The following is a 57,671-nucleotide window of genomic DNA, read 5'->3' on the forward strand; positions in this document are numbered from 1 at the left end:
AAGGACTGCGCGGGGCCTTGGGACTGTTTGGCACGTGCTTGTGGCAGGCGCGACCAAAAACAAAATCCACTTGAGGAGTCACCATGCCCATTGCAACGCCAGAGATTTACTCCGAGATGATCGATCGTGCCAAGGCCGGAGGTTTTGCGTTTCCGGCGGTCAATGTGACGTCGTCGCAGACCCTGAATGCGGCCATTCGCGGGTTCGCCGAGGCTGAGTCCGATGGCATTATCCAGGTTTCCACCGGTGGCGCAGCGTACTGGTCCGGCGCATCGGTGAAGGACATGGTTGCCGGTTCGCTCGGCTTCGCCGCCTTTGCCCGCGAAGTGGCCAAGAACTACAACGTCAACATCGCGCTCCACACCGACCACTGCCCCAAGGACAAGCTGGACAGCTTTGTCCTGCCGCTGCTGGCCGCTTCCGAGGCCGAGGTCAAGGCCGGCCGCAACCCGATCTTCAACTCGCACATGTGGGACGGCTCGCACGAGGCCCTCGAGGACAACCTGCGCATCGCCCGCGAACTGCTGGCGCGTGCCGCCGCCGCCAAGATCATCCTCGAGGTCGAAATCGGTACCGTCGGTGGCGAGGAAGACGGGGTGGAGAACGAGATCAACGAGAAGCTGTACACCACCACCGAAGACGCCCTGGCGACCATCGAAGCCCTGGGTGCGGGCGAGAACGGCCGTTACCTGACGGCGCTGACGTTCGGCAACGTCCACGGTGTGTACAAGCCCGGCGGCGTGAAGCTGCGCCCGGAGCTGCTCAAGCAGATCCAGGCCGAGGTGGGCGCCAAGATCGGTAAGGAGAACCCGTTCGACCTCGTGTTCCACGGCGGTTCGGGCTCTTCCGATCAGGAAATCGCTGACGCGGTCTCATACGGCGTGATCAAGATGAACGTCGACACCGATACCCAGTACGCGTTCACCCGTCCGGTGGCCGGGCACATGCTCGCCAACTACGACGGCGTGCTGAAGATCGACGGCGAAATGGGCAACAAGAAGACCTATGACCCCCGCGTCTGGGGCGCCTCAGCCGAGGCCGGCATGGCTGCCCGCCTCGTCGAAGCCGCCCGCCAGCTCGGCTCCCTCGGCAAGACGTTCTAGCCCAAGAGGGCTGGGAGCCAAGATCCCTCACTTCAGTACGATCCGAACCCACTAAACTGCGATCGGGCATGAAGCCGCACTTCCGGGGCAGAGAGCCTGAAAAGGAGTATTCAATGAGCGAGAAATTGCGTTGGGGTGTCCTGGGCACCGCACGCGTCGTCCGCAAGACCATTCCGGCGCTGCAAGAAACAAAAAACAGTGAAGTCGTAGGTATTGCGTCCCGTACCGAGGAAAAGGCCAGGGAGTACGCCGATAAGCACGGCGTGCCCCAGGCGTTTGGTTCGTATGAGGCGCTGCTCGCTTCCCCGGACATCGACGCTGTCTATATTGCCCTGCCGAATGCGTTGCACCTCGAGTGGATTCTTAAAGCCTTGGATGCAGGCAAGCACGTCCTCTGTGAGAAGCCTTTGGCGATGAGCGCCGTCGAGTGCGAGGAGATTGCGCGCAAGGCCGACGAGACCGGGCTCAAAGTCTTAGAAGGCTTTATGTACCGTTTCCACCCACGTTTCGAAAAGCTGCAGGAGTTGCTTGGAGCCAACGCGGTGGGCACGTTGACCTTTGTCCACGTTGCGCACTCCTTTGATGCGGGCGGGGACGACAACATCCGCTGGTATGCAGGGCTCGGCGGCGGCGCACTTTTCGATGCTGGGTGCTACTGCGTCAACATGAGCCGGATGGTCACGGGGCAGGAGCCGGCTCATGTCGCCGCCTTTGGCAACTACCGTGACGCCAACGACGACGGTCGGATCGACACCAGCATTGCGGGCATGCTCCGCTTTCCCGCCGGCGCCACCGCGCTTTTTGATACGGGAGTGAACCTCGAGCGCCGTAACTTCTTGGAAATCACGGGCACCGGGGGCCGGCTTTACCTGGAGAATCCTTTCGGGCTGCTGGAGGAGGATTCGGTCCTGGAGGAGCATCACTTCGGGCAGGACACGATTTTTCACAAGATCAAGGGCGGAAACCACTTCGTCCGGATGGGCGAACACTTCGCCGGCAGCGTTCTCAACGGAACCCCGCTCCGCTACGACCTCACGGACGCGGCAAACAACGCCCGGGTGTTGGAAGCTCTCGACCAGGCAGCGAGGAAGCAAGAGGAGGCGTGACCCAGAGCAGCAAGCGCACCACAGACTCAACTCCCGCGACCTACGTAGGAACCCCAGTTAGCAAAGGACACCCTATGGCGTCTCATGACCGCTTCGCACGGCTTGACCGGCCCGTTGACGAGCACACGCCGGAGCTGCGCAGCACAACGGGCGGGGCCCGCACCGTGACTCTCCTGCGCTGCACGGCCGTCCTGTTTGACTGCGACGGGGTGCTCGTCGATTCGGACACCGCCGTTGTGCGTTCCTGGACCCGATGGGCGCACGAGATGAACCTGGACCCAGAAGAAGTCCTCCCTACCGTTTACGGACGACGATCGGTCGATACCGTCGCACAATTCGTCTCCCCGTCGAAGCGCCCAGCCGCCGTGGAGCTGATCGACGCACTGGAAATTGAAGACGCAGCTACCGCCACCGCGATCCCCGGCGCCGCCGAGCTCCTGGCAGCAATACCCGCTGGCCGGTGGGCTACAGTGACCTCCGCGTCACGCGACCTGGCCCACGCCCGCCTGTCGGCCGCCGGGCTCACCGCGCCCGAGGTACTGGTAACGGCCGGCGACGTCAGACACGGCAAACCGCACCCAGAAGGCTATCTGGCCGCAGCACAACGTATTGGCGTGCCGGCAGATCAGTGCGTCGTGGTGGAAGACGCCCCCGCCGGCATTCGCGCGGCGCGTGCGGCTCGGGTGGGACACGTCCTTGGCGTCGGTAGCCGTGGCTTCGGCGAACATCAGCCGGACGCCGCAGTACCTGATCTGCGGTCCGTGGGCTGGACCTGTGCCGGCCTCGAAATCCAGTAAACAAACAAATATTAGGTACACGCCAGCCTGACGTCCGGCTCGTGATGGACGCCCAGAAGAATCCTGCTGACCGGAGAGGGGCCTGCACTCGTATCGGTGCGCAGCCGGCCGACACGATCCGCGGCTGGGTCCGGAGGGAAGTGATCGATCAGGGCGTGCGTCCCGGCACCACCACCGATAACGCCACCCGGTTGGCAGAGTTGGAGCGCGAGGTTAGCTGAGTTGCGGCGGGCGAACGCGCTCCGGAGATCAGCGTCGGCTTTCTTCGCGGCGGAGCTCGACCGCCCACTCCGCTTACTCCGGAGCCTAGGCACGCCCCGTGTACAAACGGGCCGTCAGCGACGCTGTGAAGCCGGAGGCGATCATCCTAGGTGCACAGCGAAAATTACAGTGTCTACGCGGCCAGGAAAGTATACGCAGGTCGCAATCGTGCCAGCCACAAGGTGGCTCGCTGCCCCGTGGAACGGCTGATGCGCCGGTCCGGGCTCCAAGGCGTGCGTCAAGCCAAGCGACCCCGCACGACCGTGCCAGGTCCTTTGTCTCAGCGACTGGCAGACCTGGTCCGGAGGCAGTTCAATGCGCCGGCTCCGAACTGCCTGGGGGTCGCAGACGTATATTCGAACGTTTTCCGGATGGGTGTACGCGGCCTTCGTGCTCGATGTTTTCTCCCGCCGCGTGGTCGGCTGGCAGCTCTCCACCACCATGCGCACAGCCCTGGCGCCGGATGCGTTGGAGAGGGCTTCAAGACCGAGCAACGACTGGAACGCCGCCATCACGCGGGGCAGGACGGGGTCCGTGTCGCCGGCCTTTTTGGGGGCCCGCTGGTCGTGGGTGAGGATGGACCGGAGGTGCTCGACCGCCGACGTCTTGGGAATATCGTCGAAAGCTTGGTGCGAGAGCTCGATCTCTCGGTCACCGATCTGTTTGAGCAGCGCCGCGGACCGGCCACCGTGGCTGCGCAGCCACGGTGCAGATGCTCTCGGGTCGCGTGGACCCGGTCAATATCTTGATCAGGCGTTTTAGCCGCAGGTCGGGCAAGTCATTCGGCCTCGCGGCCGCAGTTGTCACAGGTGAGGTCAGTCGTGATGCTGGCGCACTCGCGACAGGTGTCTTCGCCTGCATCGGTCCGGCACGGAAGCATCCTGTCGGCACCGCAGAGCGGGCATTGATCGTATTGCTGGGTTGCGTTCGTGAAGCAGATGCCGCAGGTGCGTCCGACTGGACAGGAGACCCGGATCTTGCCGGTGGTCTACCCGCAGCGGTCGCAGCCCTTGCTCGTCCTGTTTGAGCGGGGATTTCGTTGGCCTCGACCTTGAAAATGTCGCAGAGTGCGACCAGGACCTGGAACCAGCTGGAGGGGCCCTTGGTGCATTCCAAAATGCCTGATTCGGCATCTTTCTCGTCCCTCCGCAGATGGCTTTCGCGAGTGTCCATCTGCTGTCCGGTCGCTTCAGGGCAAGGACCCCGATCGTCCAGTTCCGTGACGTTCGCCGCAGTCGCTTCTCGCATCGATATGCCATCGAGGGGTGGCGGTGGAGATATCAGGGCTCAGAGCTCGGCGTATTTGAAGGAGTGTGACTCCAGGCCTTCGGGGTTGGGGCCGTAAATGGTGACCATCCGAGCGTAGACGGGTGCCCAGTAACGGCCTGCTCGTCCGGGATTTACGCGTGCAGAATCTCCCGGCCTCAGGATGACAGTCTCGCCTTCGCTCTGGATATGAAGTTCGCCCTCCAGTACAAAGTTCGTCTCTGAATGGGGGTGGAAGTCCTCCCAGGCGCATGCGTCCAGTTCCCACTCGGAGAGTATGAAGTCGTCCCATGGGCCTTTAGGATGAGAATTTATGAACCTGCAGCGCAATCCCTGCCATTTGTCCTGCATGGCTTCCAGGGACTTCGCTGGCCAGAAATCGATCGCTTCGCCCGTCGTCACTGTCGGGAGCTGAGGAGTGTATGTAGCCATATCTTTTCACCGTTTCTTTAATAGGGAATCTACTTCTGGCATACCTTGTTGAATGTGAGGAACGTGTACCAACGTGACGCAGGTCACTGGTGTTAAAACTGTGACATGAACGTGCGTTCAAGTCAACGGTTCAACGCGAAGATGGCGAACCTTTCTTGGGTCACCCGATAGGCTTATGGAAGCTCCGCCGGTTGGCCGAAAGGGAGACTGGAGAGTGAGCTATGCGGTTACCCGCACGAGAACGAAAAGAACAGCTGATTGCAGCGACGATTGAACTTATGCGTCGTGAGGGCGTTCAGCCCGTGACCATGCGGGCTATCGCCAAAGAGGCTAATGCCCCCTTAGCCATGGCAAATTATTGCTTCAGCAATAAAGAAAACCTCTTGGATGCTGAAATCGAACTCATTTTGTGGGCCACACGCCATGCCGATGTCAGCCCGTTGGCCACTAAAATCTATCCTGCCTGTGAAGTTGAGCTGGGAAATATATTCTCCTCCGCCGCCCAAAGCAGCGGGGAACGGTGTCTCATATTCGCTGTAAGGGCCTTTTTGATGATCTACGACGTAGCGGCCACTCAGTACCTGACCGGCCCGAAGGCTGCTGATTCACGAGCCTTGTTCAGGGGCGGGCAGTTAGAGGCCTTGTGGTCCTGGCCCACCAAAGAGCGGCCCGCACGGGAAGAGCCGTCCGGAACGTGCTTTCGGACGTGTTCATCGCACGGGGTGTAATGGGCCTCAAATGGCGTGGACGTGATGCGGTTGGTGAGCGAACATGGTGGGCAACAAAGTTGCCCACCATGTTCAGAGTGATTTCGGCGTCACCGAGCGAACCTGCCGTTGCGTGTGGCCATTGAGGAACTGGATGGCTTCATCACGAACGTCCCCATCCGTGTCCTGCGCCGCCTTGAATTGGGGACTGCGTAATCAGTCACTGCCTCAACCCGTACTGTCATCATTTCCGGCTGCCAGCTCATCCGCAGGCTCCGCCTATGCGAGGGTACCGGTGGTCGGCGGTGCCGGCTGGGTGATGAGGGTGGGGTGGTCGTACTCGTTCGAGTAGGTCAGGAAGCTGTGGTGGGCCTCGTAACGGATCAGTATGTCCTCCATGATCTGCTGCGGTGTCACGCCCATCAGGTCATAGCCCTCCGAACCGGTCTGCGAGAAGACTTCCACGCGGTAGTAGACATCGGTTTCATGGCTCTTATGCCTGCCAAATTTCGGCACCGAAGCTTCCACGGCCTGTATCTGATAGTGGAAGTCGCGGTGGTCCGGGATGGTTACCACGATCACATGGCTGGGGACGCCGGTGTGTTCGTTCGGGAGGGTTTGCAGGGTTGCCTCATGGCCCTGTTTCGTGAACTCCTCGAGAGCTTCGGCAAGCGCGGGTTTGGCGGTGGCTTCAATAAACGCCGCCACGTCGTTCTTGGACGGGTAGGAGCGTACCCGTGCCAGCCGCTGGCCCCAGGTGCGGTCCGCCACGTGACCGCCGTGCACCGCCATCGATTGCCGCCGCAGCGCCCGGCCCTCACGATCGGCCTTCTCCATCCGCAAGGCCTTTGTGAAGGAGGCCATGACCAGCCAGGCGATGATCGTCACCGGCAGACCGAAGATCAGCGTGGCGTACTCCATGGTGGTCACGCCGCCGGCCACCAGCATCGCGATGGTCAGCATCGCGGTAACCAGGGCCCAGAAGATCCGGAGCCACTTGGCGCCATCCTGGGTCGCATTGGTGATGTGTGAAGAGAAGTTGGACATCATCATGGCGCCGGAGTTGGCGCTGGTGAGGTAGAACAGCATGCCGGACAACGTGCCCAGCCCGATCAGAAGAGGCGCTCCGGGGAACATCCCAAGCAGCGCGTACCAGCCCTCCTGCGGGCTGGTAATGGCCAGCTGCGCGAACGCCTCATTCCCGTTCAGTACCTCGTGCAGGGCACTGTTACCGAAGATGCTCACCACCAGGAAGTCGCACAGAACCGGGAAGGTGATGGCGGCGATGACGAACTCCCGCAGCGTACGTCCACGCGAGATGCGGGCCAGGAAGAGCCCCACGAACGGGCCCCAGGCCAGCCAGAATGCCCAGAAGAACAGGGTCCAGCCACCCATCCATTCCGAGCCGCCTTCCTGGTACGCGAAGGTCTGCAGGGTGCGTTCGGGCAGGGTGAAGACAAAGCGGCCGATGTTCTCCACCAGGGAGTTGAGCAGGAAGGAGGTCTGGCCGGTAACCAGCATGTACACCAGAAGCGCTGCGGCGCTCCAGATGTTCAGCTCCGCGACCCAGCGGATCGCTTTGTCAACGCCGGAAGTGCACGCGGCGATGGTCAGTATGACGGCGACAATCACCAGCGCGATCTGCAGCGCCAGGCCTTCTTCGAGACCGAACATGATGGAGAAGCCGACGTTCAGCAGCACCACGCCGATCCCCATGGCCGTCGCCACACCAAAGACGGTGCCCACGAGGGTGATGACGTCGATCGTGTCGCCTAGGCCGCCCTTGACGCGCTTGCCGAGCAGTGGATACAGGGCTGCGCGGATGGACAGCGGAGTGCCCCATCGGTAGGCGAAGTAGCCCATGGCCATGCCAAGGAGGGCGTACATGGCCCAGCCCGCAACACCGTAGTGGAACATGGTCCAGACTACGGCTTCGTGGGCTGCCTCGGCCGTCTGGCCTGCGCCCTCCGGTGGATTCATGTACTGGGTGATGGGTTCGGTCACGGAGTAGAACAGCATGTCAATGCCCACACCCGCCGCGAACAGGTAGGCCACCCAGGTGAAGAGCTTGTATTGCGGACGGGAGTGGTCCGGGCCCATCCGGACCGAACCAACCTTGGACAGCGCCACCCACAGGACAAATCCTATGACTACGGTGACAGTTAGCACATAGAACCAGCCGACGTTCTCCGCGATCCAGCTCACCACCGTCTTCATGGTGGACTGGGCGCCGGCAGGCACCAGCATCGCCCAGATAGAGAAAGCAATAATAATGACTGACGCGATGATAAAGACCCGCCAGTTGACCTTGGGCGCGGGTTCCTCAGTGAGTTCGGGGGACGCGGTGTCAGGTTTTTTATCGATATTAATGATGCTCAAATGTCCAACTCCAATTCGTGGTTCACGCCGCGCGGAACGCAGCACATCATGGTGGTTTTCTCGGTCTCTTACTGATCGGTCGGATAGACGTCCGGGTGCAGGGGTGCCCGGCGAAATACTGAGAGGAAACGTTCCCCGCAGATGCCGCTGGGGCAGATAACGTGATGCTTTTTCCTGCGTTTTGTAGGATGCTGCGAAAGATTCATCTAAGAACTGTTCATCACTTGTGTGGGGACTGCGCTGAAGATCACCTCTGAAGCCCGGTCAGGGCTCCCGGAGAAGATTGCTGCGAACCATGCATCCTCTGATTCCCAGAGGGCCAGCCGGGCTCTGCTTTGAGTTCGGCTGGTGTGATGCCAGTCACGCTGGTCGTCCACATACTGTGACAGGAACGAGTGTTCAAGTCAATGGTTCAACTGAAGATTTCGCGACCCTGTTTCCCGACCGAAGTCATTTTTACTGGATCTAGCATGAACGCTTGACTTGAACAATTGTTCATGTAGTGTCTATCGCAGCACGGTGGTCTACCTCACAATCAAGCGATGTAACTGACATTCACCGGGCACGTCTTAATAGAAGATTTCCGACTCTTGAAACGGTTGAAGCCATGAATGATGCAGGCACCATTCAGTCCCCGCCAGTGACGACGGGGAATGCAGTGGATTTCTGGGCAGCAAAGCCCTTGGAGGCCTTGGGCGGCGAATACGGGCGACTACGCTGCCGGTTTATCAATTCCCACCCGGTAGGCAGCTGGGACGACTTTATCCTCTCGGAATGGACGCTGGAGTCCTGTGCATGGGAGGACTTCCACCCGCACAGTGAAACCGCTTTCGTGCTGGAGGGTGAACTCCATATTGAGAGCCAGGGCAAGACTGTCATCCTGAGGCCGGGCGATTCGGCACGCGTCAACCCGGGCGGCCTGGGCCGGTACTGGGCGCCCGTTTACGCGCGGATGATCACCATTTACGGACCCAACCCCGAAGGCTTGGAATCACACTCCTTCCGGTACTCCGAAGTCTGATCCCGACATTTCCCTAAATGCCGAGACGCCCCGGACGCCGCCGAAACCCTTCAGCGCAAACCGGACCGCAATGAATCAAAAACCTCCGTCACCAGTAAAAGTCACATAACTTTTGAAAGGTAAATCACATGACACAACAGAAAGCCTCCATCTCCGCAGCCCTCATCAGCGACGCGAAGAACGCTACGGATCTGGACGATTGGGGACCCTGTCCTGAGGCGACCGGACCGCAGACGATGGACACCCGCGGAATCTATCTGTGGAAAGACGGGAAAGGTGCCGAATCCGGCATCTGGGAATGCACTGCAGGACCCTCCCGCTGGGTACTCGAAACGAACGAATTTGTGCACGTCCTCTCAGGCTCCATGACCATCACGCCCGACGGCGGGGAGCCCGAGCGCGTGGGTCCAGGCGACACGATCTTCATCCCCCGTGGCTGGAGCGGCAACTGGGAGCTTCACGAGACACTGCGCAAGCTCTACGTGATCTTCTAATCACAGATAAAAGCTATCAACAGAGCACCAATCCAAAGATGGACGGTTCTGGCAAAGATAAACAGTTCTGACAAAGACAAGTCAGAATTTCATAACACTATCCACAGGAGAGATCATGGAAACCACAACACTCGGAACATTCACCAAGGCCGGATCCATCCACAAAGTGGAAAACGGCTTCATCGGGCTGCCGTCAATGAACGTCCCGGGCGTCGATGCCGCCATCGGCGACTCCCTCACGCACCCCAACGGTTCGGTCATGAGCTCCGGATTCTTCGAGCTCAAGGCCTCCGAGCCGCTGGTCTACACGTACACCTGCGACGAAATGAAGGTTGTCGTGAAAGGTGAATTCATCCTCACCGACCGGGCTACAGGAGAAGTGACCCACGCCAAGGAGCGCGACGTACTCTTCTTCCCCAAGGGAGCAGAAATCACCTTCGAGACCCCCGACTACGGCCTGGGCTTCTTCACCGCCCACGGCTCCATGTCTTAAGCGACACGATTCGAGGCCTCCCTATCAGGCGGTAATGAATCAGATCACTGGAACCGCCACTTGCCCCTGCAGCAACAGCTAGCCAACACCCTGCTGCTGCAGGGGCAAGGACGTCCCATGGCGCGCATCACGAGATCTTTGGAGAACCCAAAGAAAACAATTGACTTGAACACCTGTTCATGTGCAAAATAGTCACAACATAGTGGTCCCCATCACAAGAAAGTCCTGCCATGAGTCGTCAGACAGCTGAGTCCCTGGAAGTCCTCGTCAATAGGCCTGAGGAACTTTACGAGTTGCTTAACGAGGCAGAAGCCATGCTCCGGCAAGCAGCAATGGCCCATGGGTCTGCCGGCATTAGGGTTACCCGGCATGATCCTGCCCGCTACACCTTTGAACTCAGCGACACGGTTCCGTTTGGCGAAACCTGGGAGCAGACAGCTCGGTGACCGGCGTCGCGGGCCTCGCTGCCAGTTTGGTCCATGCGGCAACAACGGCTCCCTCCTAGCGGACACGCACGGGATCAGCCTGTGTCCCGTACGCCCCTCGAGGCATCGTCATCGAACTCAAAACAGGCAAGTTTCAGCCTGAGTACGCTGGCTGACTTAACTTTGGCTCTCAGCGGGACTTGCGGCGGCACAGCCACAACCAATGTCACCGTCACCTCCTGCAGTGAGAGGTTCCCGCCGTCCGCTGGAGTCAGTCCATGCGGCTAAACAAACAAGAAGGAAAAAATTGTGGCTTCAGGGATGAATCGAGTGGGAGGGTCCGGCTGGGACGATGTCCAAGTTGGAGACAAGGTGCAGCTGGTCGGCAGCGGGCGCCCACAGTATGTCGGACTAGTAGACGCCCGGACAGCGGACGGTGAAATCATTTGGGTCCACGACCCTGTTGATGGCCGCCGCCTGTTCCACATTCAGGATGGCTACGAACTCCAGCTGGCCGCATCATGACCGAGGCGGTGTTCTGATGACTGTCACTACCGCTCAGGACCGGAAGTCGACCAGCTGCCAGGCCAGAAACGGAATGCCTCTTTCCGGAACAGAATGAATTATGGCGTATCGCCTAAGCGTCCGTGCCTCCCAGTTTGGGTTTACAGGATGATTGACACTGAAATTCGCGTTTGTTGTGCAGGAACTTATACCGCCGTGGCAAATGATGTTCTCTGAGCTCAGCACATTCAGGCGATAGGTTGTTGCCTTGCAAGCGTGTGGTGTCACATACGGTATGAAGGGTTTGGGCTGCCAGTCGCTAATCCCAATCACAGCGATTTGGATGCTAGTAAAAATCGCACGGCGTGCCCCATGCGTTTGGTTCGTATGAGGCGCTGCTCGCTTCCCCGGACATCGACGCTGTCTATATTGCCCTGCCGAATGCGTTGCACCTCGAGTGGATTCTTAAAGCCTTGGATGCAGGCAAGCACGTCCTCTGTGAGAAGCCTTTGGCGATGAGCGCCGTCGAGTGCGAGGAGATTGCGCGCAAGGCCGACGAGACCGGGCTCAAAGTCTTAGAAGGCTTTATGTACCGTTTCCACCCACGTTTCGAAAAGCTGCAGGAGTTGCTTGGAGCCAACGCGGTGGGCACGTTGACCTTTGTCCACGTTGCGCACTCCTTTGATGCGGGCGGGGACGACAACATCCGCTGGTATGCAGGGCTCGGCGGCGGCGCACTTTTCGATGCTGGGTGCTACTGCGTCAACATGAGCCGGATGGTCACGGGGCAGGAGCCGGCTCATGTCGCCGCCTTTGGCAACTACCGTGACGCCAACGACGACGGTCGGATCGACACCAGCATTGCGGGCATGCTCCGCTTTCCCGCCGGCGCCACCGCGCTTTTTGATACGGGAGTGAACCTCGAGCGCCGTAACTTCTTGGAAATCACGGGCACCGGGGGCCGGCTTTACCTGGAGAATCCTTTCGGGCTGCTGGAGGAGGATTCGGTCCTGGAGGAGCATCACTTCGGGCAGGACACGATTTTTCACAAGATCAAGGGCGGAAACCACTTCGTCCGGATGGGCGAACACTTCGCCGGCAGCGTTCTCAACGGAACCCCGCTCCGCTACGACCTCACGGACGCGGCAAACAACGCCCGGGTGTTGGAAGCTCTCGACCAGGCAGCGAGGAAAGCAAGAAGGTAGCGTCTGAGCGGGCCCCGTTCAGACGCTGGCAGGATCGCCGCGGTCAGCGAACCGATTTTCCTCGGCCCGCTGGCCGCCGTACGACCAGCCTGGGCAGCTCAGCCGAACAGGACTGCAGCCTCGTCGTAGCGGTTCTGCGGCACAGTCTTTAGCTGGCCCAGGGCTTCCTTGAAGCCCACCTGCTCGATCTCCGTGCCCTTCAGGGCCACCATGGTGCCCCAGAAGCCTTCCACCACAGAGTCGACGGCTGCCATGCCCAGTCGCGTGGCCAGGACTCGATCGAAGGCTGACGGCACGCCGCCGCGCTGGATATGGCCCAGAATGGTGGCACGCGTTTCGATGCCGGTCCGGGCTTCCAGTTCCGGGGCCAGCTGGTCCGCGATCCCACCGAGCCGGGGCCGCCCAAAGTTGTCCAGGCCACGCTCGGAGTGCGGGGATTCCATATGGTCCGGGACAAACCCTTCGGCAACCACTACCAGTGGTGCGCGGCCCCGAGCGTGGGCTTCCTTCACCCACTGGGCAATCTGTTCGATGCTGACCTTCTGCTCGGGAATGAGAATGGCATGGGCGCCTGCCGCCATGCCGGCGTGCAGGGCGATCCAGCCCACGTGACGGCCCATCACCTCTACGATCATGCACCGGTGGTGCGATTCGCCGGTAGTGCGCAGCCGGTCGAGGGCCTCGGTGGCGATCTGCACGGCCGTGTCGAAACCGAACGTGTAATCCGTGGCGTCAAGGTCGTTGTCCACGGTCTTCGGGACGCCCACAATCTTCAACCCGGCGTCGGTAAGGCGCTTCGCAGCAGCCAGGGTTCCCTCACCGCCGATGGCGATGATGGCGTCGATGCCCAATCGGTCCATGTGCGCCTTGATGACCTCGGGCCCGCCGCCGTTCTCAAACGGGTTGGTGCGGGAGGTGCCAAGGATGGTTCCGCCCTGCTTCGCGATGCCCCGGACCAAAGTGCGGGGAATATCGATGATGTCGCCCTCAACCACACCGCGCCAGCCGTCCAGGAAACCCACGAATTCGTGTCCGTGGATGGTAATGCCCTTCAAGACGGCGCCGCGGATAACGGCGTTTAAGCCGGGGCAGTCGCCACCGCTGGTGAGGATTCCAATTTTCATGTTTCGGCTCAAATCATAGGAGAAGGTTTACAGCAGGGCACCTGAATGCCTTTTGATGGTGCGGCACGTGCCAAAATCTGTCAGGCCCGGGGATACCCCCGGGCCTGACGCGGCACAGCTAATGCGGTTAGGACGTGAAGATCACAAAGAACTTCCTGATCCGTTCCTGGATCTCCCACGTCCCCTGCCAACCGATCGGGAAGATAGCGGCTGTTCCGGCCTCCAGGGTGATCGGTTCAGCGCCGTCCTCGGTGACCACCATGCGGCCTTCAAGGACATGAATCGCCTCACCGCGCTCAAGGAACTCCCACCGGGAGAGGCCTGGCTCGGCTTCCCAGACTCCGGAGAGGATGCGGGAGTCGTCGCTGGTAAAGGGAATGGCAATTCGCGTCGGTATCTCGTCGCCGAGTACCTCGGCCAACGGCGCGCCGAGCAGGGATTCGTCGAGTTCCCCTGCGAAGAGCTCGCTGGGCTGGAAGGTGATGCTCATGTTGATGTACCTTTCTGTTGCTGCCCGCCGGTAGCGTCTCCGGCCGGCTGGTGGTGGCCGCGGCTCGAGATAAGCGGCGGTTGAATTTAGGCCAGTGCGGCGAGCACCGACATGGCTTCCTCAACGACATCCGTAGCGGGGAAGGAGGGGCGCTTCATGCCGGCCATCTCTTCCATGACGCGGACTACCTGGCAGCTGTAACCGAACTCGTTGTCGTACCAGACGTAGAGGACGAGGTTCTTGCCGTTGGCGATGGTGGCCAGGCCGTCCACGACGCCAGTGCGGCGCGAGCCGACGAAGTCGGTGGAAACGACCTCAGGAGAATCGACGTAATCGATCTGCCTGCGCAGGTCCGAGCGCAGTGACATTTCCCGAAGGAAGTTGTTGACCGCGTCCTTGGTGGTGCCGTTTTCCAGGCTCAGGTTCAGGATGGCCAGCGAAACGTCGGGGGTGGGGACCCTGATGGAGCTGCCGGTGAGCTTGCCCTGGAGTTCGGGGAGGGCCTTCGCTACTGCGGTGGCGGCACCGGTTTCGGTGATGACCATGTTCAGCGCGGCGGAGCGGCCGCGGCGGTCACCGTTGTGGAAGTTGTCGATCAGGTTCTGGTCGTTGGTGAAGGAGTGGACGGTTTCCACGTGGCCGTGGATCACGCCGAACTTGTCGTTGATGGCCTTCAGGACCGGGGTGATGGCGTTCGTGGTGCAGGACGCTGCCGAGACGATCCGGTCCGTATCCTCGATGCTGCCGTGGTTGATCCCGTGCACGATGTTCTTGACCGGGCCCTTGCCCGGCGCCGTCAGGAGAACCCGGGCAGCACCCTTGCTCTGCAGGTGCTGGGACAGGCCTTCGGCATCGCGCCAGCGTCCCGTGTTGTCCACCACCAAGGCGTTGTGGATGCCGTACGCGGTGTAATCGATCGTGGCAGGATTGTCCGAGTAGATGACCTGAATCCGCACACCGTTGGCGGTGATGGTGTTGGCGTCCTCGTCCACGCGGATGGTGCCTCGGAAGGGGCCGTGGACCGAGTCGCGGCGCAGGAGGCTGGCGCGCTTGGTGAGGTCGTTATCGGAGCCGCGGCGAACCACGACGGCGCGCAGGCGCAGGCCTTGGCCGCCACCGGCCTTTTCGATGAGCAGGCGCGCCAGCAGGCGGCCGATCCGGCCAAAACCGTACAGCACGACGTCGGTGCTGGTCCGGTCATCGCCACCGCGCTTGCCCACGACATCGGCAAGCTCGGCACGGAGGAACTCTTCCAGGGTGGCGCCGTCGCCTTCTGCCTTGAACTTTTGGCTCAGGAGGGCGATATCGATCGCGGCCGAGCCGGGCTCCAACCGCAGCAAGGTCTCCAGCAGCGGGGCGGTCTCTTCCGGACGCAATTCGTCCTTACTGATCCGGCGTGCGAACCGGTGCGCCTTGAGGATGTCCATGGTGGACTTGTTGACCAGGGTCCGGCCATGAATGGTGGTGACCACGTTGTTTTCGCGGTACAGCCGGCCAATCACCGGAATCATGGCCTCGGCGAGAGCCTCCTGGCCCATCCATGTATCAAGGCAAGAATCTTTAGTTTGTAGCATCGGGCTGCCTTTCCAATGGGGGTCGGATCTGGATGAGCTTCAGCTCCTGAGATGGTCCAGGAGACCCGCCGGTCTTTCCGAGGGGTGGTGGTTAGTTGATGGCGGCGCGGAGCTGCTTGGCTGCCAGTGCGGGGTCGGCTGCACCGTAGATGGCGCCGCCGGCGACGGCGACATCGGCGCCGGCCTTCTGGACGTCTGCGATGGTGGCCAGCTTCACGCCGCCTGCTACGGAGAACGGAACGCGGGCTTCGGCGCCGGCGCGGAGCAGGCCGTTCAGGTCGAAGCCGGGCTTTGCCTGCTCGTCCAGGCCGGCGTGCATCTCAACGAACTTCGCACCCAGGGCGCGGACTTCCTTGGCACGGGTGACCTTGTCTGCGATGCCGATGAGGTCAACGACGATGCCCTTGTTGTGGGCTTTGGCTGCCTTGACGGCGCCAGCGATGGTGGAGTCGTCGGCTGCACCGAGCACGGTGACCAGGTCAGCGCCGGCCTTGAACGCGATGTCGGCTTCGAGTTCGCCGGCGTCCATGGTCTTCAGGTCAGCGAAGACAACCTTGTCCGGGTGGGCGTTCTTGATCGCGGTGATGACGGAGAGGCCTTCGGCCTTGATCAGCGGGGTACCGAGCTCGATGATGTCAACGAATTCGGCGACCTGGCCAGCGAGTTCGAGGGCGGCTTCGGTGGTCAGGAGGTCAATAGCAACTTGGAGCTTCATGGTGTTGTTTTCTTTCTGCCGTGAACTACAGGTGGGTGTGGACAGCTAGTCCTGACATCCATCGTCCAGTCTTTTGCAGGCAGGCGAAACGCCAATTCGGGATGGTTCAAACTACCTTTTTGGGTAGGCTCCTCCGGCCGCCCGGGGGAAAGTATGGTTCTGTTTTGTGGCACGGGAAACGGCGGTGTTGCCCCGAAACTCGACGGGGAGTGCCACCTCAGGCGGCCTGCGCCTGCGGGGCCGCCTGAGATTTGCGGCCAAGCTCCGCGGTCCTCTTCACCGACCACCACAGCAGCACCACCAGGAGAACATTGCGTGTTGTCAGGATGGCAGCCATGACCGGGTGGGCGTGGATGAGCGGTGTGTAGAACAGCGGGTAGATCACAAACGTGGTCATCGCGATTCCCATCATCAGCGCAGCAGGTACCTTCCACCGCTCCCAGTCGTGCGTGAGGCCCGCGATGATCACCGGCGCCAGCCAGATGATGAACTGTGGCGAACCCACCTTGTTGAACACGATGAACGCGGTGGTCATCATCAACGCGCCCTCGAGGAAGAGCTCCTCCCGCTCGGCGCCGCGGTTCAGTGCCCGGACCAGCAGGACGGCCGCCACCATGGCGGCGAGGATCAGCAGCGGCTGCATCAGGAACGCGGCCACGTCGGCGCCGGGGCCGTAGACCTCGGTGGAGTTGATGGCCGTGTTGTCCGCCATCTTGGACCCGGCAATGTTGAAGACGCTGAGCCACACCCACGGCGTGGAAAACGTGGCCTCAAGCTGCATGCCACGCTCGCCCTGGTTGGTCAGGAAGTCCATGATGTGCGTCAGGCCGCCGGACAGGTACGCGCCCAGGCCCACGACGGCGGTGACCGCCACCCCGGAGGCCAGCACCTGGATCCGCTTACGGCTGGCAATAACGATCGGCACCAGTACCGCTGCCGGCCACACCTTGAGCCAGGTGGCGATGCTCAGCAGGATCCCCGCCACCACGGGGCGTTCGGCCGCGTACAGCAGGGCAATCAGCACGATGGGGGCCGTGATGCCCTCCACCCGGGCGAAGCTGAGGTAACCCATAAAGACGGTGAAAAACAGCCACCACCAGGCCGGGGCGATGCCCTTCACCTTCCGCGGTCCGCGGGTCAGGAAAGCAAGCCCGACGGCGTTGAGGGCTGTGATGATCAGGAACCAGCACAGGAGGTACAGGCTGGGTCCGGCAATATTCGCGAGGAAGATCGGGATCTGCGCCAGCGCCGGGTACACCCAGGGGCTGATCTTGCCGTCAAGACTGTCCGGGTTGTAGCCGTCCGTGGCCCACTGACGGTACTGCTCGGTGTCGCTGAACGTATCGCCGTTGAGGAAGAACGACGCCATCCAGCCCAGGAAATACAGGTGGATGACCGCAAAGCCCCACCAGACGCTGGAAGGACGGGTAAACCAGTCCGCCACTCGCGCGGGCAGGACGGTGCTGCGGACGCTGACCAGCCGGTCGAAGAACTTCGTGGAAATCTCAGGACTCCTTGAGCACGGGGACGGACGCGGACGTCTTCTTGCCCAACGAGTACAGGCGCCGGACCGACCACAGGAACAGGACGACCAGGAGGACGTTGCGGATGGTCAGCACGCCGGCCATGACTGGGTTGTTGTGGCTGAGGGCATCGTAGAAGAGCGGGTAGATGAAGAACGTTGCCACCGCGATGGCGATGAGCATGGCCGCGGGGACCCGCCACTCACGCCAGCTGTGCGCCAGGCCCACCGCCACGGCCGGGGCCAGCCACACCATGAACTGGGGCGAGCCCACCTTGTTGAACACCACAAAGGCGGTGGCCAGGGTGAGTGCTCCGGCCAGCAGCAGCTCGGTGCGGTCCACGCCGCCGTCGGCCTTGCCGGTGCCATTGAGCTTGCCGTTGTGCAGCGCCCAGAAGGTCAGTCCGGCCACGAGCAGCGCGGCAAGGATGAGGAGCGGCTGCATCAGTACGGACATCACCGCGGTGCCGGGGCCGTCCACCTGCATGGAGTTGATATCGGTGTTCATGTACATCCGGGAATCGCCGATGTTCAACACGGAGAGCCACAGCCACGGGGTGGTGAACGTCGCCTCAAGCTGCATGCCCCTGTCACCCTGCTGGGTGAGGAAGTTCAGTAGCTTGGGCACGCTGCCAACCGCGGCGGCGAGTGCCACCACCACCGCTGACGTGGCCACGCCGGCAAGCACCACCAGCAGGCGGTTCTTGACGACGGCGAAGAGGGCCAGCATCACTGCTGCCGGCCAGACCTTCACCCAGGTGGCCGTGGCGAGCAGTATCGAGGCGATGAACGGCCGGCCCACGCCGTAGGCCAGGGCCACCAGGACGATCGGTGCTGTGAGGCCGTCCACGCGTGCGAAGCCGAGCCAGCCCATCAGCAGCGTGAAGATCAGCCACCACCAGCCTGCGGGGATGGCGTTCTGGTTGCGGCCGCGGTCAGTGAGCTTAGCCAGGCCCCAGCCGTTGAGGATGGTGGTCATCAGCACCCAGAGGAAGAAGAACGGTCCGGGACCGGCAAGGCCTGCCAGCGCCATGGGGATCAGCGCGAGGATGGGGTACACCCACGGGCTGGGGCCGCCGCTGAGGTTCGCTTCGTCGAAACCCGCCCGGGCCCAGTCGCGGTAAATGAAGGTGTCGCTGAAGGCTTCGCCGCGCAGGGACAGCAGCGCAGCGAAGATCAGGAAGCCCAGGTGGACCAGGATGAAGCCGGTGAGGAGCCCCCGCGGCGTGTTCAGCCAGTACCGTGCGGCCGCAGGCAGGACGACATTGCGGATCCGTGTGAGCGTGGCGAAGAATGCGTCCGTGGAAATGGCGGAATCCTTGTCAGAGAGGGGCAAAAACAGGTGCCGGATCTTGCCGCTGGGCTGGAACCGGGAGCATCGGAGGTCCGCTTACAACAGCCTCCACCTTGAGTCAAGGGTAGTTGAATGTCACGGGTGCCCAATAATCCTGCGGCTCCGCGATTGACCTACTCGGACTTGGTCTGGCGGTAGCGCTCGATCTGTTTGAGCCGCCGCAGGAGGCTGTCGCGCCGAGGGTGCGGGACGGTGTCGGCCGTCTCTGCGGTGAGGTCAATGTGTTTGGTGCCGTACTGCCAGAGCAGGAGGTCATCCAGCAGGCGGTCCGGGCCGGGGGAGTAGCGGTGGTCCAGCGCCTTGCGGACCTTGGTGATCCGCTGGGCGCTGAGCAGGCCGGCGAGCTGGACGGTCTGGTTGAGTCCGTGGGCGGCCATGAGCTCGGCGGCCCAGCCCCAGTCATCATCGACTTTGCGGTCCACGTGCGGCAGCAGCGTGCGCCAGACGTCACGGATCCGGTTGGGAGTGAGCTGCGCGGCCCCCTCACCCTCGACATCCCAGTAGCTGCGGACTTCCTCGTAACGTTCGTGCAGGTCCGCAAAGGCGCTTTCCACGGTTTCCAGCATGGCGGCGGTGGCGGTGAACTGCCGATCGAAATGGGGGGTCCAGGCGCGGGGGTCCTCGGCCTTGAAGCGGATGTCGTGCTCGATCTCGCTCCAGGCGTGGGCGAAGACGGTGCGGATCTGGCATTCGAAGAAGTAGCTGCCGTTGGCCGGAATCTCCGGGTTGACGGCTTGCTGGTAATTCTTGACGGCCTCGTTCTGGATTGTGCGCAAGATGAGGTGGCGGCTGGAATAACCGTAGGTGCCGGACTCGATGGAACCGATGTCCTTCTCGCGGTCACCGCGGCAGTCGAATACCTGCCGCTGGCGCTTGATGATGTTGGCCACCAAGGCGTTCTCGGTGGGCAGTTTGGTGATGACGCGCACGCCGACCATATCGTTGAGGGTGCGGAACGGGTCCGGGAATTTCAACACCGGGGGGCCGCCGGGTTCCAGCGGTTCCTCAATCCGGGAAATCTTCTCCCGGAACGATTCCACCGACTTGGTGCGCCCGGTGACAAACAGCGGTGTGACCTCGGTGTCCTTCAACATGTCGCGGAGGATGTGGAGAACGTCCTTGGTGACCAGCTTCAGGGCAGGGCGGACGCGCTCGTAGATCTCCACGTTCTCCTGTACGGATTCACGCAGGCTGATGTCCAGGCTGTCCCAGTTACTCGGCATGCACACAGCTTACGGCGGGCGTGTGACAGTGGCTTGTCATGCCTGGCGCAGTGTTATGCCGAAGTGGAGTTGCGGACCACCAGAGAGCTTTCCAGCGTCAGCTGCGGCTGCTCCAACCGGTGGCCTTCCATTAGCCGTCGCAGCTGCCCACCTGCCTTCAGCCCCAGCGAGGTTGCCGGAAGGTGGACGCTGGTCAGGCTGGGATTACTCGTCGCGGAATACGGCAGATCATCGAAGCCGGCGATGGCCAGCTGGCCCGGGATTTGCACGCCTGCCACGCGTGCTTCCTGCAGCACCCCGTAGGCGTGGGTGTCTGTGCAACAGACGACGGCGGTCACCCCGGAATGCTGCCACGCCGGCCAGGCGGCGGCGAATGCGGCGGCGGACGCGCCGACGTCGATGGTGGTACTGATGATGCCGTCAGCGGGCACCGACATTCCGTGTGCGTTGGCCGCGGCCAGGAAGGCGCGGCGTCTGACCTCGAATGTGGCCGTGCCTGTCACGCTGTCCACGTAGGCCACCCGGCGGTGTCCAACATCCGCCAAATGCGCGGCCAGCTGGCGCGCGCCGTGCGCAACGTCCAGATTAACGGACGGGGCGTAGGCCTCAAGCCCCGGCGCGTCCAACAGGACTACGGGGCCGGCGGCGGACAGTTCTTCCAGGAATTCGGCGTTGGGAGCGTCAACCAGAAGCCCGGCCGGCCGGAGCGCCATCAGCTTCCGGACGTCGTCCGCCTGCGGGAACTCCCCGGCGTCGGTAACGGACAGCAGCAGCTGGTAATTAGCCCCGAGCGACTCCCGGACACCCGCGATCACCTTGGCGAAAAACGGGTTGGAGATGTCCGGGGCCACGAGTAAAACCATGGAGCTGACGCCTTTGGCCAGCGAGCTGCCCAGGCTGTCCACGACGTAGCCGAGCTCGGAAATGGCCTCCCGCACCCTGGCGATGTTGTCCTCGGAGACGCGGCCGGCAGTCTTGCCATTGGCCACCAGGGAAACCGTCGCCGCCGAGACGCCGGCGCGGGCCGCGACCATGGCCGCCGTGATCCGCCGCGGGCGGACGGATGGCTGCACCTGCTCCGCGGATTCCATACCTCGATCGTAGTAGGCCGGTGAAGCGAAGCCACCCACCACTACGTTAAGCGCTTGATCTGCAGGCACGTCAAGCGCTTGACGCGTGGCCCCGACGGGTGCCATGATCACACTGAATACTTTCGGCCACTGCCTCGGCAGGCCCCAATGACGTGGAGATTTAGCGTGGAATCCAAACCGATAAAACCCGCCCGTAAAAAGATCATTCTTGACTGTGACCCGGGGCATGACGACGCCGTGGCTATCCTGCTTGCGCACGGCAACCCTGACATTGAGCTTCTGGCAGTCACCACTGTCGTGGGCAACCAGACGCTCGAAAAGGTCACCCGGAACGCGCTCGCAGTCGGGACCATCGCCGGTATCACCGGAGTGCCTTTTGCCGCCGGTTGCGGCCGGCCCCTGGTCCGCACCATCGAAACCGCGCCGTCCATCCACGGCGAGACGGGCATGGACGGCCCGGCGCAGCCCGAGTCCACCATCGAACTGGACCCGCGCCACGCCGTCGACCTCATCATTGAAACCGTGATGGCCCACGAAGCCGGCACGGTCACGCTTGTTCCCACCGGCGGCCTCACCAACATCGCGCTGGCAGCCCGCAAGGAACCGCGCATTGTGGAACGCGTCCAGGAAGTTGTCCTGATGGGCGGCGGCTACCACGTGGGCAACTGGAGCGCCGTGGCCGAATTCAACATCATCATCGACCCCGAGGCCGCCCACATCGTGTTCAACGAGAAGTGGCCGGTGGTGATGGTGGGCCTGGACCTCACTCACCAGGCCCTCGCCACCCCGGACGTCGTCGAGAAGATCGCCGCCGTGGGCACCGGACCCGCCAAGTTCGTGATGGAACTGATGGAGTTCTTCACCCAGACCTATAAGGACGCCCAGGGCTTTGACTTCCCGCCCGTCCACGATCCGTGCGCCGTGGCCTACGTGATCGATCCCAGCATCGTCACCACCCGCAAGGTTCCGGTGGACATCGAGCTCCAGGGCACGCTGACCCTTGGCATGACCGTGGCCGACTTCCGGGCCCCCGCGCCGGACGACTGCACCACGTCCGTGGCCGTTGACCTGGACCACGCCCGTTTCTGGGACCTCGTCACAGATGCCCTGGAGCGGATCGGCGAACCGGCCGTTCTTGAAGCTGCCGGCCGTGCAGCAGCCACGGGAGGCAAGTAGATGAGTGCCACCCTCACCGAGGCAAAGACCAGCCGGGGCAACGTCACCGCCCTGATGGTCGCCCTTCTGGCCGCGTGCGTCGCCTTCCAGCTCAACGCCTCCATGCTCAGCCCTGCACTGGTCACCATGGGCAAGGAACTGAACACCGATCAGGCCGTGATCGGCCTCTCCCAGACCTGGTTCTTCACCGCAGCCGCCCTGTTCTCCCTCTTCCTGCCCCGGCTGAGCGACATCATCGGCCGCAAGAAGATCCTGATCGCCATGATGCTCCTGATGGCCGTCGGATCCGTCATTGCGGCCATGGCCCCGGACGTCACCTGGCTCTTTGTGGGCCGCATCATCCAGGGCGTCAGTGGCCCCACCGTGCCGTTGTGCCTGATCATGCTGCGCTCCGCAGTCAGCAACCCGCGCAAATACGGGACGCTTATGGGCCTCATCACCGCGGTCAACGGCGGCGTGGCCGGCGTGGACTCGTTTGTGGGCGGCTACTTCGCCGAGCACTTCGGGTTCCGCAGCATCTTCTGGCTGATGGTGGTCCTGGCCGTCGTCGCCACGGCCCTGATCGCTTTCCTTGCCGGCGAAAGCAAGCCGGCCGCCGGCACCTCCATGGACTGGCTGGGCGTGTTCTTTATCGTGGTTGCTGTGGGTGCGTTGCTCACGGCCCTCAACGAGGGCTCCAAGCTGGTGGGCGCCTTCGCCCCCGGCACCCTCCTGCTGTCCATCGGGCTCGTGGTGGTTGCCGCCGTCGCCTTCTTCTGCTTCTGGACCGTGGAAAAGCGGGCCAAAGAGCCCATGGTGGAAACCGTGCACCTGCGCCAGCGCTCCACCTGGGCGCCGCTGCTGACCACCACGCTGACCATGACCGGTATTTTCGCCGTCATCAACGGAATCGTGCCGGCGTATGTGCAAGCGGCGGACCCGGGGTTCGGCATCGGCCCGACCGAAATGTCGCTCATCATCCTCACCCCGTACGCCCTGCTCGGCTGGCTGGTGGGCCCCATCAGCGGCAGGCTCGCGCCTATTCTCGGCTACACCAAGGTCCTGCGCATGGGCATGCTCGGCAGCATCGCCGCCCTGGCCATCATCGCGTTCTTCGGCCTCAGCAGCCTGCCCATGATGATCGCCGGAACCGTCTTGCTGGGCATCATGTACGCCGGTACGGTCAACATCATGTTGAACGGACTCGGAGTTGTCCTCTCACCCGCCGGAAATCCCGGCTTCCTGCCCGGCATGAACGCGGGCGCCTTTAACCTGGGTGCCGGCCTGAGCTTCCTGGTGTTGCCTGCCGTGCTGGTGGCCACCTCGGCCCTCGGCGATGCCGCGGCGTCGTACATGACCGTTGTGGTCACCGGCCTGGTCATTACCGTCATGGCGTTTGCCGCGTCGCTCCTCATCCCCAAGCCCGTCGAGGCTGAGGTAGCCGAATGAGTTCCGCAACAGCCGGCTCCCAGGCCAGGATCGTCGTCGTCGGGTCCCTGAACGCTGACCTGACCATCTATTGCGAGCGGCTGCCGCTGCCCGGCGAGACGGTGCACGGCAACGGATTCGCCGTGAACCCCGGTGGCAAGAGCGCCAACCAGGCCGTCGCCGCCAGCCTGCTGGGCGGAAACGTCAGCCTGGTAGGCGCCGTCGGTGCGGACGCCAACGGCGACATGCTCCAGTCATCCGCTGCCGGCGCCGGGGTGGACATCTCCGGCGTACGGACCTCAGCAACTGAAGTCACCGGCGTCGCCGTCATCGCCGTGGATTCCAACGGCGAGAACAACATCATCATCTCGGCCGGCGCCAACGGCACCCTCTCGCCGGCGGACGTCGCCGTCGAGGCTGAGGCGTTCGACGGCGCCGCGGTGGTCTGTCTCTGCCTGGAGGTCAGCCTTGACACGGTTGAGGCCGCCGCCCGGGCAGGGCACGACGCCGGCGCCACAGTTCTGCTGAATCTCTCGCCTTACGCGGAAATCCCGCAACAGCTGGCGGACCTGACCGATGTCCTGCTGGTCAACGCCCATGAGGCGTCGCTGTTCCTCGGCTCCACCGCCATTCCCGGCAGCGACGCGGATCTAAGCGACTGGGAAGCGGTCAGGCTGCACTTCGCCGAGCGGGGCCTCCAACGCGTCCTGGTCACGCTGGGGGCCAACGGCTCAGTGGTGCTGGATTCGCTGGCGCCTTCCGGGCAGCAGCTAGTCCGGGTGGCGCCCATCAAGGTCAAGGCCGTGGACACCACCGGCGCGGGCGACGCCTTCACTGGGGCGGTAGCCGCCCGCCTGGCAGCCGGGGCGCCATTGGCTGACGCCGCCGCTTTCGCCTCGATTGCCGCCGCGCTGGCCACCACCCGCAAGGGAACCCAGGCAGCCTATCCGGAGGTAGCGGACGTGGAGCGCGTGGTCGCTTCGGATGGACACCCTCTGTGACCGGCTGACGTCAACGAGGAACCGTGGAAAACGCCGACGGCGACAGGTGAACGGCGGCCGTCGGCGTTTCCCTTTGTGTTGGCCGGGCCTTCGATGACTCCGCTGCCGGTAACCCACCGGCTCCACGCCGACCTTGGCGAGAGCTTCCAGCCCGCGGCCGACGTACCGGGCCTCGGTCCCGGCGTCGATCCCCTGCATGGGTTCGTGCAGGTAACCGTGGTGGGCCACCTCGTGCCCGGCGTCCACGATGCGCCGGACCGTGTCCGGGTAACAGCCTGCCGTGAAGCCGGGAACGAAGAAGGTGGCCCGAATGTCCTGCCGCTGGAGAATTTGCAGCAGGCGCGGCACCGCCACTTTGGGCCCGTAGGACTGGTGGGTCATGAGGGACATCCGGCGCGTGCCCGCTTACCCCAATCGAGGCATGGGATGATCCCCGACGAGGTAAAAAGAAGTCTCTGGCGTCGGAGCGTAAGCGCGCGTACCGTCGATCAGAGAGTTAGCTTCGACGGCAGCGGCCCGATCATAAAGCCGAGCTGGCACGGGTGTTAGTTTTTGAGGAGGGCAGGATGGCTGGGTGGAACTCTGAGACGGCGGCTGGTCCCTTGGGAGCTGGGGTCACCCTTGTAGAGGGATCGTCGTTCTGCATCTCTTTGCCGAACGGCGACATCCACCCGGAACATCCCCATGGCCTTTTCGTCCAGGACACCCGGATCCTGTCCAAGTGGAGCCTGACCATTAATGGGCAGCAGTTGGAGCCACTGACGGCAGAGACGAAGGAGCCGTATCGTGCGTTGTTTGCCGGGCGCGTTCCCCGCTCGGACGGGTATGCCGACAGCCCCCTGATCGTTGAACGGCTCCGCGAGGTCGGAGCCGGTATTCAGGAGCAGGTTACTGTCCGGAATTTCTCGTTGGCCCCTGTCCAGTGCTTGATCTCACTGACGGTTGAAGCGGACTTCGCCGATCTCTTTGAGGTGAAGGAAGCGAGGATTCAGCGGCACTGGGATGAACGCCGCCAAGCGGCGGCAGGAGTACTGACCATCCGTGCTCTCTGGCAAGACGTGCGGAAAGGCGTTGTGATCCAGGCCCCGGGAGCGCATGTAGCGCTCGACGCCATCACATACCGGACTTCCATCGCCGCCCACGGCCAGTGGAGCACCACCCTTACGGCGGTGCCCGGCATGGAGGGAGTCAGCGCCCCCTCGTTCGCCCATGCTGAGGGTGACGGATTATCGCAAAGTGACAGGCGCCGGCGGGAGTGGGTGGCGAAGATCCCCGTGCTCCACCTGGGAAGCCCGTCAATCGAACGCACGCTGCGTCGCAGCTACGATGACCTCGGCGCCCTCCGCATCGAGGACCCGAAGCACCCGGACAGGGTCGTGGTAGCCGCCGGGGCACCCTGGTTCATGACCCTATTCGGCCGCGACTCACTTTGGGCCTCGCAAATGGCCCTGCCAGTGGACCCCTCCCTGGCCTTAGGCACCCTTCAAACGCTGGCCGACCGCCAAGGCACCGTGGTGGACCCCATGAGCGAAGAGGAACCGGGAAAAATCCTCCATGAGGTTAGGCTCGACGTCTCCAGCGGACTATCACTCGGAGGCAAGTCCACTTACTACGGCAGCGTCGACGCGACCCCACTGTTTGTAGACGTCCTCGGGGCTGTTAGCCGCTGGGGATTCGCCAAGGACACCATCGCCGCCCTGCTGCCCCACGCCGACCGGGCGCTGGACTGGATCCGCGACTACGGGGACAAAGACGGCGATGGGTTCGTCGAGTATCAACGCCTCAATCCGCAGGGCCTGATCAATCAGGGCTGGAAAGACTCCTGGGACGGCATCAACTTCGCGGACGGCACCCTGGCTGAACCTCCAATCGCTCTCTGCGAGGTACAGGCCTATGTCTACGCCGCCTACCTCGCCAGGGCATGGATGGCATACGACGCCGGGGATGCGGACCTGGCGGACGGGCTCGCCGAACGAGCAGCGCAACTGAAAAAGCAGTTCAACGAACAGTTCTGGCTCCCTGAGCTCGGCTACTACGCCGTCGCCCTCGACGGGAAGAAACAGAAAGTCGACGCATGCGCTTCCAACATGGGCCACTGCCTATGGCTGGGCCTCATTGACGAGGACAAGGCCCCGATGGTGGTTGAACATCTGATGTCCCCGGAGATGTTCAGCGGCTGGGGCATCCGCACCCTGGCCAGCGACATGGGCGCCTACAACCCGGCCAGCTACCACAACGGCTCGGTGTGGCCACACGACAATGCGATTATCCAGGCCGGCCTGGTGCGTTACGGCTTCGTGGCGGAAGCCCAGCGGATCTCCACCGCCCTGCTGGAGGCGGCCGAGTACTCCGGAGGCCGGCTGCCGGAACTGTTCTGCGGTTTCAGCAGGGACCACTTCGCCGAGCCCGTGCCCTACCCGACAGCATGCTCGCCCCAGGCCTGGGCAGCGACTTCTCCGATCCTGCTTTTGACGAGCCTGATGCGCTATGACGCCCACGTATCCCGGGGCGGCGTATGGATGGACCCGGTGCTCCCGGAATCCTACGGCGACCTCCACATCACCAACGCACCCATGGCCGGAGGCCGTATCACCATAGACATCAACAATTCAGTCCCAGTCGTCCAAGGCCTGCCCCAAGGAATGGAATTCCACAGCGGGCACCGCCCATGGATGACAGAACTGGTGGAGAAGGCCAGCCAGCGCCGAAGGCCGATGCAATAACTGGAACCAAGGACGGAATGCTGCCCTTTCCGAGGCTTATCGAAGGTGTTGGCGCGGGAAGGAGTCGCGCCGATCAGGTCGGACCGATCGTTACGAGGGCTGTCAATCAGTCTGATCTCATCGTGTGGCCTACCAGCCGCGCTGGGCGAGGCGGTGGGGCTGCGGGATGTCGTCGACGTTGATGCCGACCATGGCTTCGCCGAGGCCGCGGGAGGCCTTGGCGATGACGTCGGGGTCGTCAAAGAACGTGGTGGCCTTGACCACGGCAGCGGCACGCTGGGCCGGGTTGCCGGACTTGAAGATACCGGAACCTACAAACACGCCGTCAGCGCCGAGCTGCATCATCATCGCAGCGTCGGCCGGGGTGGCAATGCCTCCGGCGGTGAACAGCACCACGGGGAGCTTGCCGGCAGCGGCAACTTCCTTGACCAGTTCGTACGGGGCCTGCAGTTCCTTGGCCGCGACGTACAGCTCGTCCTCGGGCAAGGCGGCAAGCTTGGCGATCTCGGCGCGGATCTGGCGCATGTGCCCGGTCGCGTTGGAGACATCGCCGGTGCCGGCCTCGCCCTTGGAGCGGATCATGGCCGCGCCTTCGTTGATGCGGCGCAGCGCCTCACCGAGGTTCGTGGCGCCACAGACGAAGGGAACCGTGAAGTTCCACTTATCGATGTGGTGGACGTAGTCGGCCGGGGTCAGGACCTCGGACTCGTCAATGTAGTCCACGCCCAACGACTGCAGGACCTGGGCCTCCACGAAGTGGCCGATCCGGGCCTTGGCCATGACCGGCACGGAGACGGCGTCGATGATCGCCTCGATCATGTCCGGGTCCGACATGCGGGACACGCCGCCCTGGGCGCGGATATCGGCCGGAACGCGTTCCAGGGCCATGACGGCAACGGCACCGGCGTCTTCGGCGATGCGGGCCTGTTCAACGTTGACGACGTCCATGATGACGCCGCCCTTGAGCATCTCAGCCATGCCCCGCTTGACACAGCTTCTGCCGTGCTTCTGGCCGGACAGCTATCAGCGCAGTACGACGGTCCTGTTACCCTGCAGGATCACGCGGCCTTCGCAGTGCCAGCGCACGGCGTTGGACAGTGCCTTGCACTCGGTGTCCCGGCCGGCAGCGACCAGGTCCTCGGGGCCGTAGGTGTGGTCTACCTCAACGGTCTGCTGGGAGATGATCGGCCCTTCATCGAGCTCGGCGTTGACGTAGTGGGCGGTGGCTCCCACGGTCTTAACGCCGCGCGCGTACGCCTGGTGGTATGGCTTGGCGCCCTTGAAGCTGGGCAGGAACGAGTGGTGGATGTTGATGGCGCGCCCGTCGAGCTTGCGGGTGAGTTCGTCGCTGAGCACCTGCATGTAGCGGGCCAGCACCACCAGTTCCACGTCGAATTCGTCCACGAGTTCCAGCAGCCGGGCCTCGGCGGCGGGCTTGGTGTCGGCGGTGACGGGCACGTGGAAGAACGGGATGCCGTGCCATTCCACCAGTGTCTGGTGGTCCGTGTGGTTGGAGACCACAGCGGCGATCTCCACGGGAAGCTCGCCGGTTCTGGCGCGGAACAGCAGGTCGTTGAGGCAGTGGCCGAACTTGGACACCATGATCAGCACGCGGCGCTTGGCGCCGTGCCGCTCCAGCCGCCAACTCATCCCGAACCGCTCCGCCACCGGGCCAAACGCGGCCCGCAACGCCTCAGCGGTGGAGGCATCGCCGTCGGACGCGAAGTGGACGCGCATAAAGAAGTGCGCCTCCGACCGTTCGCCGAACTGCTTGCTGTCCACGATGTCGCAGCCATGCTCGAGCAGGAAACCTGAGACGGCGTGGACGATGCCGGGCGTCTCGGGGCAGTCCAGCGTCAGGACGTGTTCCACGGTGGTGACCGGTAACGGGGGTGTTTCAGTCTGGATGTCGGTCATGGCTCAGCACTCGATCACGTTGACGGCGAGACCTCCGCGGGAGGTCTCCTTGTATTTGGTTTTCATGTCCGCTCCTGTCTCACGCATGGTTTTGATGGCCTTGTCCAGGGACACTTTGTGGCTGCCGTCCCCGTGCAGGGACAGTCGCGCGGCGTTGATGGCCTTGACGCTGGCGATGGCGTTCCGTTCGATGCAGGGGATCTGCACCAGGCCGCCCACGGGGTCGCAGGTCAGGCCGAGGTTGTGCTCGATGCCCACTTCGGCGGCGTTTTCCACTTGTTCGGGGGTGCCGCCGAGGACCTCGCACAGGCCCGCTGCAGCCATGGAACAGGCAGAGCCCACTTCGCCTTGGCAGCCGACTTCGGCGCCGGAGATGGAGGCGTTGATCTTGAAAAGAATCCCGACGGCGGCTGCCGCGAGGAGGAAGCGGACCACACCGTCCTCGTCGGCCCCCGGAACAAACTTGACGTAGTAGTGCAGGACGGCAGGCACGATGCCGGCCGCGCCGTTGGTGGGAGCGGTGACGATCCGCCCGCCGGCGGCGTTTTCTTCGTTGACGGCGAGGGCGAACAGGTTGACCCATTCCATCGCCCGGAGGGGATCGGTGACGCCCGTATCCGCGGTCAGGGTCTTGAATAACGACGGCGCGCGCCGCCTGACGTTGAGCCCGCCGGGAAGGATTCCTTCCGCGGCGCAGCCGTTGTCCACGCACTCGCGCATCACGGCCCAGAGTGCCAGCAGCTTTTCGCGGAGTTCCGCTTCGCTGCGCCAGGTGAGTTCGTTTGCGAGCATCACGTCGGAGATGGACATCCCCTCGCGCTTGCAGATCGCCAGGAGTTCGTCGGCGCTGGTGAACGGGTATGGCAGGGCGGTGTCATCGGCCACCACCCTGTCGCCGGAATCGGCGTCTCCGTCCACGACAAAGCCGCCGCCGATGGAGTAGAAGCTTCGTTCGCGAAGGACGGTCCCGGTGTGGTCCAGGGCCCGGAAGCTCATGCCGTTGGGGTGGGCGGGGAGGGACTTGCGGCGGTGCAGTACTACGTCCTCGTCCCAGTTGAAGTCCACCCGGTGATCCCCGCAGATCATAAGTTCGGCGTCGAGGGCGGCTGCGGCCACCTGGTCGTCGGCGGTGGAGGTATCCACCGTCTCCGGGTCCAGGCCCTGCAGGCCCAGTACCACCGCCTTGTCGGAGCCGTGGCCCCGCCCGGTGGCACCAAGGGAGCCGAACAGTTCGGCCCGGACCCGGGTGGTTGAGCTCAGGAGCCCACCGCTCTTAAGCCCGTCAGCGAACAGTTTTGCCGCCCGCATCGGGCCGACCGTGTGTGAGGACGACGGCCCGATGCCAACGGAAAACAGGTCCAGGGCGCTAAGCGCCATCAGGGCACCTCGGGGGAAGCGAACTCCCTCATGGCGTCCAGGAGCCAACGGCCCAGGAACTCCGCGAACGAGGCCCGGGGGAAGATCCGGTAGCTTTCCTCCCCGGTCTTCTGCAGGACCACCGGGATATTGCCTACCTCGGTGGACAGGGCTGCACCCGTGGTGAAGCTGCGGGGGTGCAGGTCCAGGGCGCAGCCCTTTTCCAGGACGGCCCGGGCACGCGGACCGGAGAGTTCGAACGTGGTGCGGTTGGCGGAGAGGTCCACAACCTGGCCCGGCGCGTCGCCCAGCGCGGCCACGAGAGAGCCGATGAGGTCACCGCCCAGGGAATCGTGGGCTTCTTCCGGTGCCACCACCAGGAACTCGGAGGGTCCCAGCCAAAGAACGGTGACGCGGTCCGTGCCGCCCACCTCGCCGCAGCGTGCCGGCAGGCCGCCGGTGACGGCGGCGATCCGTGAGCCTTCTTCGGAGCGGGGATCCACCCGGACCCCGGCCATGGTCTGGAACAGGCCTTCTTTCAGGACCACCGTTCCCTGGATGGAGCCGGCATCCATTGCCGCGGCCAGGTGTGAGGCAGGGCTGCGGCGGATGTCGCGGAGTCCATTGATGCCGTCGAGTGCTGCTGTGTTAGCCATCTTTGCGGGTCCCTTCGGGGTCAAAAAGTACGGTTTCTGCCACAACAACGTCAACGAGCTGGTCGCCGGCTGCGGCCACCAGGGTCTCGCCGATGCGGTTGCGGCCATTCTTGATCAGGGCCAGCGCGAAGGACCTGCCCAGAGCGGCGCTGTGGTAGCTCGAGGTCACGAACCCCTCCATGGGCACCGGACCGTAGGCGGGGTTCGTGGCGATGCCCTTCTCCACAAGCTGGGTGCCTTCGGGCAGCCTCAGCGTCCCGTCCACGGGCAGGACGCTGACCAGGTGCTTGCGGTCCGCGCGCTGGGCGTCGGCCCTGGCGTAGGAGCGTTTGCCGATGAAGTCCTTGGCCTTCGAGACCACCCATTCCATCCCCGCGTCCTGCGGGGTGACCGTCCCGTCGGTGTCCTGGCCAACGATCGGGTAACCCTTCTCTGCGCGGAGCACGTGCATTGTTTCGGTGCCGTAGGGGGTGATGTTGAATTCAGCCCCGGCTGCGGCCACCGCTTCCCAGGTGTTCAGCCCGTACCAGGACGGCACGTTGATCTCGTAGGCCAGTTCGCCGGAGAACGAGATCCGGCAGATCCGTGCCTGGACGCCGGAAGCCAGTGTGGTTTCCCGGAATGTCATGAAAGGGAAGGCATCTGCTTCGAGTCCGCCGTCTGCTGCCAGCTCCGGCGCCACTTTGGCGAGAACCGCCCGAGATTTGGGCCCGACGACGGCAATGGTGGACCACTGCTCGGTCACCGAGGTGCAGTGCACGTCCAGCTCAGGCCATTCGGTCTGCAACCATTCCTCCAGCCAGTCCAGCACCTTCGCGGCGCCGCCGGTCGTGGTGGTCATGAAGAACCGGTCCGCATCCAGGCGCAGGGTCACGCCGTCGTCGAAAATCATGCCGTCCGCCATGCACATCACGCCGTAGCGGGCGGAACCCGGGGCGAGCTTTTTGAACGCGTTGGTGTACATCCGGTTGAGGAACTCACCGGCGTCCTTGCCCCGGATTTCGATCTTGCCCAGGGTGGTGGCGTCCATGAAACCGACAGATTCGCGGACGGCGGCGCACTCCCGGAGCACGGCAGCGTCCATATCTTCCCCGGCCTGAGGGTAGTACCAGGGCCGCTTCCACTGCCCCACGTCCTCGAACAGGGCACCCTGCGCGACGTGCCACGGGTGGACCGACGTGAGGCGGGCGGGATCGAAGAGTTCGCCGCGCTGGCGTCCGGCGAGGGCCGAGAACGCCACCGGGGTGAACGGTGCACGGTAGGTGGTGGTGCCGATGTCGCCGATGCCACGGGAGGCTTCGCCGGCGGTCCGCAGCGCCGCTGCGATGACGCCGATCGCGTTGACCCCTGAGGTCTTGCCCTGGTCGTTGGCGGTGCTGATCGAGGTGTAGCGCTTGATGTGCTCCACGGACCGCATGCCGGCGCCGGTGGACCGCAGGACATCTGCCACGGACTGGTCGCGCTGGAAGTCCACGAAGTGGTGGTGCCAGTCATCCGGGCCGCCGGTCTGACCGGGCACCAGCCACAGCTGGCGGGTCGGGGCGGAGGCCTTCGGCTCGCCAAGAGTGGTCGGCTCGGTTTCCGAGGCGAAGCCCGCCGCAATGGCAGCCGCGGCGCCGGCGGAGATGCCCTCGGCCAGGCAGTCCCCGAGTTCGAAGCTGCCGCGGCCGGAGCCGATGGACTGCTGGTTCGGGACTACGGTGCTCGGCACGAAAGCGGCCAGGTCCTCGTCCCAGCGCAGCTTGCCCTGGCGCTGGGAGTGCAGGTGCACCAGCGGGCTCCAACCACCGGAAACTGCCAGCAGGTCGCAGGCGATTTCCTCGACGCCGGAGGTGAGTTCGCCGTCGTCGTTGATGCTGCGGACGGTGACGCCCGCAACGCGGCCATCTGCACGGCTGGATGCGGTGTTGGCAACGGCGCTGCCGATCAGCACCCGGGTGCCGGCTTCGACGGCGGCACCTGCCACGGCGGTGAGCTGCGGGCGGGCGTCGACGACGGCGGCAACCTTCACGCCGGCTGCGCGCAGGTCCGCGGCGAGGGCGTAGGCGCTGTCGTTGGTGGTGCTGATGACCACGCGCTGCCCGGCGGCGACGGCGTAGCGGTTGAGGTAGCTGCGGACGGCCGAGGCGAGCATGATGCCCGGGCGGTCGTTGTTCTCAAACACCAGGGGCCGTTCGTGGGCGCCGGGAGCCAGCACCACCTGCTTGGCACGCACGTGCCAAATCCGCTGCCGGGATACACCAGGCGCTGCCGGGCTGGACAGGTGGTCGGTGCGGTTCTGGACCGCGATGACGTAGTTGGCATCGTAGGCGCCAAAGGCCGTGGTGCGGTTCAGGACCGTACTTTCGGCTCCGGAGACAAGTTCGGCTTCCACATCAGCGACCCATTCCAGGGCGGGCTTGCCCTCGATGTCCTCGGCCAGTCCTGACGCAGTGGATCCGGACAGGAGGGATCCGCCCAGTTCGGGCTGATCGTCCATGAGCATCACGCGGGCGCCGGTGCGGACCGCTTCGCGGGCCGCGGCCAGGCCGGCGGGGCCACCGCCGATCACCAACACGTCGGTGTGCACGTACTTCTTGTCGTATTCAGCCCGATCTTCCTCGGGGTCCAAGCGGCCCAAACCGTTGAGCAGGTCCGCTTTCAGGCCGTCCACCAGAGTGATTGTGGTGGCGGGGAGCATGGATTCGGCCACATGGCCCGGGAACCGTGCTTCGACCCGGACCAGTGCGTTGGCTTCCTCCACCCCGGCGGACATGATGCCGCGGGGCCGGTCCTCGTAAAGCGAGTTTCCGGCGGCGATCCGGCCGTTGGCGAGCAGGGCCGAGGCGAGGGTGTCGCCGGGGTGTCCGGTGAATTCCTCGCCGTCCACGGTGAAGCGCCAGGACATGGTGCGGTCGATGCGTCCGCCGGCGGCGAGGCGGGCGTTCTGGGAAGTCACTTGGTTGCTCCCTTCGGGGCAGTGGTGCTGGGGGCGGAATCGGCCGGGGCAATGCTGGTGCCCGAGATGCTGGGCGCGGCGGTACCGGTGGTGGTGCTGTCAGCGGCGGTGCTGGCAGTGCCTGAGTCCGGGACGGCCGGGTTGGCCGGTGCTGGCCGGGGCGTGCCCATCGGGTAGACGGCCTGGATGTCGTAGGTGACGGTGTCGCGGAGCATGTTGAACCACTGGCGGCAGCCGGTGCTGTGCAGCCAGCGTTCGGCGAAGGCGCCCTTGGTGTTGTCCCGGTAGAACAGGAATTCGGCCCATTCGCGGTCGTTCAGCTCGGTGGGGTTTTCCGGGTAGGCCACGTGGGCCTGGCCGCCGTAGTGGAACTCGGTCTCGTCGCGCGAGCCGCAGTTGGGGCAGGGGATGAGCAGCATGTGCGTCTTCTTTCTGGGGGACGGCGGCTAGTGGGCGACGGCGGCTGCGCCGTGTTCATCGATCAGGGCGCCGGTTTCGAAGCGTTCCAGCGCAAACGGCTTGTTCAGCTTGTGCGGGGTCCCGGTGGCGATGTTGTGCGCGAAGGTGAGGCCTGCGGCCGGGGTGCCCTTGAAGCCGCCGGTGCCCCAGCCGCAGTTCACGAACATGTTCTCCACCGGGGTGTTGCCCACGATGGGGGAGGCATCCAGGGTGGTGTCCACGATGCCGCCCCACGTCCGGAGAACGTGTGCCCGGGCAAAGATGGGGAAGAGTTCGACGGCGGCAGCCATCTGGTGCTCGATCACGTGGAAGGAGCCGCGCTGGCCGTAGCCGTTGTAGGAGTCCACGCCGGCACCCATGACCAGTTCGCCCTTGTGTGCCTGGGAGACGTAGACGTGCACGTGGTTGGACATGACCACGGTGGGGTGGACCGGCTCGTGCAGTTCGGAGACCAGCGCCTGCAGCGGGTGCGACTGGATGGGGAGCCGGAAGCCTGCCATTTCGGCCAGGACCGAGCTGTGCCCGGCAGCACACAGGCCCACCTTTTCGGTGTTGATGGTGCCTTGATTGGTCTTGACGCCCACCACGCGGTTGCCGTCCTTGACGAAGCCGGTGACTTCGCAGTTCTGGATGATGTCCACGCCGAGTTCGTCGCATTTGCGGGCGAAAGCCCAGGCCACGTGGTCGTGCTTGGCGATGCCAGCACGGGGCTGGTAGGTGGCGCCCATCACGGGGTAACGGATGTTGTCGTTGATGTTCAGGATGGGGCAGAGTTCCTTGACCTGCTGCGGATCCAGCCATTCCGCGTCCACGCCGTTGAGCTTGTTCGCTCCGACCCGGCGCATGCTTTCACGGACGTCACCCAGGGTGTGGGCGAGGTTCATCACGCCGCGCTGGCTGAACAGGAAGTCGTATTCGAGCTCCTCCGGCAGGATCTCCCAGAGCTTGAGTGCGTGCTCGTAGATGGCCGCGCTCTCGTCCCAGAGGTAGTTGGAACGGATGATGGTGGTGTTCCGGGCCATGTTGCCGCCGGCCAGCCAGCCTTTTTCCAGGACGGCGATGTTGGTCATCCCGTGGTTCTTGGCCAGAAAGTAGGCGGTAGCCAGGCCGTGCCCGCCGCCGCCCACAATCACGGCGTCGTAGCTCTTTTTGGGCTCAGGGTTGCGCCAAAGGAAATCCGGGTGCTCCGGGAGCTGTTGGTTGCTCACTGGGCTGCTCCAATCATGTCTGCCTCAACGCCCGCCAAGGCGGCGTCGGCGGTGAGGTGGGGGTAAAGGGGGAATTGTTCTGCCAAGGCCCTCACCCGGGCGCGGAGCTCGACGGCGGTGTCCTCGCTAAGGGATGCTGCGCTGGCAGCGGCGATGAGCGCCGTCGCGATGATGTCGGCAACCTCGGCGAACTCCACGGCACCAAAGCCCCGGGTGGCCAGGGCTGGTGTGCCGATCCGGAGTCCGGATGACACCATCGGCGGGCGGGGATCGAACGGTACGGCGTTGCGGTTCACCGTAATGCCGATCCGGTGCAGCGCGTCTTCGGCCTGCTGGCCGTCCAATTCCGAGTGGCGGAGGTCCACCAGGACCAGGTGAACGTCCGTGCCGCCGTTGACCACGGAGATGCCGGCCGCGGCAACGTCCTCACGGAGCAGCCGTTCGGCCAGCAGCTTCGATCCATGCAGGACGCGTTCCTGGCGTTCCTTGAATTCAGGGGTGCCGGCGAGCTTGAAGGCCACGGCCTTGGCAGCGATGACGTGCTCCAGCGGGCCGCCCTGTTGGCCGGGGAACACGGCGCTGTTGATCTTGCGGGCGTACTTTTCCTTGGCGAGGATGACGCCGCCGCGAGGGCCGCCGAGGGTCTTGTGCGTGGTGGTGGTGACGACGTCGGCGTAGGGCACCGGATTCGGGTGCAGCCCTGCAGCCACCAGGCCGGCGAAGTGGGCCATATCCACCATCAGGTAGGCGTCCACGAGGTCCGCGATCCGACGGAACTCGGCGAAGTCGAGCTGGCGGGAGTAGGCGGACCAGCCGGCGACGATCAGCTTCGGGCGGTGTTCGAGGGCGAGTGCCTCGACCTCGGCCATATCCACCCGGAGGTCCTCTTCACGCACGTGGTACGGGACCACGTTGTAGAGCTTGCCGGAGAAGTTGATCTTCATGCCGTGGGTGAGGTGGCCGCCGTGGGCCAGGCTCAGACCCATGATGGTGTCGCCCGCGTCCAGCAGGGCGAACATGGCCGCGGCGTTGGCCTGGGCGCCGGAGTGCGGCTGCACGTTGGCGAATTCCGCCCCGAACAGTGCCTTGACCCGGTCGATGGCGAGCTGTTCGATGACGTCCACGTGCTCGCAGCCACCGTAGTAGCGCTTCCCGGGGTAGCCCTCGGCGTACTTGTTGGTCAGGACCGAGCCCTGCGCCTCCATGACGGCGGACGGGGCGAAATTCTCCGAGGCGATCATTTCCAGCGTGGACTGCTGGCGGAGCAGCTCATTGCTAATGGCCTGCTGGACCTCGGGATCGACGAGGGAAAGTCGATCGTTCAACTGCTCAACCACGGGTGCTCCTTTGAAATACCACTGTTGTAGTAACTGATATATCAGTGTTGACTCAATGGTATGATTGGAATCACACAATAGTCAATAGCCGGTGGCAAGATGGCTTCGAGCTTCCGGTTGGAAGCTCGAAGCCGCACACGCGAAGAATGGAGCGGCACCTTGAACGCACTTCCTCTACTGCCTCCCGCCGAGGTTGAAGCGCCGTCGCAGGCGGAGGCCGCCTACCGGCAGCTGCGCGACAAGCTGATCATGCTCGAAATCCGCCCCGGCGAGCCGATCAATGACGCGCAGTTGGCGGCAGAGCTGGGCTTCGGCCGCACGCCGGTGCGAGAGGCCATCAAGCGGCTGGAGGTAGACCATCTGGTGGTGTCCTATCCGCGCCGCGGTACTTTTGCCACGAATGTGGACTTCACGGAACTGGCCGATGTCTCGGCGATCCGGGAACTGCTGGAGCCCTTGGCCGCACGCCGAGCCGCAACGAGGGCAAGCGAGTCCATGCGGCGGGAACTGCTGCAGGTCGCCGATGCCATTGCGGGGTTGGCGCCCGGCCTGGCGGAGTCGCGGGACCTCATGAGGTACGACCTGACGGTTCACCGGCTGATCTACAAGGCGGCCGCCAACCCGCACCTGGAAGATACGCTGATCCGCTACGACAACCTGGCTACGCGCATCTGGTGCCTGGTCCTGGACAAGGTTCCATCGGTCAGTGGCCACATCACCGAGCACGTGGACCTGCTCAAGGCCGTGGCCGCGGGCGACGCCGACAGGGCGGCCGAGCTTGCCCTGCACCACGTCACCAGCTTTGAGGAAACCATCCGCAAGGTGCTCTAGCAGCCCGGACCCCCGAAAGCTTGCCCGGTTGACGCCCCTTGAAGCCTCCTCGCGAAGGGACGCGGTCGCGATGGCACACAATAGCGGTCCGCGCCGACCTCCGGCCGCCGTAACGCAATGCCGGCTCCCATGCGCCTGGCGGCATAGGATCGAAAGCATCGAACTAACCGAGAGGACGCTCTAAGCGGCCTTCGTGGCGGGCAGGCAAGCCGCACACTACTTGAGAGTATGGATCATGGCTTCGAACAATGACCGCGAATCCGACGTCGATGCGGACACAGGCCAGCACGGCGGTGTCCAGTCCGTGGACCGGGCCCTCGCGGTCCTGGAGATCCTGGCGCGGGACGGCCACGCCGGCGTAAGCGACATCGCCGAAGAGATGGGCATCCACAAATCCACCGTCTCCCGGCTGCTGGGCTCGCTGGTGAGCCGGGAAATGGTCCAGCAGAACAGCGACCGGGGTAAGTACCAGCTGGGCTTCGGCATCCTCCGGCTGGCCAGCTCCATCCCCGGCCGGCTCAGCCTGGTCCGCGAAGCCCGGCCGGTGCTGGAAAGCCTGGCGGAGGAATTCAAGGAGACGGTGAACCTTGCGGTCCTGCGCTCCAACTACGCCGTCAACGTGGACCAGGCGATGGGCCCGTCCACGCTGGCCACGTATGACTGGGTGGGCAGCCTGACACCGCTGCACGCGACCTCAAGCGGGAAAGTCCTGCTGGCCGCGCTGCCCGCGGACGAGCGGGACCGCGTCCTGAAGGAGACCGGGCTGCCGGCCCGGACCCCGCGCACCATCACCAACAGGAAGGAGCTCGAAACCCAACTGCTCGACGTGGCCCGTGATGGCTACGGGGTGGTGCGGGAGGAGTTTGAAATCGGGCTCCACTCGATCGCCGTGCCTGTGTTGAACCATGTGGGAGCGGTCATCGGTGCAGTCAGTATCTCCGGGCCAGCCTTCCGCTTCGATCCGGAAACGGAGCCGGGCCTCCTCGAAGCCCTGAAGCAGGCCGGCCTGCAGATCAGCGCAAACATGGGCTATACCCGGCGGTAAACTGATGGAGCCCGCCGAAACCAGGGTTTCGGCGGGCTCCATCAGCGGAAGCAGGGCCTAATGGCCGGGCGTGACGTCCCCCACCTTCTCCTGTACCCAGTCGTGGAACGCGCCGATGTGGTGCTCGCTCGGCACCAGCACGCCGCCCTTGGCATACACCTTCGAGCCCATGGCCGGCTGGCAGCGCTCGCAGGCGTCGAAGTCCTGCTGGTTGACGCGGTGGAACAGTTCCACTGAGGCAGTGACGTCCTTGCCGCTCTCCACAACACTGGGCAGGTACAGCCAATCGCATTCCACGATGGTGTGGTCCGCGGCCATGGGGAACATCCGGTGGATGATCACGTGGTCCGGGACCAGGTTCACAAACACCGTGGGCTTGATGGTGATGGCATAGTAGCGGCGGTCCTGGCCCTCCTCGATTCCCGGAATCAGGTCGAGCCCCTCGGAGCCATCTATGGTGAAGCCCTTGATGTCCTCGCCGAATTCGGCGCCGTGGCCCACGAAGTACTGGGCGGCCAGCCCGTCCGCGAACTCCGGCAGGACCTCCGTCAGTTCCGGATGGATGGTGGCGCAGTGGTAGCACTCCATGAAGTTCTCAATGATCAGCTTCCAGTTCGCCTTCACGTCGTAGCGGATGCGGCGGCCCAGGCTGAGGTTGGCCACGTCGTAGCCTTCGATCGCTTTCAGGTCCCCGAGCCGTTCCTCGATGGCGCCCATGACATCCTCTTCGAACTGCGGCGGCTCGTCGGCAAGGCAGACCCACACGTACCCGAGGTACTCGCGTACGTGGACCTTCACGAGCCCGTACTCGTCCCGGTCGATGTCCGGCATCTTGGTCAGGTTGGGAGCCGCAATGAGCTTGCCTTCGAAGTCGTAGGTCCAGGCGTGGTACGGGCACTGGAACGAGCGCGCAGCTTCGCCTTGCTCCTCCATGCACAGCTTGACGCCGCGGTGACGGCACACGTTGTAGAAGGCGCGGATGCCGCCCTTGCGGGTGCGGCTGATCAGCACGCTCTCCCGCCCGATCTGGACCGTTCGCCAGGCGCCCGGCTTGTCCAGGTCGGCCGAGCGGACGGCACAGAACCACATCTGCTCGAAGATCCGTTCTTGCTCGGCCCGGAACACGCCCTCATCCACATATGTGTAGCCGGGAAGGGTGGGGATCAGACTCGGGGCACTTACCTCAACAGACAATTTGTCCTCCTAGCGAACAAAGATCAACAACAAAGGCCATAATTTAGGCCGGGTTTTCAGGTTTAGAGCTTCGGAACAGTGCTTTCAGGACACGGCGGCGGCTCCCATGAGTCCGGGAACGTCCAGGCGGACGGGTGCCGCCACATCGGGTGCCGGCGCCGCGAGGCTCCGGCGCCACTTGGTAAACAGGCGGGGTTGGTTCATGCCAAGGACCGCCACTGCCACATCGTCGCGGTAGTAGACGGCGAGGCAGCTGTGCGCGTGGACGTCGCCCACCTCGATCTCCACCCGGTCGTAACCGGCGGAATGGCCGGCAAACTGCAGCTTGACGCCGTACTGGTCGGACCAGAAATAGTGCGGCTTGGCCGGCCTCGGAGCCGCGTCCGCGTCCAGGAGTGCCTCGACGGCGACGGCTGCCCGCTCAAGGGCGCCGGTCCAGTGTTCCATCCGGCGGTGCGTGCCCGATGCCAGGTCGAACCAAGCGGCGCAGTCACCCACGGCCACTATTCCCGGCATGCCGGTGCGTCCCATGGCGTCGCACAGTACCCCGCCGCGCAGCTCCAGGCCGGAGCCTTCCAGCCACCCGATGTTGGGCTCGGCCCCAATGCCAACCACCACGACGTCGGCGGCCACGTAGCGTCCGCCGGCCAGCCGGATTCCGGTGACGTTTCCTTCGCCGCTGTAGAAGTCCTCGATCACGGCGGAAGAAATGAGCTCCACCCCGTTGGCTGCGTGGAGTCCGGCGACCACGCCGCCCATCTCCGTTCCGAGCTGCGCGGCGAACGGTACGGGCTTCGTATCGATCATGGTCACTTCCATGCCCCGCGACGCAGCCGCGGCGGCAACCTCGGCGCCGATGAAGCCGGCCCCGATCACGGCCATCCTGCTGCCGGGCACCAGCTCGGGGGCAAGACTCTGTGCGTCGGCGAGCGTACGGAGGGTAAAGACATTGCTCAGCCCGGCAAGGGTGGGCAGCCGCCGTGCCCTCGCTCCTGTGGCTATGACAATGCCATCCGCCTGTATGGTGCGGCCGTCCTTAAGGAAGACGGTCCGGGAGGACGCGTCCAGGGAAGCGGCCTCTGCCCCCAGCACCCATTCGGCCGCCAGCTCATCGGCGTCGGTTTCCAGGAATAGGTCCTCGGCCCTGATCGCGCCCAGCAGGAAGTCCTTGGACAGCGGCGGGCGGTCGTACGGACGGTGGGGTTCATCGCCGATGATGACCAGCCGTCCGGTAAAGCCTTGGGCGCGGGCCGCCCGGGCGGCGGAAAGTCCCGCCAGGGAGGCTCCGATAATCGCAAGCGTCTGCATCAATACGGCCTCTTTCAATTGCTTTGTGCGCAACAACAATCGCTATATGCAACAGAGTGATCTATGCCACGGTCACTGTCAAGGGTGGAAAGCCAGGAAGTCTGGAGAACGCAACAGAAGAAAAAACTCTTGACAAGCACTGTGAGCTGGCGCACTGTGTTGCATATGGCGATTGCTGTTGTTCACTACGGAACGTTGCGGCCATCGCGGGAGACACCGGGTCCCCGAAGAAAACAAGAGGTCCAACCATGCACAAGGCATGCCCGCTCAGTGAACTGGCTCCTGGGGAAGCGCTGCGGCTCAATACGTCGCCGCCCATCGCCGTCTTCCACACAGAAGAAGGCGAGCTCTTTGCCATCGACGACACATGCACCCACCAGGACGCCTCGCTGGCGGACGGCTGGGTGGAGGACTGCTGGGTGGAATGCCCGCTGCACGCCTCCAGGTTCAACCTGCGCACGGGAAGCGTAGACGCGCCGCCGGCCAAGCTGCCGGTGCGCTCCCATGAAGTAACAGTGATCGACGGCGACATCATGATCGCCGAATCCACGGAGGTTCCCAACCTCCCCCCTGGCCTGACAGTAGACGGCCACGTCTAACAGCAAGCCCATGTATCCGAACCAAAGGACTGGCTCATGGCTTTGAATAGCGAAACCCGCACAGTCGACGAAATCCGCGTTGACACAGATTCCCTTCCCTTGACCGTCCAAGATCAGCTCGCAGAGGCCGAGGACACCGAGCAGATCATGCAGGAACTCCGCCAGGCCCGGTCCGAACAGTCGGTGACAAACCGCCGGAACCGTAAGCTCACTCTCGATAAGGCCACCTTCGGTATCACCGGCGCCGTCGCCCTGGCTTTCGTAGCCTGGGGCTTCCTCGGGCGGGATAGCCTGGCCGCCACCTCAACCACCGCCCTGAACTGGGTTATGGAGTACACCGGTTGGCTCTTTATGGTCCTGGCCTCGTTGTTTGTTGTCTTCGTCCTCTGGCTGGCCCTTGGTAAATGGGGCAACATTCCCCTAGGCAAGGATGGCGAAAAACCGGAGTTCAAGACGGTCTCGTGGGTCTCCATGATGTTCGCGGCAGGCATGGGCATCGGCCTGATGTTCTACGGCGTAGCGGAGCCGCTCTACCACTACATCTCCCCGCCGCCCGGAACCGTGGACGGAAGCACTCCCGCAGCCATCCAGACGGCCATGGCCACCTCCATCTTTCACTGGACCCTCCACCCCTGGGCCATGTACGCCGTGGTGGGAATTGCCATGGCCTACGGCACCTACCGCCTGGGCCGCAGGCAGCTGATCTCCGCAGCGTTTACTTCGCTGTTCGGCATCAGGACTGTGGAAGGACCGGTGGGGAAGTTCATTAACATCCTTGCGATCTTTGCCACGCTCTTCGGCACGGCCGCGTCCCTCGGCCTGGGTGCACTGCAGATCGGCAGTGGCCTGACATCGAACGGCTGGATCGGCGAAATCGGCACCCCCGTCCTGGTGGGCATCGTCGCCATCCTGACGGCCTGTTTCGTTGCCTCGGCAGTGTCCGGCATCAGCCGCGGCATCCAGTGGCTGTCCAACATCAACATGGTCCTGGCCGTGGTCCTGGCGCTCATCGTCTTCATCGCCGGCCCAACCCTGTTCATCCTCAACCTCATCCCCGCCGCAGTAGGAGACTACGCCAGGGACCTGGCCGAAATGTCGTCCCGCACGGAGGCCGTCGGTGACGAGGCGTTGCGCAAGTGGATGTCCGGCTGGACCATCTTCTACTGGGCCTGGTGGGTATCCTGGACGCCTTTTGTCGGCATGTTCATCGCCCGGATCAGCCGGGGCCGGACTATCCGCCAGTTCGTTACCGGCGTCCTGCTGGTCCCCAGCATCGTCAGTGTCATCTGGTTCGGAATCTTTGGCGGAACAGCCTTCCACGTCCAGCAGGAAGCGGACAAGGCGGGCACCGCCGGCCTGGTGTCCATGGTTAACGGGGCACCGTCCATCGACTTCGACGGCGCACTGTTCGACCTGGTGAAGAACATGTCCATGCCTGCCTGGCTGACCACTGCGGTCATCATCCTGGCTATGGTCCTGGTTGCCATCTTCTTCATCACCGGGGCCGACTCGGCGTCGATCATCATGGCGTCACTGAGCTCCAACGGGTCCTCTGACCCGAAGCGGGGCCTGGTGATCTTCTGGGGCCTCCTCACCGGTGCTGTGGCGGCGGTAATGCTGCTGGCCGGCGGCGACGAGCCTTCGGAAGCGCTCTCGGGCCTGCAACGCATCACCATTGTGGCGGCGCTGCCGTTCGTCCTGGTCATGCTGCTGCTGTGCTTCGCCCTCGTCAAGGACCTGCGCCGCGACCCGATGTCACTCCGGCGCCGGCTAGCGGACTCAGTGGTAGAACGTGCCATCCGCGCCGGCGTAGACCAGCACGGCGGAGTCCAGTTCGATCTCGTGACCAAACATGAATGCAGCGAACGCTGCCCGGACGGGATCCGCTGCCCCGGCGATGTCCCCAGCACCGAGTCCGCCAATCCCACACGCACGCTTTAGGAGCAACAACCGTGACCATCCTCATTGAGAGCCGCGCCCCGGGCAACGCCACTGCCGCAGCGGGCGCCGCGACGGCAGCGGCCACCACCCGCCCCGCCCAGTTCGTCCTTACCCTGTCCTGCCCCGAGCAGCCCGGAATCGTCCGCGCTGTCACGGCGTTCCTGGCGGACCGCGGCTTCGACATCGTGGAGCACCAGCAGTTCGACGACCACGTCAGCGGGAATCTCTACCTGCGCACCGCGTTCACCGGCGGCCGTGGCCCCGAGCTCAGCCCCCGGGAGGAACAGGGAGGCCCCCTGGACGAGAACAACGTGGAGAACCTGACCGCGGCCTTTGCACCCATCGCCGGGGAATTCGGCATGGACTTCAGCATCCACGACGGCCGGCCGCAACGGCTGTTGGTGATGGTCTCGAAGTTCGGGCACTGCCTCAACGACCTGATCTTCCGGTGGCAGGCGGGCAGCCTGGGCGCGGAGATCGCCGTCGTGGTTTCCAACCACGAGGACCTGCGCGCCATGGCCGAAGCCGCTGGCTTGCCCTTCATCCATGTGCCGGTGACGGCGGACACCAAGCCGGAAGCCGAGGCGCGGCTGCTGGACCTCGTGGCCGAGTACAACGCGGACCTGGTGGTCCTGGCCCGCTACATGCAGGTGCTGTCCAATGACCTGTGCACCAGCCTGCGCGGCCGTGCCATTAACATCCACCACTCGTTCCTGCCCGGTTTCAAAGGCGCCAAACCCTACCACCAGGCTTATGACCGCGGCGTGAAACTCGTCGGGGCAACGGCGCACTACGTGACCCCGGACCTGGACGAAGGTCCCATCATCGAGCAGGAGGTGTTCCGGGTGGACCACAGCCTGGATGCGAATGCCCTGGTGACCGTTGGCCGGGACGCAGAAACACAGGCACTGTCCCGGGCGGTCAAATGGCATTGCCAGCACCGCGTCCTGCTCAACAACACCCGCACCGTCGTCTTCCGCTAACGCGAACGTCCGCCAAGCTAAACAGGAGAATCACTTATGAGCGCATCCCCACGCGTTGTCATCATCGGCGCCGGCATCGTCGGCACCAACCTTGCGGACGAACTCGCCAGCCGCGGCTGGAACAACATCACGGTCGTCGAACAGGGTCCGCTGGAACTGGCCGGCGGCTCCACCTCACACGCGCCCGGCCTGGTCTTCCAGGCCAATCCGTCCAAGACCATGACCGAATTCGCCAGCTACACGGTGGACAAGCTGCTCTCCCTCAGTGCCGACGGGGTGTCCTGCTTCAACCAGGTAGGTGGGCTCGAGCTGGCCACCACCGAGGCGCGGCTGAAGGACCTTGAACGCAAGCTCGGCTACGCCACTTCCTGGGGCATCGAAGGCCGGATCATCGACCCGGATGAGTGCCGGAAGCATTACCCGCTGCTGAACTCCGGCACGCTGGGCAACGGCAACACCGTTCTCGGAGGTCTCTACGTTCCCACCGACGGCCTGGCCTCCGCGGCCCGCGCGGTCCAGCTGCTGATCAGCCGCGCACGGCAGGCAGGCGTGACATTCCTCGGTTCCACAGCGGTGACCGGCATCGAGCAGGCACGCGGCAAGGTCACCGGCGTTGAAACGGCCGACGGCGTGATCCCGGCAGACCTCGTGGTGTCCTGCGCCGGCTTCTGGGGCCGAGAGCTCGGCAAAATGGTGGGCATGAAGGTCCCGCTGCTGCCGTTGGCACACCAGTACGTCAAGACCACCCCGCTGGACGGGCTGCGCGGCGTCAACGAGATGCCCAACGGGGCCAGTAAGCCCATCCTGCGCTACCAGGACCGCGACCTGTATTTCCGCGAACACGGTAACCGGATCGGCATTGGCAGCTACGCACACAAACCGATGCCCGTGGACATGGAACAGCTGCCACGCGTCGGCGCTGAAGACATGTCAGAGCACCACATGCCGTCCCGCCTGGACTTCACGCTGGAAGACTTCGCCCCGGCCTGGGAGGACTGCCAGGACCTGCTTCCGGCCCTGCGCGCAACCCGGATCGAAGACGGCTTCAACGGCATCTTCTCGTTCACTCCCGACGGCGGCCCGCTGATGGGGGAGTCGCCCGACGTCGAAGGCTTCTTTGTGGCCGAGGCAGTCTGGGTCACCCATTCGGCCGGCGTCGCAAAGGCCATGGCCGAGCTGCTGACCGAGGGCCAGTCCCGCACCGACCTGCACGGCTGCGAGCTCACGCGGTTCGAGAAAGTCCAGACCAGCGACCAGTACGTCAGCGAAACCTCCCAGCAGAACTTCGTGGAAATCTACGACGTGATGCACCCGCTGCAGCCCAGGGAATCCCCGCGTGACCTCCGGCTCAGCCCCTTCAACGTCCGGCAAAAGGAACTCGGGGCGTTTTTCCTCGAGTCCGCGGGCTGGGAGCGTCCGCACTGGTTCGAGGCCAACCGTGGGTTGCTGGCCGAGCTTCCGGTCGAGTGGCAGGCGCCTGAGCGGGACGAGTGGGCAGCCATGTACTCGTCCCCCATCTCCGCGGCCGAAGCGTGGAAGACGCGCACCGCCGTCGGGCTTTATGACATGACGCCGCTGAAGCGGCTGGAGGTCAACGGGCCGGGTGCTCAGGCGCTGCTGCACCGCCTGAGCACCGGAAACATCGCCAAGAAGCCCGGCGCCGTGACGTACTGTCTGCTGCTGGCGGACGCCGGCGGCATCCTCAGCGACGTGACCGTTGCCCGGCTCGCGGAGGAAAAGTTCCAGCTGGGTGTGAACAGCAACGTGGACTTCGACTACCTGCGCGTTGAAGCCAGGCGGCAGTCGGCCGCGGATCCTGCCCAGTGGGTGCACGTCTCCGACATCACCGGCAGCACCTGCTGCATCGGGCTGTGGGGACCCCTGGCCCGCGAGGTGATCGGGAAAGTCAGCGGGGACGATCTCAGCAACGACGGCCTGAAGTATTTCCGGACCAAGGAAATCTCGGTGGGCGGCATCCCCGTCACGGCCATGCGCCTGTCCTACGTCGGCGAACTCGGCTGGGAGCTCTACACCACCGCGGAATACGGGCTGAAGCTCTGGGACCTGCTGTCTGAGGCCGGGCGGGAGCACGGCATCATCGCAGCCGGACGCGGAGCCTTCAACAGCATGCGGCTTGAGAAAGGCTACCGGCTCTGGGGCACGGACATGACGTCGCAGCACCACCCCTACGAGTCCGGGCTGGGCTTCTCGATCGCCAAGGATAAGGAAGGCTTCGTGGGCTGGGAGGCGCTGGCCGCCCGCAAGGAGCAGCCCGCCACCCGGGCGTTGCGGTGCCTGACCGTCGACGACGGCACCTCGGTCGTGCTCGGCAAAGAACCGGTGTATGTCAACGGCGAGCCTGCCGGGTACGTCACGAGCGCAGCGTACGGCTACTCCGTGCGCAAGCCGATCGCGTACGCCTGGCTGCCGGCGTCGGTTTCTGTCGGCGACCCGGTGGAGATCGAGTACTTCGGGAAGCGTATCGCCGCGACCGTCACGGCCGAGCCGCTCTTCGATCCCGGCATGGAGCGCCTGCGCGGCTGAGTGAAACCCCGAAGCCCGCCGGCCTGCTTACGCAGGCCGGCGGGCTTTTGCGTGCCCGGCGAAACCCGGTTCCGCCTTGGATATCAGACCCGCGCAGGTCTCGTTCAACGCAACTTAAAGTCAATCTACGCAACCACTTGCCATGCCGTCCCATGTAGAGGCTTGCTGCTTGTCGTCGCCAATCAGGTACCGACCGTGCCGGGGAGCTTCGGGCCTAGTCGCAAAGGAAGTATTGACTGTGGCGTGCATCACGCCTATTCTGGTGCAACAGCGTTGCGCTGATTGCAACCCCAAAACAACCTTGGTGGACACATGAGTAACGAAACTTCCTCTCCCGCTTTTGCGGGAGGCCCTGGCCCCAAGCCGCATGGTGCACAGGACGGCCCCGGCCGCAGCACTATGAGTGGCCAAAACTATGAACCCGCTGACAACGCCGTCAGCAAGGAAACCCGCCGCCGGGTCATCGCGGCCAGCTTTATCGGCAACTTTGTTGAGTGGTTCGACTACGCCGTTTACGGCTATCTGGCTGTCACGATCGCGGCAGTCTTTTTCCCCGGATCGGATCCCCAAACCGGGCTTCTGCTGACTTTCGCACTGTTCGCGATCTCGTTCCTGGTACGCCCGCTGGGCGGGTTCGTCTGGGGCCACATCGGTGACAGGGTGGGCCGGCGGACAGCACTCTCCCTCTCGATTTTGATCATGTCCGGTGCAACGTTCTGCATTGCCCTTATTCCGGGCTACGACACGATCGGCATCTGGGCTCCCATCCTGCTCCTGATCATCCGGGTGGCGCAGGGCTTCTCCGCCTCTGGTGAGTACGCCGGAGCGTCGGCCTTCCTGGTCGAGTACGCCCCTGCCAACAAGCGTGGACTGTACGCCGCGGTTGTTCCCGCCAGCACCGCAGCCGGCCTGCTCCTCGGGTCTTTGCTCGCAGGCCTGTTGACCGTCCTGCTCAGTTCGGACGCGATGCACAGCTGGGGCTGGCGCTTGCCGTTCCTGCTGGCGGCCCCGATGGGGCTGATCGGCCGTTATATCCGGACCAAGCTCGAAGACACCCCGGTGTTCCGTGAATTGGCAGCCGAGGACGAGGCCATCAAGGCGCCGGTGTCGAGTCTGTTCCGGAAGCACTGGCGGCAGCTGCTTCTGGCCGTCGGAGCCGTGTTGCTCAATGCCGTCGGCTTCTACGTGATCCTCAGCTACATGCCGACCTACCTGTCCGCTGAGCTGGGCCTCGGGGGAACAGAATCGTTCCTCGCCACAACCATTGCGCTGGTGACGTACATCGGATTCATCTTCCTGACCGGGATGCTTTCGGACCGCTACGGGCGCAAGAAGGTGCTGATCAGTGCATCCATCACGTTCATTGTGCTGACCGTACCCGCCTTCGCACTGCTGGGAACCGGAAATTTCCTGGTCATCGTCCTCGTCCAGATCCTGCTGGGTGCCATGCTCACCCTCAATGACGGAACACTTCCGAGCTTCCTCGCCGAAATGTTCCCCACCCGTGTCCGCTACAGCGGCTTCGCGGTCAGTTTCAACCTCTCCAACGCCCTGTTCGGCGGCACCGCCCCGTTCATGGCCACACTCCTGATCGCAGCCACGCACAACAACCTGGCTCCTGCCTGGTACCTGGTCGCAGCCGCAGTCATCTCCCTGATCGCCGTCGCACTCTCCAGAGAAACCGGCAAGGAACCGCTGCGCCACGAATAGCCCGGCCGGCGCCGAAGACTTTCCATCCCCGCAAACCGCAGTAAAGAAAGGCACCACCCACAATGACCAGCACAACATCCGAGAACGCCACATCCGTCGCCGAACTGGAGCGGACCAAGGTCCTGAAGAACGGTAAGAAGGTCAGCCTGACTTTCTCCGACACGGAGTTTGAGCGCCGGCTCGCCGGCCTGCGCCGGATCATGGCCGAAAAGGAACTGGACGCCGTCGTCCTGACCAGCTACCACTCCATCAAGTACTACTCGGACTTCCTGTTCACCACCTTTGGCCGCTCTTACGCCATGGTGGTCACCAAGGATGACAACGTCACTGTCACGGCGAATATCGACGCCGGGATGCCGTGGCGCCGCAGCTTCGGCGACAACCTGGTTTACACGGACTGGCGCCGGGACAACTACATCTTCGCCATCCAGGAAGTCCTGCGGACCCGCGGTATCAACCCGCGCCGGCTCGGCGTCGAGGACGACTCCCTGCCCCTGGATAACCGCAACAAGATCCAGGCCGCTTTCTCCGGTGCCACTCTGGTGGACGTGGCCCATGCCGCCATGCGCCAGCGCATGATCAAGTCCGCCGAAGAAATCGAGGTCATCAAGCACGGCGCCCGGATCGGTGACCTGGGCGGCGAAGCCATCCGCCACGCCATCACTGCCGGTATCACCGAGTACGAGGTCGCCCTGATCGGCACCGAGGCCATGGTGCACGAGATTGCGCGCACCTTCCCGGACTCCGAAATCCGCGACACCTGGGTATGGTTCCAGTCCGGCATCAACACCGACGGCGCCCATAACTGGGCCACCACCCGCAAAATCCAGGAACACGACATCCTGTCCCTGAACTGCTTCCCCATGACCAGTGGCTACTACACAGCACTGGAACGCACCTTGTTCTACGGCGAACCCGATGCACGCTCCCTGGAACTGTGGAACATCAACGTCGAAGTCCACAAGCGCGGTCTCGAGCTGATCAAACCCGGCGCCGTCTGCAAAGACATCGCCGCCGAGCTCAACGAAATCTACGTCGGCCACGGACTGCTGGCCAACCGCACCTTCGGCTACGGCCACTCCTTCGGCGTCCTCAGCCACTACTACGGCCGCGAAGCCGGACTGGAGCTCCGCGAAGACATCGACACCGTGCTGGAGCCGGGCATGGTCGTGTCCATGGAGCCCATGATCACCGTCCTGGATGGCCAGCCGGGTGCCGGCGGCTACCGCGAACACGACATCCTCGTCGTCGGTGAAGACGGTGCCGAGAACATCACCAAGTTCCCGTTCGGACCGGAATACAACATCATCGGGGCCTAACCCCTCCGCGGGTAGCGGCGCCGTGTAACGCGGCGCCGCTTTCCGCTGACTATGCGCAATGATAGTGAGCATCATGACCACACCAGATTCCCGTGACACCAACGGCGCCGACTCCAACGGCATTGACACAAACGGCAAGGGCGACACCAAGGGCGCCTCAGTCATCGTCAACGCCATCGCCGTCCTTCGATCATTCACGGCCGATGACCCGTTGCTCGGCGTGACGGAGATCGCCAACCGGGTGGGCTTGCATAAGAGCACGGTGTCACGGATCCTGGCTACCTTCGAACAGGAAAACCTCGTGGAGCGTGATGCGGACACCCGCCGGTTCCGCCTTGGACTGGGCCTGATCTCCGTCGCCGGCCCGTTACTGGCCGAGCTGGAGGAGCGGCGGGTCGCCTATCCCGTCCTGCGCGAACTCACGGAGCTGACGGGCGAAACCAGCGCCCTGATGATGTGGGAGGGCAACGAGTCAATCTGCGTGGAGCAGATTGCCAGCCGTCACCAGATCAAGCACACCGCCCCGCTAGGGGCACGGTACAACGACGCGTTGAGTTCCTCGGTCCAGGTGTTCCTGGCAACGCAACCGGAGGAGCGGGTGCGTTCCCTTCTGCACGGTGGAGCCATTACTTACCCTGGACTGGACGAAGCCTCACTCGAGGATTATCTGCGCCGCCTTAAAGACGATTCCAGCAGGGGATGGGCCATCAATTACGGCGAATCGTCCATGGATGAAGTCGGCGTTGCCGCCCCGGTCTACGATCATCGCGGCGACGTCGTGGCAGCAGTCCTCATCCCGGCCCCACGGTTCCGAGTCTCCATGGAACGCCTGCAGATCCTGGGCGAATCCTGCATGGCAGCGGCGGACAAAGTCACTGCACGGCTGGGTGGCAAAGCATCCGGCGCCGGCCGGGAAGGCCGCTAGCCGGCAAGTCCAGAAATGATGCCGGCGGCCACCTCCTTTAATTTTTGTGTTTCGGTGACTGGATGCCTTGACCAAGAGCGGACCCCCGCGAGGCACGCTGTAGGCTCGGCACATGGCTGATCTACGGCGTCGGACGTTTGTATTCCGCACGCTGGTTGGCGCGGCGGCCGCGGCCGCCTTTGGAACTCTCGGCACCGCGTGTTCGCCCGGCGCCGAGCGGAACGGTACCGCCGGCGGCGGCGCCGAGGGGGATGCAGTGAAGCGGCACAAGTACCAGTACGGCGAGGACGCCAGCCAATGGGGTGAGCTATTCCTGCCGGAGCTGCCTGCTGGCGGTGAGCACCGCGGCGTGGTAGTGGTGATCCATGGCGGCTACTGGCGCTCGCAGTACGGCGCAGAGCTGGGTGAGCCGATCGCCCGTGATCTGGCCGCCCATGGCATGGCCGCCTGGAACCTTGAATACCGGCGGGCCGGAAACGGCGGCGGCTGGCCAAACACGTTCATCGACGTGCTCGCCGGAATCGACAAGCTCGGCGACCTCGCGGCGAGCCACGCCCTAAACCTTGGCCCGGTGGTGGCGCTGGGTCATTCGGCTGGCGGACATCTGGCTGCCTGGGCTGCTGGCCGCGGCAAGCTTGCTCAGCTGGGAATGCCGGACGCCGACCGCCAGGTGCCGCGCAAGTCGGACGCCTCCGCAGTGCATCTGACCGGAGTGGTCAGCCAGTCCGGCCTTCTTAACCTGGCCGAGGCGGAGAAGCTGAACCTCAGCAACGGTGCGGTGAGCAACCTGCTGGGCGGGTCGTCGTCGAAGTATCCGCACCGCTACCGGTACGCGGATCCGATGAGTGCCCTTCCACTGGCCGTTCCGGTTGTCGCGGTCCATGGATCCGAGGACTCCACCGTTCCGCTGAGCCAGTCCGACTCCTATGTCACCGCTGGTACCGCCGCGCACATGGAGACCCGGTTGATCAGGGTTCCCGGGGACCACTACGCCCTGATCGATCCCAAAACCCCTGGTTACCGGGCGTGCCGCGAGGTGGTGCAATCCCTTTTGGGTTAGATTCGGTCCCTCCGAAATAAAAATGTTCGAAAAGGTGAGTAACTTTCGGACATTGGACGTCCCATCTCCTGTACCATTGAGAGGTAGGACGAGTCGCGACCCTTAAGCGCGGCAAGGAGGAGACCCCGTGGCCATCGCATCGCAAGAAGTATCGCCCGCCCGTTTCAGCGCGCAGCTCCGTTCGTCTGCCCTACAGACGCGGATCATGGATCTTATTCTGGAGCGCGGACTGGACGTTGGGGACGCACTGCCCACCGAAAGTGAACTCTCCGCCGAACTGGGCGTGGGCCGCAACACCGTTCGTGAATCCCTGAAAGTACTGCAGGCGCTGGGCGTTATCGAGATCCGGCACGGCTTTGGCATGTTCGTTGCGCCCAACAACTTCAGCGCCCTGGTGTCGGGCCTGACCTTCCGTGGCCGGCTCTCCCTACGCCACAAGGGCGAAGAAGCCATGGAGCTCATCGATGTGCGTCAGGCCCTTGAGTCTGGACTGATCGGACCGGCCATTAACCTGCTTACCGACGAACACCTGGCGGATCTGCGCTCCACCATGGAAGCCATGGAGACCGCCGCCAAGAATGGGGAGCCGCTGCATGATCACGACGCCGAGTTCCACCGCCGCCTGTACGCCCCCCTGAACAATGAGCTGCTGATCAACCTCATGGATGTCTTCTGGCAGGTTTACCGGAAGATCCACCTGGCCCTCGGTACCGGCCCGGTCAACCTCGAGCAGCAGACGCAGGACCACTGGGACATCTTCGATGCCGTGGCCAACAAGGACAAGGCCCTTGCGTCCGAGCGTCTCCAGCGCCACTTTGACGGCATCCGCCTGAAGCTCAAGGACGTCGCGGCCGCTTAGCCTGTATTCCCTCTGCCTTTTCCTTCGCCGCCCGCGCTCCGGGCGGATTTAGCCCTGCCCTTTTCGTAGAGAGTGCCATTGCCGTGGAAATTTTCGTTGTTCCTACCGCCTCAGCCACCGGTTCAGTAGCCGCCGGTATCCTTGCTGCCGTCATCCGCAGCAAGCCCGACGCTGTCCTGGGCGTGGCCACGGGTGGATCGCCGCTGCCCATCTACGCGGCGCTCGCCAACCACCGGCTCGACATGTCCGCTGTCCGCGCCTTCGCCCTGGACGAGTACGTGGGCCTACCCGCCGGACACCCCGAAAGCTACGCCGAAGTTGTGCGGCGCGAAGTCACTGAGCGGCTGCACCTGGATCCCGTCAACGTAGCGGTGCCGGAAGGAAGCGCCGCGGACCCCGAAGCCGCCGCCGCTGACTACGACGCCGCCATTGCCGGCGTTGGCGGCATCGACGTGCAGATTCTCGGCATCGGCCACAACGGTCACCTGGCTTTCAATGAGCCAGGCTCCGCCCTGGACTCCCGGACCCGGGTGGAAGTCCTCACCGAACGCACCCGCGAAGCCAACGCCCGCTACTTCAGCACACCGGAGGAGGTGCCGCTGCGGTGCATTACACAGGGGCTGGGCACCATCCTCGAAGCCCGCCATCTCCTGCTGGTGGTCAACGGCGCGGACAAGGCCGGCATCCTGGCCGCCGCCCTCAACGGACCCGTCACTGCCGACTGCCCGGGCTCGGTCCTGCAGCTGCATCCTCACGTGACGGTGGTGGCCGACGAAGCCGCAGCGTCCCAGCTGTCGCAGGGGAGTGGGCAGGTTGCCGTGCGCGTGTCCGGGGCGGCTGCCAGCGTCTAGGTGTACTCAGCCAGCGCCGGGCGGGTCCGTGCCTGAGGCCCCGGGAAGGTGTGGGTGGCGGCAGGGAGCGGCGGTCACCCGTAGCCCCGGCCCTCGCCGGGCCGGGGGCACGGCCCTCGTCAGTGCGCTGCTGCCAGAGCCGCGGGAAGTTCGGTCAGGGCTGTGATGATTAATTCAGGAGCTTCAAAGTAGCCAGGGTAGCTGCCCCCGGTCCTGTTCAGCCACGCTGTATGCAGCCCGGCACGGGCGGCGCCGTGAATGTCCCAGGGATGCACGGCCACCAGCAGCATGCCGGCTGGGTCGGCCTTGGAAGCGGCGGCGACATATTCATAAGAGGCACGGGCAGGCTTCCAGGCGGGCGCGTCTTCGACCGAGCGCAGGGACTCAAACGCTTCCCGGATCCCGGCCTCGCTGAACAGATTCCCTGCGATCTGGGCTGAGCCGTTGCTGAGCGTAATCAGCCGGAACCCTGCAGCGGCGAGGGCCCTGATCCCCCCGGGGACATCCGGATGTACCCCAAGGCCGGCCATACCGCCCATGACATGGTCGACCGCCGCCTCGAGAGGGCGGTTAAGCTTCATCCCGGTCAGAAGTCCCCGGAGTGCGTCGGCCCCGATGGCGGCGAACGATCCGTTGTCTCCGCTGGCCGTCAGTGCGAAGCCGTCACGCAGCAGCGAAGCGAACCAGAGTTTGGCCAGTTCGGCCGGAGCCCCCACCTCGCTGAAGCGTTCCCCCATGGGCGACATATCTGACAGGGTTTCGTTGACATCAAAGACAATGACAGAGATTGCGGTGGTCATGGGTTCTCCTTCTGGTCGCGTGTACGTCTCGGGTGCAATTCTGCCGGGCGCTGGGGAAATTCAGTAGCGGCGAACTGGCATTGGCCCTCGTTAGAGGTAGCTGCAGATGCGGTCGGGGTCGCAGGATACGGGGTCCCCTGCTGCCGCGGCGTGATGGAGTTCGGCGACGGTTGCCCGCAGTGCGGACAGTTCTGCGATCTGGGTGTCGAGGTTGCGGAGCTGTTTGGCCAGCAGATCCTTCACGTGTACGCAGGGGGCCTGGCCGGTGTCCCGGACGGAGAGGATGTCTCCGATCTGGGCCAGTGTCAGCCCGGCGGTGCGGCCGCGGCGGATGAATTCCAGCCGGCTGACCGTTTCCTGGGGGTAGTCGCGGTATCCGTTCGGCGCCCTGTCGGCGGCCGGCAGCAGGCCCCGGTCCTCGTAGAACCGCAGGGTCTTGGCCGTCAAGCCGGCGGCTGCGGCGGTTTCGCCAATACGCATCATGCACCTCTTGTCCCGGGGGGATTTCCCTCTTGACCTTCCAGTTTAGTGGAAGGTCAAGAACGGGCACAGGACCCTGTGTGCGCCGCCCCGGGCCTAGGGAAGCCCACCTTTTCGGGTGAGTGAAGGCGGGTCAGGGCTCCGCGGTTCCCTGCGGGTGCGGGTACGCCTCTTGACCTTCCCCCTTGGTGGAAGGTGCAGACTGGGGGCAGACCCACACACGAGGCACCGTCGCGGGCTTGCGGGACGGCGCTGCAGTACGACTTTGGAGGATTCATGTCTGAACCAACACCTGATTTTGATCTGGCCGTCATCGGCTCCGGGGGCGGGGCGTTCGCCGCCGCGATCCGGGCGACCAACCTCGGCAAACGGGTTCTGATGATCGAGCGTTCCACCGTCGGCGGGACCTGCGTGAACACCGGCTGTATTCCCTCAAAGGCACTCCTCGCGGCGGCAGAGGCCAGGCATGTTGCCCTGGACGCATCCGGCAGGTTCCCCGGCATCAGCACCTCCGCCGCTCCCGTGGACATGGCCGGGCTGATCGGCGGGAAGCGTTCCCTGGTGGAGACGATGCGGTCGGATAAGTACGTGGACCTGATCGCGGACTACGGCTGGGAGCTGCGCCAGGGCAATGCCGTGTTCGCCGGCACCCAGAAAGATCCGGTCCTGGAAATTACCGGACAGGACGGTGCCCGGGAATCCGTAAGGGCCGCGCACTATCTGGTGGCCACCGGGTCCGCCCCGTGGGCACCCCCGATCGAGGGACTGGCGGACACCGGCTACCTGACCTCCACCACCGCGATGGAACTCGAGGAGGTCCCAGACTCCCTGCTGGTCATCGGCGGCGGGTACGTGGCCCTGGAACAGGCCCAACTCTTCGCCCGGCTCGGGTCGAAGGTAACCATGCTGGTCCGCTCCCGGCTGGCCTCGGCCGAGGAACCCGAGGCTTCCCGGGCCCTGATGGGTGTCTTCGCCGATGAGGGTATCCGCGTCGTCCGCCGCGCGGCCGTGTCCTCGGTGCGCACGGACCCGGCCACCGGCGGAATCGTCGCGACCGCGGCCGTCTCCGGCGGCCAGGAGGAATTCCGGGCCGCCAGGGTGCTGGTCGCCACGGGACGCCGACCGGTCACGGACGGCCTGAACCTGGACACCGTCGGTGTCAAAACCGGTGACCGGGGCGAAATCCTCGTGCAGAACACCCTGGCCAGCTCAAATGACCGGATCTGGGCCGCCGGGGATGTGACCGGACACCGCGAATTCGTCTACGTCGCAGCCTCCCACGGCTCCCTGGTGGTGGAGAACGCCTTCAACAACGCCGGCCGCGAGGTTGACTACCGGCACCTGCCCCGGGTCACCTTCACCAGCCCGGCCCTGGCCGCGGTCGGGATGACGGACAAGGAAGCCAACGACGCCGGCATCCGGTGCGAATGCCGGGTCCTGCCTCTGGAGTACGTTCCCCGAGCCCTGGTGAACAGGGACACCCGCGGCTTCATCAAGATCGTCGCGGACACGGACACCGGACGCATCGTGGGAATCACGGCCGTCGCCAAGGACGCCGGGGACCTGGCCGCGGCCGGGGTCTACATCCTGGAAGCCGGGATGACCGTGGACCAGGTAGCAAACCTGTGGAGCCCCTACCTGACCATGGCCGAAGGGATCAAGATCGCCGCCCAGTCCTTCACCACGGACGTCTCCAAACTTTCCTGCTGCGCATCCTGACCCCGGCCCCCGCCACGCCGGAAGAAGGAACCGCCATGA

48 protein-coding genes and 1 pseudogene are annotated in these 57,671 nt (G+C 64.1%); 26 read left to right on the forward strand and 23 right to left on the reverse strand.

Going from position 1 to position 57,671, the window contains the following annotated elements:
* Positions 1-83 precede the first annotated feature (83 nt).
* The 3 genes from fbaA (at position 84) to ACQCSV_RS01690 (ending at position 3,006) form a co-directional block, all read left to right on the forward strand.
* Complete coding sequence (fbaA, locus tag ACQCSV_RS01680; protein ID WP_426939052.1) at positions 84-1,103, forward strand: class II fructose-bisphosphate aldolase; 1,020 nt, start codon at positions 84-86, stop codon at positions 1,101-1,103.
* 113 nt (positions 1,104-1,216) lie between these two features.
* Positions 1,217-2,209, forward strand: coding sequence for a Gfo/Idh/MocA family protein (locus ACQCSV_RS01685; RefSeq protein WP_426939053.1), 993 nt, complete (start codon positions 1,217-1,219; stop codon positions 2,207-2,209).
* A 74-nt stretch (positions 2,210-2,283) separates the two neighbouring features.
* Entirely contained in the window at positions 2,284-3,006 is a 723-nt protein-coding gene (locus ACQCSV_RS01690) for an HAD-IA family hydrolase (protein WP_354224780.1), read from the forward strand.
* Between the two features lie 1,548 nt (positions 3,007-4,554).
* On the opposite strand, the gene ACQCSV_RS01695 is transcribed toward ACQCSV_RS01690, so the two are convergent.
* Positions 4,555-4,965 carry a cupin domain-containing protein gene (locus ACQCSV_RS01695; protein WP_354156419.1) on the reverse strand — a complete coding sequence of 137 codons (411 nt, stop codon included), beginning with the start codon at positions 4,963-4,965 and terminating at the stop codon, positions 4,555-4,557.
* Between the two features lie 221 nt (positions 4,966-5,186).
* Here ACQCSV_RS01695 and ACQCSV_RS01700 point away from each other — a divergent pair, with 221 nt between their 5' ends.
* A complete protein-coding gene (locus tag ACQCSV_RS01700; RefSeq protein ID WP_426939054.1) occupies positions 5,187-5,693 on the forward strand; it encodes a TetR family transcriptional regulator in 507 nt (168 codons plus the stop codon).
* Between the two features lie 258 nt (positions 5,694-5,951).
* Here ACQCSV_RS01700 and betT read toward each other — a convergent pair whose 3' ends face one another.
* Positions 5,952-8,051: a choline BCCT transporter BetT gene (gene betT, locus ACQCSV_RS01705; protein WP_354162959.1), complete on the reverse strand. Its 2,100-nt coding sequence runs from the start codon at positions 8,049-8,051 to the stop codon at positions 5,952-5,954.
* A gap of 607 nt (positions 8,052-8,658) precedes the next feature.
* Here betT and ACQCSV_RS01710 point away from each other — a divergent pair.
* The 5 genes from ACQCSV_RS01710 to ACQCSV_RS01730 all read left to right on the forward strand — a co-directional run bounded on the left by ACQCSV_RS01710 (position 8,659) and on the right by ACQCSV_RS01730 (position 12,193).
* Positions 8,659-9,072: a cupin domain-containing protein gene (locus ACQCSV_RS01710; RefSeq protein WP_354156422.1), complete on the forward strand. Its 414-nt coding sequence runs from the start codon at positions 8,659-8,661 to the stop codon at positions 9,070-9,072.
* Between the two features lie 128 nt (positions 9,073-9,200).
* The gene (locus tag ACQCSV_RS01715) at positions 9,201-9,566 is read left to right on the forward strand and encodes a cupin domain-containing protein (protein WP_354156423.1); all 366 of its coding nucleotides are present in this window, start codon (positions 9,201-9,203) and stop codon (positions 9,564-9,566) included.
* A gap of 115 nt (positions 9,567-9,681) precedes the next feature.
* Positions 9,682-10,059, forward strand: a complete 378-nt coding sequence (locus tag ACQCSV_RS01720; RefSeq protein WP_282331776.1) for a cupin domain-containing protein — start codon at positions 9,682-9,684, stop codon at positions 10,057-10,059.
* A 230-nt stretch (positions 10,060-10,289) separates the two neighbouring features.
* Positions 10,290-10,505 (forward strand): hypothetical protein, encoded by a 216-nt coding sequence (locus ACQCSV_RS01725; protein WP_354156424.1) that lies wholly within the window; start codon positions 10,290-10,292, stop codon positions 10,503-10,505.
* Positions 10,506-11,353: 848 nt separating this feature from the next.
* Positions 11,354-12,193, forward strand: coding sequence for a Gfo/Idh/MocA family protein (locus ACQCSV_RS01730; RefSeq protein ID WP_426939055.1), 840 nt, complete (start codon positions 11,354-11,356; stop codon positions 12,191-12,193).
* A 98-nt stretch (positions 12,194-12,291) separates the two neighbouring features.
* Here ACQCSV_RS01730 and ACQCSV_RS01735 read toward each other — a convergent pair whose 3' ends face one another.
* The 8 genes from ACQCSV_RS01735 to ACQCSV_RS01770 all read right to left on the reverse strand — a co-directional run bounded on the left by ACQCSV_RS01735 (position 12,292) and on the right by ACQCSV_RS01770 (position 21,286).
* The gene (locus ACQCSV_RS01735) at positions 12,292-13,317 is read right to left on the reverse strand and encodes an ATP-dependent 6-phosphofructokinase (RefSeq protein ID WP_354156426.1); all 1,026 of its coding nucleotides are present in this window, start codon (positions 13,315-13,317) and stop codon (positions 12,292-12,294) included.
* Between the two features lie 127 nt (positions 13,318-13,444).
* A complete protein-coding gene (locus ACQCSV_RS01740) occupies positions 13,445-13,807 on the reverse strand; it encodes a cupin domain-containing protein (RefSeq protein WP_354156427.1) in 363 nt (120 codons plus the stop codon).
* 86 nt (positions 13,808-13,893) lie between these two features.
* Positions 13,894-15,381 carry a glyceraldehyde-3-phosphate dehydrogenase gene (locus tag ACQCSV_RS01745; RefSeq protein ID WP_354156428.1) on the reverse strand — a complete coding sequence of 496 codons (1,488 nt, stop codon included), beginning with the start codon at positions 15,379-15,381 and terminating at the stop codon, positions 13,894-13,896.
* A 91-nt stretch (positions 15,382-15,472) separates the two neighbouring features.
* Entirely contained in the window at positions 15,473-16,096 is a 624-nt protein-coding gene (gene hxlA / locus ACQCSV_RS01750; RefSeq protein ID WP_354156429.1) for a 3-hexulose-6-phosphate synthase, read from the reverse strand.
* Between the two features lie 217 nt (positions 16,097-16,313).
* Positions 16,314-17,540, reverse strand: a complete 1,227-nt coding sequence (locus ACQCSV_RS01755; RefSeq protein ID WP_426939056.1) for a glycosyltransferase 87 family protein — start codon at positions 17,538-17,540, stop codon at positions 16,314-16,316.
* 61 nt (positions 17,541-17,601) lie between these two features.
* Positions 17,602-18,927, reverse strand: coding sequence for a glycosyltransferase 87 family protein (locus tag ACQCSV_RS01760; protein WP_426939505.1), 1,326 nt, complete (start codon positions 18,925-18,927; stop codon positions 17,602-17,604).
* 158 nt (positions 18,928-19,085) lie between these two features.
* Entirely contained in the window at positions 19,086-20,195 is a 1,110-nt protein-coding gene (locus ACQCSV_RS01765) for a (p)ppGpp synthetase (protein WP_354156432.1), read from the reverse strand.
* 53 nt (positions 20,196-20,248) lie between these two features.
* A complete protein-coding gene (locus ACQCSV_RS01770) occupies positions 20,249-21,286 on the reverse strand; it encodes a LacI family DNA-binding transcriptional regulator (protein ID WP_426939506.1) in 1,038 nt (345 codons plus the stop codon).
* A 147-nt stretch (positions 21,287-21,433) separates the two neighbouring features.
* Between ACQCSV_RS01770 and ACQCSV_RS01775 the strand changes: the two genes are divergently transcribed.
* Genes ACQCSV_RS01775 through ACQCSV_RS01785 form a run of 3 tightly spaced genes read left to right on the forward strand, consistent with a single transcriptional unit; the run spans position 21,434 to position 24,870 of the window.
* A complete protein-coding gene (locus ACQCSV_RS01775) occupies positions 21,434-22,462 on the forward strand; it encodes a nucleoside hydrolase (RefSeq protein ID WP_426939057.1) in 1,029 nt (342 codons plus the stop codon).
* Positions 22,463-23,890, forward strand: coding sequence for an MFS transporter (locus ACQCSV_RS01780; RefSeq protein WP_426939058.1), 1,428 nt, complete (start codon positions 22,463-22,465; stop codon positions 23,888-23,890).
* Complete coding sequence (locus ACQCSV_RS01785) at positions 23,887-24,870, forward strand: ribokinase (protein ID WP_354223431.1); 984 nt, start codon at positions 23,887-23,889, stop codon at positions 24,868-24,870. Before ACQCSV_RS01780 ends, ACQCSV_RS01785 begins: the two co-directional genes overlap by 4 nt.
* Before the next feature lie 105 nt (positions 24,871-24,975).
* Here the strand turns inward: ACQCSV_RS01785 and ACQCSV_RS01790 are convergent.
* Positions 24,976-25,269: pseudogene (locus ACQCSV_RS01790) on the reverse strand (polysaccharide deacetylase family protein); the annotation flags it as partial.
* A gap of 167 nt (positions 25,270-25,436) precedes the next feature.
* Between ACQCSV_RS01790 and ACQCSV_RS01795 the strand changes: the two are divergent.
* On the forward strand, positions 25,437-27,593 hold the full coding sequence (locus tag ACQCSV_RS01795) for a glycogen debranching N-terminal domain-containing protein (protein WP_354156436.1): 2,157 nt from the start codon (positions 25,437-25,439) through the stop codon (positions 27,591-27,593).
* 129 nt (positions 27,594-27,722) lie between these two features.
* Here ACQCSV_RS01795 and pdxS read toward each other — a convergent pair whose 3' ends face one another.
* Genes pdxS through glyA form a run of 8 tightly spaced genes read right to left on the reverse strand, consistent with a single transcriptional unit; the run spans position 27,723 to position 37,464 of the window.
* Positions 27,723-28,613, reverse strand: coding sequence for a pyridoxal 5'-phosphate synthase lyase subunit PdxS (gene pdxS / locus ACQCSV_RS01800; RefSeq protein WP_426939507.1), 891 nt, complete (start codon positions 28,611-28,613; stop codon positions 27,723-27,725).
* 3 nt (positions 28,614-28,616) lie between these two features.
* On the reverse strand, positions 28,617-29,510 hold the full coding sequence (gene purU, locus ACQCSV_RS01805; protein ID WP_426939059.1) for a formyltetrahydrofolate deformylase: 894 nt from the start codon (positions 29,508-29,510) through the stop codon (positions 28,617-28,619).
* 3 nt (positions 29,511-29,513) lie between these two features.
* Positions 29,514-30,887 (reverse strand): L-serine ammonia-lyase, encoded by a 1,374-nt coding sequence (locus tag ACQCSV_RS01810; protein ID WP_426939060.1) that lies wholly within the window; start codon positions 30,885-30,887, stop codon positions 29,514-29,516.
* Entirely contained in the window at positions 30,887-31,522 is a 636-nt protein-coding gene (locus ACQCSV_RS01815; protein WP_426939061.1) for a sarcosine oxidase subunit gamma, read from the reverse strand. Before ACQCSV_RS01815 ends, ACQCSV_RS01810 begins: the two co-directional genes overlap by 1 nt.
* The gene (locus ACQCSV_RS01820) at positions 31,515-34,460 is read right to left on the reverse strand and encodes a sarcosine oxidase subunit alpha family protein (protein WP_426939062.1); all 2,946 of its coding nucleotides are present in this window, start codon (positions 34,458-34,460) and stop codon (positions 31,515-31,517) included. Before ACQCSV_RS01820 ends, ACQCSV_RS01815 begins: the two co-directional genes overlap by 8 nt.
* The gene (locus tag ACQCSV_RS01825; RefSeq protein ID WP_354156511.1) at positions 34,457-34,879 is read right to left on the reverse strand and encodes a sarcosine oxidase subunit delta; all 423 of its coding nucleotides are present in this window, start codon (positions 34,877-34,879) and stop codon (positions 34,457-34,459) included. The genes ACQCSV_RS01820 and ACQCSV_RS01825 overlap by 4 nt, the downstream gene beginning before the upstream one ends.
* Before the next feature lie 27 nt (positions 34,880-34,906).
* Positions 34,907-36,127: a sarcosine oxidase subunit beta family protein gene (locus ACQCSV_RS01830; protein ID WP_426939063.1), complete on the reverse strand. Its 1,221-nt coding sequence runs from the start codon at positions 36,125-36,127 to the stop codon at positions 34,907-34,909.
* The gene (glyA, locus tag ACQCSV_RS01835; RefSeq protein ID WP_426939064.1) at positions 36,124-37,464 is read right to left on the reverse strand and encodes a serine hydroxymethyltransferase; all 1,341 of its coding nucleotides are present in this window, start codon (positions 37,462-37,464) and stop codon (positions 36,124-36,126) included. The genes ACQCSV_RS01830 and glyA overlap by 4 nt, the downstream gene beginning before the upstream one ends.
* Positions 37,465-37,623: 159 nt before the next feature.
* Between glyA and ACQCSV_RS01840 the strand changes: the two genes are divergently transcribed.
* Together ACQCSV_RS01840 and ACQCSV_RS01845 are read left to right on the forward strand one after the other, a co-directional pair.
* The gene (locus tag ACQCSV_RS01840) at positions 37,624-38,295 is read left to right on the forward strand and encodes a GntR family transcriptional regulator (protein WP_354223445.1); all 672 of its coding nucleotides are present in this window, start codon (positions 37,624-37,626) and stop codon (positions 38,293-38,295) included.
* A 235-nt stretch (positions 38,296-38,530) separates the two neighbouring features.
* Positions 38,531-39,340: an IclR family transcriptional regulator gene (locus ACQCSV_RS01845; RefSeq protein ID WP_354155527.1), complete on the forward strand. Its 810-nt coding sequence runs from the start codon at positions 38,531-38,533 to the stop codon at positions 39,338-39,340.
* 57 nt (positions 39,341-39,397) lie between these two features.
* Here the strand turns inward: ACQCSV_RS01845 and ACQCSV_RS01850 are convergent, their stop codons facing one another.
* Positions 39,398-40,534 carry an aromatic ring-hydroxylating oxygenase subunit alpha gene (locus ACQCSV_RS01850; protein ID WP_426939065.1) on the reverse strand — a complete coding sequence of 379 codons (1,137 nt, stop codon included), beginning with the start codon at positions 40,532-40,534 and terminating at the stop codon, positions 39,398-39,400.
* Positions 40,535-40,618: 84 nt separating this feature from the next.
* Entirely contained in the window at positions 40,619-41,842 is a 1,224-nt protein-coding gene (locus ACQCSV_RS01855; RefSeq protein WP_354155536.1) for an FAD-dependent oxidoreductase, read from the reverse strand.
* 248 nt (positions 41,843-42,090) lie between these two features.
* Between ACQCSV_RS01855 and ACQCSV_RS01860 the strand changes: the two genes are divergently transcribed.
* The 10 genes from ACQCSV_RS01860 (at position 42,091) to ACQCSV_RS01905 (ending at position 54,633) form a co-directional block, all read left to right on the forward strand.
* Positions 42,091-42,441 (forward strand): bifunctional 3-phenylpropionate/cinnamic acid dioxygenase ferredoxin subunit, encoded by a 351-nt coding sequence (locus ACQCSV_RS01860; protein WP_354155525.1) that lies wholly within the window; start codon positions 42,091-42,093, stop codon positions 42,439-42,441.
* A 36-nt stretch (positions 42,442-42,477) separates the two neighbouring features.
* Positions 42,478-44,382: a BCCT family transporter gene (locus ACQCSV_RS01865; protein WP_354223449.1), complete on the forward strand. Its 1,905-nt coding sequence runs from the start codon at positions 42,478-42,480 to the stop codon at positions 44,380-44,382.
* An 11-nt stretch (positions 44,383-44,393) separates the two neighbouring features.
* Complete coding sequence (purU, locus tag ACQCSV_RS01870; protein WP_354155523.1) at positions 44,394-45,365, forward strand: formyltetrahydrofolate deformylase; 972 nt, start codon at positions 44,394-44,396, stop codon at positions 45,363-45,365.
* A 36-nt stretch (positions 45,366-45,401) separates the two neighbouring features.
* Positions 45,402-47,909 (forward strand): GcvT family protein, encoded by a 2,508-nt coding sequence (locus ACQCSV_RS01875; RefSeq protein WP_426939066.1) that lies wholly within the window; start codon positions 45,402-45,404, stop codon positions 47,907-47,909.
* A gap of 312 nt (positions 47,910-48,221) precedes the next feature.
* The gene (locus ACQCSV_RS01880; protein WP_426939067.1) at positions 48,222-49,619 is read left to right on the forward strand and encodes an MFS transporter; all 1,398 of its coding nucleotides are present in this window, start codon (positions 48,222-48,224) and stop codon (positions 49,617-49,619) included.
* A 62-nt stretch (positions 49,620-49,681) separates the two neighbouring features.
* Positions 49,682-50,938, forward strand: coding sequence for an aminopeptidase P family protein (locus tag ACQCSV_RS01885; RefSeq protein WP_354155521.1), 1,257 nt, complete (start codon positions 49,682-49,684; stop codon positions 50,936-50,938).
* A 73-nt stretch (positions 50,939-51,011) separates the two neighbouring features.
* Positions 51,012-51,863 carry an IclR family transcriptional regulator gene (locus tag ACQCSV_RS01890; RefSeq protein WP_354155520.1) on the forward strand — a complete coding sequence of 284 codons (852 nt, stop codon included), beginning with the start codon at positions 51,012-51,014 and terminating at the stop codon, positions 51,861-51,863.
* Between the two features lie 256 nt (positions 51,864-52,119).
* Positions 52,120-52,923 carry an alpha/beta hydrolase gene (locus ACQCSV_RS01895; protein WP_354155534.1) on the forward strand — a complete coding sequence of 268 codons (804 nt, stop codon included), beginning with the start codon at positions 52,120-52,122 and terminating at the stop codon, positions 52,921-52,923.
* 133 nt (positions 52,924-53,056) lie between these two features.
* Positions 53,057-53,782, forward strand: coding sequence for a FadR/GntR family transcriptional regulator (locus ACQCSV_RS01900; protein WP_426939508.1), 726 nt, complete (start codon positions 53,057-53,059; stop codon positions 53,780-53,782).
* A gap of 83 nt (positions 53,783-53,865) precedes the next feature.
* On the forward strand, positions 53,866-54,633 hold the full coding sequence (locus ACQCSV_RS01905) for a glucosamine-6-phosphate deaminase (RefSeq protein ID WP_354155518.1): 768 nt from the start codon (positions 53,866-53,868) through the stop codon (positions 54,631-54,633).
* A 119-nt stretch (positions 54,634-54,752) separates the two neighbouring features.
* Here the strand turns inward: ACQCSV_RS01905 and ACQCSV_RS01910 are convergent, their stop codons facing one another.
* The gene (locus tag ACQCSV_RS01910) at positions 54,753-55,433 is read right to left on the reverse strand and encodes a haloacid dehalogenase type II (protein WP_354155517.1); all 681 of its coding nucleotides are present in this window, start codon (positions 55,431-55,433) and stop codon (positions 54,753-54,755) included.
* Between the two features lie 90 nt (positions 55,434-55,523).
* Positions 55,524-55,913 (reverse strand): heavy metal-responsive transcriptional regulator, encoded by a 390-nt coding sequence (locus tag ACQCSV_RS01915; protein ID WP_354223488.1) that lies wholly within the window; start codon positions 55,911-55,913, stop codon positions 55,524-55,526.
* Between the two features lie 276 nt (positions 55,914-56,189).
* On the opposite strand from ACQCSV_RS01915, the gene merA reads away from it, so the two are divergent.
* Complete coding sequence (gene merA / locus ACQCSV_RS01920) at positions 56,190-57,632, forward strand: mercury(II) reductase (RefSeq protein ID WP_426939068.1); 1,443 nt, start codon at positions 56,190-56,192, stop codon at positions 57,630-57,632.
* Positions 57,633-57,671 lie beyond the last annotated feature (39 nt).

It is taken from the genome of Pseudarthrobacter sp. S3, from assembly GCF_050156905.1.
GTDB lineage: Bacteria > Actinomycetota > Actinomycetes > Actinomycetales > Micrococcaceae > Arthrobacter.

Coding starts and splice junctions, on each gene's coding strand:
- ACQCSV_RS01775 (WP_426939057.1), top strand. CDS start 21,434: ATGACGTGGAGATTTAGCGTGGAATCCAAACCGATAAAACCCGCCCGT.
- merA (WP_426939068.1), top strand. CDS start 56,190: ATGTCTGAACCAACACCTGATTTTGATCTGGCCGTCATCGGCTCCGGG.
- ACQCSV_RS01815 (WP_426939061.1), bottom strand. CDS start 31,522: ATGGCTAACACAGCAGCACTCGACGGCATCAATGGACTCCGCGACATC.
- ACQCSV_RS01810 (WP_426939060.1), bottom strand. CDS start 30,887: ATGGCGCTTAGCGCCCTGGACCTGTTTTCCGTTGGCATCGGGCCGTCG.
- ACQCSV_RS01745 (WP_354156428.1), bottom strand. CDS start 15,381: ATGCTACAAACTAAAGATTCTTGCCTTGATACATGGATGGGCCAGGAG.
- ACQCSV_RS01780 (WP_426939058.1), top strand. CDS start 22,463: ATGAGTGCCACCCTCACCGAGGCAAAGACCAGCCGGGGCAACGTCACC.
- purU (WP_426939059.1), bottom strand. CDS start 29,510: ATGACCGACATCCAGACTGAAACACCCCCGTTACCGGTCACCACCGTG.
- ACQCSV_RS01720 (WP_282331776.1), top strand. CDS start 9,682: ATGGAAACCACAACACTCGGAACATTCACCAAGGCCGGATCCATCCAC.
- fbaA (WP_426939052.1), top strand. CDS start 84: ATGCCCATTGCAACGCCAGAGATTTACTCCGAGATGATCGATCGTGCC.
- ACQCSV_RS01770 (WP_426939506.1), bottom strand. CDS start 21,286: ATGGAATCCGCGGAGCAGGTGCAGCCATCCGTCCGCCCGCGGCGGATC.
- ACQCSV_RS01785 (WP_354223431.1), top strand. CDS start 23,887: ATGAGTTCCGCAACAGCCGGCTCCCAGGCCAGGATCGTCGTCGTCGGG.
- ACQCSV_RS01795 (WP_354156436.1), top strand. CDS start 25,437: ATGGCTGGGTGGAACTCTGAGACGGCGGCTGGTCCCTTGGGAGCTGGG.
- ACQCSV_RS01825 (WP_354156511.1), bottom strand. CDS start 34,879: ATGCTGCTCATCCCCTGCCCCAACTGCGGCTCGCGCGACGAGACCGAG.
- ACQCSV_RS01695 (WP_354156419.1), bottom strand. CDS start 4,965: ATGGCTACATACACTCCTCAGCTCCCGACAGTGACGACGGGCGAAGCG.
- ACQCSV_RS01915 (WP_354223488.1), bottom strand. CDS start 55,913: ATGCGTATTGGCGAAACCGCCGCAGCCGCCGGCTTGACGGCCAAGACC.
- ACQCSV_RS01860 (WP_354155525.1), top strand. CDS start 42,091: ATGCACAAGGCATGCCCGCTCAGTGAACTGGCTCCTGGGGAAGCGCTG.
- ACQCSV_RS01845 (WP_354155527.1), top strand. CDS start 38,531: ATGGCTTCGAACAATGACCGCGAATCCGACGTCGATGCGGACACAGGC.
- ACQCSV_RS01885 (WP_354155521.1), top strand. CDS start 49,682: ATGACCAGCACAACATCCGAGAACGCCACATCCGTCGCCGAACTGGAG.
- ACQCSV_RS01765 (WP_354156432.1), bottom strand. CDS start 20,195: ATGCCGAGTAACTGGGACAGCCTGGACATCAGCCTGCGTGAATCCGTA.
- ACQCSV_RS01715 (WP_354156423.1), top strand. CDS start 9,201: ATGACACAACAGAAAGCCTCCATCTCCGCAGCCCTCATCAGCGACGCG.
- ACQCSV_RS01880 (WP_426939067.1), top strand. CDS start 48,222: ATGAGTAACGAAACTTCCTCTCCCGCTTTTGCGGGAGGCCCTGGCCCC.
- ACQCSV_RS01910 (WP_354155517.1), bottom strand. CDS start 55,433: ATGACCACCGCAATCTCTGTCATTGTCTTTGATGTCAACGAAACCCTG.
- ACQCSV_RS01740 (WP_354156427.1), bottom strand. CDS start 13,807: ATGAGCATCACCTTCCAGCCCAGCGAGCTCTTCGCAGGGGAACTCGAC.
- ACQCSV_RS01855 (WP_354155536.1), bottom strand. CDS start 41,842: ATGCAGACGCTTGCGATTATCGGAGCCTCCCTGGCGGGACTTTCCGCC.
- ACQCSV_RS01890 (WP_354155520.1), top strand. CDS start 51,012: ATGACCACACCAGATTCCCGTGACACCAACGGCGCCGACTCCAACGGC.
- ACQCSV_RS01685 (WP_426939053.1), top strand. CDS start 1,217: ATGAGCGAGAAATTGCGTTGGGGTGTCCTGGGCACCGCACGCGTCGTC.
- ACQCSV_RS01875 (WP_426939066.1), top strand. CDS start 45,402: ATGAGCGCATCCCCACGCGTTGTCATCATCGGCGCCGGCATCGTCGGC.
- hxlA (WP_354156429.1), bottom strand. CDS start 16,096: ATGAAGCTCCAAGTTGCTATTGACCTCCTGACCACCGAAGCCGCCCTC.
- ACQCSV_RS01865 (WP_354223449.1), top strand. CDS start 42,478: ATGGCTTTGAATAGCGAAACCCGCACAGTCGACGAAATCCGCGTTGAC.
- ACQCSV_RS01710 (WP_354156422.1), top strand. CDS start 8,659: ATGAATGATGCAGGCACCATTCAGTCCCCGCCAGTGACGACGGGGAAT.
- ACQCSV_RS01725 (WP_354156424.1), top strand. CDS start 10,290: ATGAGTCGTCAGACAGCTGAGTCCCTGGAAGTCCTCGTCAATAGGCCT.
- ACQCSV_RS01735 (WP_354156426.1), bottom strand. CDS start 13,317: ATGAAAATTGGAATCCTCACCAGCGGTGGCGACTGCCCCGGCTTAAAC.
- ACQCSV_RS01700 (WP_426939054.1), top strand. CDS start 5,187: ATGCGGTTACCCGCACGAGAACGAAAAGAACAGCTGATTGCAGCGACG.
- ACQCSV_RS01690 (WP_354224780.1), top strand. CDS start 2,284: ATGGCGTCTCATGACCGCTTCGCACGGCTTGACCGGCCCGTTGACGAG.